Source organism: Brevundimonas vesicularis (assembly GCF_027886425.1).
Taxonomy (GTDB): domain Bacteria; phylum Pseudomonadota; class Alphaproteobacteria; order Caulobacterales; family Caulobacteraceae; genus Brevundimonas; species Brevundimonas vesicularis_C.
In genome coordinates, this window is record NZ_CP115671.1 from 1776093 (window position 1) to 1829158 (window position 53066).

Annotated in this window: 68 protein-coding genes, 1 tRNA gene and 2 pseudogenes (2 of these 71 cut by a window edge); 37 read left to right on the plus strand and 34 right to left on the minus strand. The window is 65.6% G+C overall.

Annotated features, from left to right (window positions below; all coding sequences use genetic code 11):
• Window positions 1–19, plus strand: the 3' portion of a protein-coding gene (locus tag PFY01_RS09105; protein WP_271041003.1) for a hypothetical protein. 236 nt of this gene lie to the left of the window's left edge; the window shows 19 of its 255 coding nt (coding positions 237–255); its start codon lies beyond the left edge, outside the window; its stop codon occupies window positions 17–19.
• Window positions 20–164: 145 nt separating this feature from the next.
• A complete protein-coding gene (locus PFY01_RS09110; RefSeq protein WP_271041004.1) occupies window positions 165–386 on the plus strand; it encodes a hypothetical protein in 222 nt (73 codons plus the stop codon).
• Here the strand turns inward: PFY01_RS09110 and PFY01_RS09115 are convergent.
• From PFY01_RS09115 to PFY01_RS09165, 11 genes are all read right to left on the minus strand, one after another.
• Window positions 383–757, minus strand: a complete 375-nt coding sequence (locus PFY01_RS09115; protein ID WP_271041005.1) for a hypothetical protein — start codon at window positions 755–757, stop codon at window positions 383–385. The two genes, PFY01_RS09110 and PFY01_RS09115, sit on opposite strands and share 4 nt — an antisense overlap.
• Complete coding sequence (locus PFY01_RS09120; RefSeq protein ID WP_271041006.1) at window positions 754–1701, minus strand: hypothetical protein; 948 nt, start codon at window positions 1699–1701, stop codon at window positions 754–756. Before PFY01_RS09120 ends, PFY01_RS09115 begins: the two co-directional genes overlap by 4 nt.
• An 83-nt stretch (window positions 1702–1784) precedes the next feature.
• Window positions 1785–1964 carry a hypothetical protein gene (locus tag PFY01_RS09125; protein ID WP_271041007.1) on the minus strand — a complete coding sequence of 60 codons (180 nt, stop codon included), beginning with the start codon at window positions 1962–1964 and terminating at the stop codon, window positions 1785–1787.
• Between the two features lie 82 nt (window positions 1965–2046).
• Window positions 2047–2538: a DnaT-like ssDNA-binding protein gene (locus tag PFY01_RS09130; protein WP_271041008.1), complete on the minus strand. Its 492-nt coding sequence runs from the start codon at window positions 2536–2538 to the stop codon at window positions 2047–2049.
• 3 nt (window positions 2539–2541) lie between these two features.
• Window positions 2542–2889: a hypothetical protein gene (locus PFY01_RS09135; RefSeq protein WP_271041009.1), complete on the minus strand. Its 348-nt coding sequence runs from the start codon at window positions 2887–2889 to the stop codon at window positions 2542–2544.
• Window positions 2890–2947: 58 nt separating this feature from the next.
• Window positions 2948–4006 carry a major capsid protein gene (locus PFY01_RS09140; protein ID WP_271041010.1) on the minus strand — a complete coding sequence of 353 codons (1059 nt, stop codon included), beginning with the start codon at window positions 4004–4006 and terminating at the stop codon, window positions 2948–2950.
• A gap of 11 nt (window positions 4007–4017) precedes the next feature.
• The gene (locus PFY01_RS09145) at window positions 4018–4467 is read right to left on the minus strand and encodes a hypothetical protein (protein WP_271041011.1); all 450 of its coding nucleotides are present in this window, start codon (window positions 4465–4467) and stop codon (window positions 4018–4020) included.
• 4 nt (window positions 4468–4471) lie between these two features.
• On the minus strand, window positions 4472–5662 hold the full coding sequence (locus tag PFY01_RS09150; protein WP_271041012.1) for a hypothetical protein: 1191 nt from the start codon (window positions 5660–5662) through the stop codon (window positions 4472–4474).
• 26 nt (window positions 5663–5688) lie between these two features.
• A complete protein-coding gene (locus PFY01_RS09155) occupies window positions 5689–7077 on the minus strand; it encodes an anti-CBASS protein Acb1 family protein (protein ID WP_271041013.1) in 1389 nt (462 codons plus the stop codon).
• The gene (locus tag PFY01_RS09160; protein WP_271041014.1) at window positions 7074–8315 is read right to left on the minus strand and encodes a phage terminase large subunit; all 1242 of its coding nucleotides are present in this window, start codon (window positions 8313–8315) and stop codon (window positions 7074–7076) included. Before PFY01_RS09160 ends, PFY01_RS09155 begins: the two co-directional genes overlap by 4 nt.
• The gene (locus PFY01_RS09165) at window positions 8312–8635 is read right to left on the minus strand and encodes a hypothetical protein (protein ID WP_271041015.1); all 324 of its coding nucleotides are present in this window, start codon (window positions 8633–8635) and stop codon (window positions 8312–8314) included. The genes PFY01_RS09160 and PFY01_RS09165 overlap by 4 nt, the downstream gene beginning before the upstream one ends.
• A gap of 617 nt (window positions 8636–9252) precedes the next feature.
• Here PFY01_RS09165 and PFY01_RS09170 point away from each other — a divergent pair.
• Window positions 9253–9531, plus strand: a complete 279-nt coding sequence (locus PFY01_RS09170; RefSeq protein WP_420197012.1) for a DUF4145 domain-containing protein — start codon at window positions 9253–9255, stop codon at window positions 9529–9531.
• Between the two features lie 162 nt (window positions 9532–9693).
• On the opposite strand, the gene PFY01_RS09175 is transcribed toward PFY01_RS09170, so the two are convergent.
• The 16 genes from PFY01_RS09175 to PFY01_RS09250 form a co-directional block, all read right to left on the minus strand.
• Window positions 9694–10074: a hypothetical protein gene (locus PFY01_RS09175; RefSeq protein ID WP_271041059.1), complete on the minus strand. Its 381-nt coding sequence runs from the start codon at window positions 10072–10074 to the stop codon at window positions 9694–9696.
• 2 nt (window positions 10075–10076) lie between these two features.
• On the minus strand, window positions 10077–11150 hold the full coding sequence (locus tag PFY01_RS09180; RefSeq protein WP_271041060.1) for a TIR domain-containing protein: 1074 nt from the start codon (window positions 11148–11150) through the stop codon (window positions 10077–10079).
• Between the two features lie 31 nt (window positions 11151–11181).
• Window positions 11182–11697, minus strand: coding sequence for a hypothetical protein (locus PFY01_RS09185; RefSeq protein ID WP_271041018.1), 516 nt, complete (start codon window positions 11695–11697; stop codon window positions 11182–11184).
• 17 nt (window positions 11698–11714) lie between these two features.
• Window positions 11715–11999 (minus strand): hypothetical protein, encoded by a 285-nt coding sequence (locus PFY01_RS09190; protein WP_271041019.1) that lies wholly within the window; start codon window positions 11997–11999, stop codon window positions 11715–11717.
• On the minus strand, window positions 11996–12475 hold the full coding sequence (locus PFY01_RS09195) for an XF1762 family protein (RefSeq protein WP_271041020.1): 480 nt from the start codon (window positions 12473–12475) through the stop codon (window positions 11996–11998). Before PFY01_RS09195 ends, PFY01_RS09190 begins: the two co-directional genes overlap by 4 nt.
• The gene (locus PFY01_RS09200) at window positions 12472–12828 is read right to left on the minus strand and encodes a hypothetical protein (RefSeq protein ID WP_271041061.1); all 357 of its coding nucleotides are present in this window, start codon (window positions 12826–12828) and stop codon (window positions 12472–12474) included. Before PFY01_RS09200 ends, PFY01_RS09195 begins: the two co-directional genes overlap by 4 nt.
• Before the next feature lie 401 nt (window positions 12829–13229).
• Window positions 13230–14153 (minus strand): DnaB-like helicase C-terminal domain-containing protein, encoded by a 924-nt coding sequence (locus PFY01_RS09205; RefSeq protein WP_271041062.1) that lies wholly within the window; start codon window positions 14151–14153, stop codon window positions 13230–13232.
• A complete protein-coding gene (locus PFY01_RS09210) occupies window positions 14150–14644 on the minus strand; it encodes a DnaB-like helicase N-terminal domain-containing protein (RefSeq protein WP_271041063.1) in 495 nt (164 codons plus the stop codon). The genes PFY01_RS09205 and PFY01_RS09210 overlap by 4 nt, the downstream gene beginning before the upstream one ends.
• Window positions 14641–14823 carry a hypothetical protein gene (locus PFY01_RS09215; RefSeq protein ID WP_271041023.1) on the minus strand — a complete coding sequence of 61 codons (183 nt, stop codon included), beginning with the start codon at window positions 14821–14823 and terminating at the stop codon, window positions 14641–14643. Before PFY01_RS09215 ends, PFY01_RS09210 begins: the two co-directional genes overlap by 4 nt.
• Window positions 14816–15169, minus strand: coding sequence for a hypothetical protein (locus PFY01_RS09220; protein ID WP_271041024.1), 354 nt, complete (start codon window positions 15167–15169; stop codon window positions 14816–14818). Before PFY01_RS09220 ends, PFY01_RS09215 begins: the two co-directional genes overlap by 8 nt.
• Window positions 15169–15489 carry a hypothetical protein gene (locus PFY01_RS09225; protein ID WP_420197067.1) on the minus strand — a complete coding sequence of 107 codons (321 nt, stop codon included), beginning with the start codon at window positions 15487–15489 and terminating at the stop codon, window positions 15169–15171. The genes PFY01_RS09220 and PFY01_RS09225 overlap by 1 nt, the downstream gene beginning before the upstream one ends.
• Complete coding sequence (locus PFY01_RS09230) at window positions 15423–15911, minus strand: GcrA family cell cycle regulator (RefSeq protein ID WP_271041064.1); 489 nt, start codon at window positions 15909–15911, stop codon at window positions 15423–15425. The genes PFY01_RS09225 and PFY01_RS09230 overlap by 67 nt, the downstream gene beginning before the upstream one ends.
• Complete coding sequence (locus PFY01_RS09235; protein WP_271041065.1) at window positions 15908–16420, minus strand: hypothetical protein; 513 nt, start codon at window positions 16418–16420, stop codon at window positions 15908–15910. The genes PFY01_RS09230 and PFY01_RS09235 overlap by 4 nt, the downstream gene beginning before the upstream one ends.
• Window positions 16420–16971: a hypothetical protein gene (locus PFY01_RS09240; RefSeq protein ID WP_153925038.1), complete on the minus strand. Its 552-nt coding sequence runs from the start codon at window positions 16969–16971 to the stop codon at window positions 16420–16422. Before PFY01_RS09240 ends, PFY01_RS09235 begins: the two co-directional genes overlap by 1 nt.
• A gap of 144 nt (window positions 16972–17115) precedes the next feature.
• Window positions 17116–17445, minus strand: a complete 330-nt coding sequence (locus PFY01_RS09245) for a hypothetical protein (protein ID WP_271041025.1) — start codon at window positions 17443–17445, stop codon at window positions 17116–17118.
• Complete coding sequence (locus tag PFY01_RS09250; RefSeq protein WP_271041026.1) at window positions 17445–17900, minus strand: hypothetical protein; 456 nt, start codon at window positions 17898–17900, stop codon at window positions 17445–17447. The genes PFY01_RS09245 and PFY01_RS09250 overlap by 1 nt, the downstream gene beginning before the upstream one ends.
• Window positions 17901–18007: 107 nt before the next feature.
• Between PFY01_RS09250 and PFY01_RS09255 the strand changes: the two genes are divergently transcribed.
• Window positions 18008–18280, plus strand: coding sequence for a hypothetical protein (locus PFY01_RS09255; RefSeq protein ID WP_271041027.1), 273 nt, complete (start codon window positions 18008–18010; stop codon window positions 18278–18280).
• Window positions 18281–18290: 10 nt separating this feature from the next.
• Here PFY01_RS09255 and PFY01_RS09260 read toward each other — a convergent pair whose 3' ends face one another.
• Complete coding sequence (locus PFY01_RS09260; RefSeq protein ID WP_271041028.1) at window positions 18291–18509, minus strand: helix-turn-helix domain-containing protein; 219 nt, start codon at window positions 18507–18509, stop codon at window positions 18291–18293.
• 120 nt (window positions 18510–18629) lie between these two features.
• Between PFY01_RS09260 and PFY01_RS09265 the strand changes: the two genes are divergently transcribed.
• The 20 genes and pseudogenes from PFY01_RS09265 to PFY01_RS09360 all read left to right on the plus strand — a co-directional run bounded on the left by PFY01_RS09265 (window position 18630) and on the right by PFY01_RS09360 (window position 30376).
• Entirely contained in the window at window positions 18630–19004 is a 375-nt protein-coding gene (locus PFY01_RS09265; protein ID WP_271041029.1) for a helix-turn-helix domain-containing protein, read from the plus strand.
• Window positions 19001–19723 carry a hypothetical protein gene (locus PFY01_RS09270; protein WP_271041030.1) on the plus strand — a complete coding sequence of 241 codons (723 nt, stop codon included), beginning with the start codon at window positions 19001–19003 and terminating at the stop codon, window positions 19721–19723. The genes PFY01_RS09265 and PFY01_RS09270 overlap by 4 nt, the downstream gene beginning before the upstream one ends.
• A gap of 389 nt (window positions 19724–20112) precedes the next feature.
• A complete protein-coding gene (locus PFY01_RS09275; RefSeq protein ID WP_271041031.1) occupies window positions 20113–20586 on the plus strand; it encodes a hypothetical protein in 474 nt (157 codons plus the stop codon).
• Window positions 20586–20900 (plus strand): hypothetical protein, encoded by a 315-nt coding sequence (locus tag PFY01_RS09280; RefSeq protein ID WP_271041032.1) that lies wholly within the window; start codon window positions 20586–20588, stop codon window positions 20898–20900. Before PFY01_RS09275 ends, PFY01_RS09280 begins: the two co-directional genes overlap by 1 nt.
• Before the next feature lie 2 nt (window positions 20901–20902).
• Window positions 20903–21082 (plus strand): hypothetical protein, encoded by a 180-nt coding sequence (locus tag PFY01_RS09285; protein ID WP_271041033.1) that lies wholly within the window; start codon window positions 20903–20905, stop codon window positions 21080–21082.
• Window positions 21079–21282, plus strand: coding sequence for a hypothetical protein (locus tag PFY01_RS09290; RefSeq protein WP_271041034.1), 204 nt, complete (start codon window positions 21079–21081; stop codon window positions 21280–21282). The genes PFY01_RS09285 and PFY01_RS09290 overlap by 4 nt, the downstream gene beginning before the upstream one ends.
• Window positions 21283–21352: 70 nt before the next feature.
• Window positions 21353–22357: a PD-(D/E)XK nuclease-like domain-containing protein gene (locus PFY01_RS09295; RefSeq protein WP_271041035.1), complete on the plus strand. Its 1005-nt coding sequence runs from the start codon at window positions 21353–21355 to the stop codon at window positions 22355–22357.
• Window positions 22357–23460, plus strand: a complete 1104-nt coding sequence (bet, locus tag PFY01_RS09300) for a phage recombination protein Bet (protein WP_271041066.1) — start codon at window positions 22357–22359, stop codon at window positions 23458–23460. The genes PFY01_RS09295 and bet overlap by 1 nt, the downstream gene beginning before the upstream one ends.
• 2 nt (window positions 23461–23462) lie before the next feature.
• On the plus strand, window positions 23463–24176 hold the full coding sequence (locus tag PFY01_RS09305) for an exonuclease domain-containing protein (protein WP_271041038.1): 714 nt from the start codon (window positions 23463–23465) through the stop codon (window positions 24174–24176).
• Window positions 24173–24577 carry an HNH endonuclease gene (locus PFY01_RS09310; protein WP_271041039.1) on the plus strand — a complete coding sequence of 135 codons (405 nt, stop codon included), beginning with the start codon at window positions 24173–24175 and terminating at the stop codon, window positions 24575–24577. The genes PFY01_RS09305 and PFY01_RS09310 overlap by 4 nt, the downstream gene beginning before the upstream one ends.
• A 51-nt stretch (window positions 24578–24628) precedes the next feature.
• Window positions 24629–25075: pseudogene (locus tag PFY01_RS09315) on the plus strand (DNA methyltransferase); the annotation flags it as partial.
• A 359-nt stretch (window positions 25076–25434) separates the two neighbouring features.
• Window positions 25435–25578: pseudogene (locus PFY01_RS09320) on the plus strand (DNA methyltransferase); the annotation flags it as partial.
• Between the two features lie 223 nt (window positions 25579–25801).
• Window positions 25802–25969, plus strand: coding sequence for a hypothetical protein (locus tag PFY01_RS09325; RefSeq protein ID WP_271041067.1), 168 nt, complete (start codon window positions 25802–25804; stop codon window positions 25967–25969).
• Window positions 25970–26761, plus strand: coding sequence for a methyltransferase (locus PFY01_RS09330; RefSeq protein WP_271041041.1), 792 nt, complete (start codon window positions 25970–25972; stop codon window positions 26759–26761). It begins immediately after the preceding gene.
• Between the two features lie 264 nt (window positions 26762–27025).
• Window positions 27026–27841 (plus strand): hypothetical protein, encoded by an 816-nt coding sequence (locus PFY01_RS09335; RefSeq protein WP_271041042.1) that lies wholly within the window; start codon window positions 27026–27028, stop codon window positions 27839–27841.
• Between the two features lie 107 nt (window positions 27842–27948).
• Window positions 27949–28179, plus strand: a complete 231-nt coding sequence (locus PFY01_RS09340) for a hypothetical protein (protein WP_271041043.1) — start codon at window positions 27949–27951, stop codon at window positions 28177–28179.
• Complete coding sequence (locus PFY01_RS09345; RefSeq protein WP_271041044.1) at window positions 28172–28399, plus strand: hypothetical protein; 228 nt, start codon at window positions 28172–28174, stop codon at window positions 28397–28399. The genes PFY01_RS09340 and PFY01_RS09345 overlap by 8 nt, the downstream gene beginning before the upstream one ends.
• Entirely contained in the window at window positions 28396–29289 is an 894-nt protein-coding gene (locus PFY01_RS09350; RefSeq protein WP_271041068.1) for a hypothetical protein, read from the plus strand. Before PFY01_RS09345 ends, PFY01_RS09350 begins: the two co-directional genes overlap by 4 nt.
• Window positions 29286–29960, plus strand: coding sequence for a hypothetical protein (locus PFY01_RS09355; protein WP_271041069.1), 675 nt, complete (start codon window positions 29286–29288; stop codon window positions 29958–29960). Before PFY01_RS09350 ends, PFY01_RS09355 begins: the two co-directional genes overlap by 4 nt.
• Window positions 29957–30376 carry a thermonuclease family protein gene (locus tag PFY01_RS09360; RefSeq protein WP_271041070.1) on the plus strand — a complete coding sequence of 140 codons (420 nt, stop codon included), beginning with the start codon at window positions 29957–29959 and terminating at the stop codon, window positions 30374–30376. Before PFY01_RS09355 ends, PFY01_RS09360 begins: the two co-directional genes overlap by 4 nt.
• Window positions 30377–30628: 252 nt before the next feature.
• Here PFY01_RS09360 and PFY01_RS09365 read toward each other — a convergent pair.
• Window positions 30629–30718, minus strand: a tRNA-Ser gene (locus PFY01_RS09365).
• Between the two features lie 105 nt (window positions 30719–30823).
• On the opposite strand from PFY01_RS09365, the gene PFY01_RS09370 reads away from it, so the two are divergent.
• The 5 genes from PFY01_RS09370 to PFY01_RS09390 are packed head-to-tail and all read left to right on the plus strand — an operon-like array spanning window position 30824 to window position 34904.
• Entirely contained in the window at window positions 30824–31663 is an 840-nt protein-coding gene (locus PFY01_RS09370; RefSeq protein ID WP_271041071.1) for a septal ring lytic transglycosylase RlpA family protein, read from the plus strand.
• Window positions 31664–31712: 49 nt separating this feature from the next.
• Window positions 31713–32345, plus strand: coding sequence for a dTMP kinase (gene tmk, locus PFY01_RS09375; protein WP_269218950.1), 633 nt, complete (start codon window positions 31713–31715; stop codon window positions 32343–32345).
• Window positions 32342–33331 (plus strand): DNA polymerase III subunit delta', encoded by a 990-nt coding sequence (locus PFY01_RS09380; RefSeq protein WP_271041072.1) that lies wholly within the window; start codon window positions 32342–32344, stop codon window positions 33329–33331. Before tmk ends, PFY01_RS09380 begins: the two co-directional genes overlap by 4 nt.
• On the plus strand, window positions 33331–34113 hold the full coding sequence (locus tag PFY01_RS09385) for a TatD family hydrolase (RefSeq protein ID WP_271041073.1): 783 nt from the start codon (window positions 33331–33333) through the stop codon (window positions 34111–34113). The genes PFY01_RS09380 and PFY01_RS09385 overlap by 1 nt, the downstream gene beginning before the upstream one ends.
• Complete coding sequence (locus PFY01_RS09390) at window positions 34110–34904, plus strand: MBL fold metallo-hydrolase (protein ID WP_271041074.1); 795 nt, start codon at window positions 34110–34112, stop codon at window positions 34902–34904. The genes PFY01_RS09385 and PFY01_RS09390 overlap by 4 nt, the downstream gene beginning before the upstream one ends.
• Here PFY01_RS09390 and recG read toward each other — a convergent pair.
• Window positions 34901–36988 carry an ATP-dependent DNA helicase RecG gene (gene recG, locus PFY01_RS09395; RefSeq protein ID WP_271041075.1) on the minus strand — a complete coding sequence of 696 codons (2088 nt, stop codon included), beginning with the start codon at window positions 36986–36988 and terminating at the stop codon, window positions 34901–34903. The two genes, PFY01_RS09390 and recG, sit on opposite strands and share 4 nt — an antisense overlap.
• A gap of 177 nt (window positions 36989–37165) precedes the next feature.
• Here recG and PFY01_RS09400 point away from each other — a divergent pair, with 177 nt between their 5' ends.
• The gene (locus PFY01_RS09400; protein ID WP_200932859.1) at window positions 37166–37474 is read left to right on the plus strand and encodes a succinate dehydrogenase assembly factor 2; all 309 of its coding nucleotides are present in this window, start codon (window positions 37166–37168) and stop codon (window positions 37472–37474) included.
• Window positions 37474–40923, plus strand: a complete 3450-nt coding sequence (gene mfd / locus PFY01_RS09405; protein ID WP_271041076.1) for a transcription-repair coupling factor — start codon at window positions 37474–37476, stop codon at window positions 40921–40923. Before PFY01_RS09400 ends, mfd begins: the two co-directional genes overlap by 1 nt.
• Window positions 40924–40929: 6 nt before the next feature.
• Here mfd and PFY01_RS09410 read toward each other — a convergent pair whose 3' ends face one another.
• Window positions 40930–42237, minus strand: a complete 1308-nt coding sequence (locus PFY01_RS09410; protein WP_271041077.1) for a diguanylate cyclase domain-containing protein — start codon at window positions 42235–42237, stop codon at window positions 40930–40932.
• Window positions 42238–42534: 297 nt separating this feature from the next.
• On the opposite strand from PFY01_RS09410, the gene PFY01_RS09415 reads away from it, so the two are divergent.
• The gene (locus PFY01_RS09415) at window positions 42535–43383 is read left to right on the plus strand and encodes a YihY/virulence factor BrkB family protein (protein ID WP_420197068.1); all 849 of its coding nucleotides are present in this window, start codon (window positions 42535–42537) and stop codon (window positions 43381–43383) included.
• Here the strand turns inward: PFY01_RS09415 and PFY01_RS09420 are convergent.
• Together PFY01_RS09420 and PFY01_RS09425 are read right to left on the minus strand one after the other, a co-directional pair.
• Window positions 43340–43519 carry a sulfurtransferase TusA family protein gene (locus PFY01_RS09420; protein WP_333780212.1) on the minus strand — a complete coding sequence of 60 codons (180 nt, stop codon included), beginning with the start codon at window positions 43517–43519 and terminating at the stop codon, window positions 43340–43342. The genes PFY01_RS09415 and PFY01_RS09420 overlap by 44 nt on opposite strands.
• Window positions 43520–43587: 68 nt before the next feature.
• Window positions 43588–44076, minus strand: a complete 489-nt coding sequence (locus tag PFY01_RS09425; protein WP_271041080.1) for a CinA family protein — start codon at window positions 44074–44076, stop codon at window positions 43588–43590.
• Window positions 44077–44116: 40 nt separating this feature from the next.
• On the opposite strand from PFY01_RS09425, the gene PFY01_RS09430 reads away from it, so the two are divergent.
• A complete protein-coding gene (locus PFY01_RS09430) occupies window positions 44117–46405 on the plus strand; it encodes a spermidine synthase (protein ID WP_271041081.1) in 2289 nt (762 codons plus the stop codon).
• Here the strand turns inward: PFY01_RS09430 and PFY01_RS09435 are convergent.
• The gene (locus PFY01_RS09435) at window positions 46402–47553 is read right to left on the minus strand and encodes a bifunctional 2-C-methyl-D-erythritol 4-phosphate cytidylyltransferase/2-C-methyl-D-erythritol 2,4-cyclodiphosphate synthase (RefSeq protein WP_174085035.1); all 1152 of its coding nucleotides are present in this window, start codon (window positions 47551–47553) and stop codon (window positions 46402–46404) included. The genes PFY01_RS09430 and PFY01_RS09435 overlap by 4 nt on opposite strands.
• Window positions 47554–47648: 95 nt before the next feature.
• Here PFY01_RS09435 and dusB point away from each other — a divergent pair, with 95 nt between their 5' ends.
• The 4 genes in view from dusB to PFY01_RS09455 are tightly spaced (at most 9 nt apart) and all read left to right on the plus strand, a layout consistent with a single transcriptional unit that may run on beyond the window.
• Entirely contained in the window at window positions 47649–48704 is a 1056-nt protein-coding gene (gene dusB / locus PFY01_RS09440) for a tRNA dihydrouridine synthase DusB (protein ID WP_271041082.1), read from the plus strand.
• A complete protein-coding gene (locus PFY01_RS09445; protein ID WP_271041083.1) occupies window positions 48701–50971 on the plus strand; it encodes a sensor histidine kinase NtrY-like in 2271 nt (756 codons plus the stop codon). The genes dusB and PFY01_RS09445 overlap by 4 nt, the downstream gene beginning before the upstream one ends.
• Before the next feature lie 9 nt (window positions 50972–50980).
• Window positions 50981–52387, plus strand: coding sequence for a sigma-54-dependent transcriptional regulator (locus tag PFY01_RS09450; protein WP_066624736.1), 1407 nt, complete (start codon window positions 50981–50983; stop codon window positions 52385–52387).
• Window positions 52387–53066, plus strand: partial view of a D-amino-acid transaminase gene (locus PFY01_RS09455; protein WP_271041084.1) — the 5' portion only. Its footprint extends 181 nt past the window's final position; the window shows 680 of its 861 coding nt (coding positions 1–680); its start codon is at window positions 52387–52389; the stop codon falls past the right edge of the window. The genes PFY01_RS09450 and PFY01_RS09455 overlap by 1 nt, the downstream gene beginning before the upstream one ends.

Consider the following 53066-nt stretch of genomic DNA (forward strand, 5'->3'; position numbering starts at 1 on the left):
GTGGCTCGCCGGGGGCTGAGGCCTGATGCTTCCCGTATTGCTTCCCGGTCCCGGCGCGGTTCAGCACGTCGGTCTTGAGGATGCGCTCGTATTCCCCGAGTGCCGGTCGAAGGCCAGCTTCAGCCGCGCGATCCGAAACGGCATCGATGGCGCCGAGGTCGAGCGTGACTTTCGCCATCGGGGTCTCCTATGACGACCGGATGTCCGAACCTTTGAAGCTCGTCATCGTCTCGCTCACCGAGCCGCGCCAATATCTGACAGCAGGCAAGGAATGGTCGCCGGATCGGAGCGAAGCCGTCGAACTGGACTGGCGCGAGGCCGCTGAGATGAGGGCGTCGCTGCCGAAGGGCGTTCAAGCCGCTCCGGTGCCGGCGAAGGACGCCTAGCGCGCCTGCAACTCGGCTAGGGCGCCGGCCAGGTCGCCTGTCCGCTCGATGACTTCGAACGTGGTCATCAGCAGGCCCTTGGCGGGGTCTGGCGCTGCGATCTTGTGGCCCTTCGCTGGATGGATGCCGGACGGCAGGCTGGCGGCGAGGACCAAGACGCGTCGATCGGTTGCAGGTATGCCCAGCGCGACGCGGCGGGTGTCCTTGTAGCTGCCGACCAGGGCCTTGCAGGGGTAGATGGTCGCCGGGCCCGTGGTGTAACCGCCCTGGCCATCTGGAGTGCGGGCGCCCGGAACAGTGAGGGAGCCGTCTTCGAAGTCGTCTCCGAAGTCTTCCAGCGCCTCATCAGCAACACCGTCGAGGATGCTCATAGGGGCCACTTCCTGATCGCGATGAACTCGTCGCAGCGGCAGGCCACGATCTCGGACGCCGGCGCGCCGCGTGAGGTGTCGCCGGGGAACATCATCTGGGCGCCGCTCGGGCTGGTAAACGGCATGTCGAGCCCGCGCACCTCTTGCCCGTTCATGGCGTCGTGAGTGTCGCGCTGGCGTCCGTCTTCCGTGGTGGACCAGCCGCGCACGATGTCCATGACCCCGACCCGGCCATCGTCGACGAGTTGCTGGAACGCCTCATGCTTGGCGGCGCGGATGGCGGGCAGGCCTTCGGTACGCGCGATGACCTCGCCCCGAAGACGGACCAGGCGGGCGGAATAGTGGGTGACGGCCGTGCGGGCGGTCTCGGGCGGGACGGGCTTGCCTGTCTCGATGGCGCGGACCACGGCCCGGTCATAGCGGCGATCGCGCTGGTTCCGGGTCAGATAGTTGCGGAGCAGGGCAGGGTCCGTCGACGCCAACTCGGCGCGGGCGGTGGCGACGTAGTCACGATACGGACCAGACAGACCGATCAGGCCGCCTTCGCGGTTTCCGGTGGCTCGGCTGATCCTTCCGACCAGATCCAGCGCGATAGACCGCGGGCCGGCGCCGCGCGCCATGCCGTCGGCAAGGAAAGCGCGGGCCTGATCGATTTCGCCCTGGGTCAGGCGGGTGATGAGCGTGGCGGCCGTCTCGCGGATGATCGCGGCGGCGCGCTGGTTGCCGGGGTCGAAGCGGAAGCCGATCGACACAGCGGCCGGCATGGTGGCGACAGCGCCTTGACCCCCGGCGGTGAAGGCCTCGACCAACTTGGCTTCCAGCGGCTGGAACGCGGCTCGGTCGATGTGCAGCGCCTGCATGGCGGCATCGAGGTCGCGGCGCTCCAGGGCCAGAAGCAGCTTCTGGAACTCAACCTCGCGGGTCAGGTCTTTCACTGCTGCCATGAAGGCCTGGGCGACCTCCGGGCCATACTTCGCCGCCAGCTCCCGGAAGAGCCGTTTCTGAGACGGGCGTCTGGCCATGTTTGTTATGGCCGAAGCGCTCGGACGTGGGTGGCGGACTCGGCCATGGCGTCGAGATAGGCTTCGAACTGCGCTCGGGCGACCTCGCGGAGGCGCTCGATCTCAGCTTGCGGCTGATCGTTGTAGATAGCCTTCTGCATCAGGTCGGCCGTCGTCACGACGTCGAGGATGATCTCCGTCGACATCTTTGACGGCATCCGGTGCGCGGTTTCGCGCTGATGTTCGGGATCGTTCGCCACAGCCTGGACAGTCGCACAGGTCAGCATGTCAGCCAACCGCCCATAGGCCGAGTGCCGCCGGAGCGTCTTCTGGAATGAGGAAGGGGGCGAGCAGGCCTTCGACGGCGCTCAGCCGCAGCGTGTTGTCGGTGACGGCGTTGCCGCTGCCCTCGAAATATTCCTTCTCGATCACGTCCACCTTCTTGCGCTTCAGAGCGCCTGAGTTGGCTGCGGAGATCGAGAGCGAGCCGGGCTTCAGCGCTTCCTGGATGGCCGCATGATAGCTGGCGATGATGACGTTGCGCGGGATCACATCGGCGGCGACCGGCGTCTTCCATGCCGTCGCGTTGATCCGGGGCCAGGCGCGCTCCTGGTCGATCCCGCCGGCTGGCTCGCCGCGGAACCGGGCCCCGTAGAGGCCGTCGAGGTAGTCGCTGGCCCTCTGGCGCAGCTGGGCCACGGTCAGGTCTCCGGTCGAAGTGGAATAGCCGTTCTCGGCCGCCCACTCGGTGAACCCTTGGTCTGATCCGTAGCCCGCCACGTCTTAGGCCTTGGCCTGCGAGGCGACGAACGCCTGCTTGTCCTCGTCGGACAGGGCATTGAAGGCATCGGCGTCGGCCTTCGAGATGCCTTCCAGCAGCACCTGTTCGCCTTGGGTGATGTTGAACTTGCCGCCGCCGTGATGCTCGGCCTTCAGGGCGCCGTCGTTGTTGACGCCCTTCTTGCCCTTCCTGCCGCCGCCGATCGCGACGAATCGACCGCCCCAGGGGTGGGGCTCGACCGGCTGGCCTTCGTCGTTGACGTCGAAGTCGGCGACATCGAGTTCGGTGCCGACCGGGATTTCCTTGCCTTCGCCATCGTAGATGCCGCCGGCGGTGACGCGAATGCGCATGGAGCGCTCCTTTCCTCGCGATGAGGGAAGGGCCCAGCCGGAGCCAGGCCCCGCCGGGTTAGACCGTGGTCGAGGCGAAGACGCCCGACTTGCCGTTGTAGTCGCCGCGGATCTCCAGCCCCATCGCGCCCATGTTCAGGAACTGGTAGTTGTCCGTCGGGTTCAGGCGCGTCATCGCCGTGGTGTTCACGGCCATGCCGATGATCGGGCGGATGTACCGAGCGTTCGGCACGAAGCCGAAGAACTGGTTGCCCGTCAGGCGCCACGTCACCTCGATCTTGTTGATGCGACGGTTGCGAGCGACGAACTCGCGGATGGTGCCTTGCTTGAAGCCTTGGGCGTTCGAATAGGAACGGTCCCAGGCGCGGGCGATGTCGGGGCTGATGTAGAGGTTGACGGCCTCGGTGATCAGGTTGGCGTCCAGCATCGCGCCGAAGGGCCCGACGAAGAACGCTTCCAGCTGATCCGGGGTCGCCGTGGTCAGGTCAATATTCGCCCCGCCCGCGCCGATGTTGATCAGCTTGGTCAGCGGCGACGTGCGGATGCCGTAGCCGGTGTAGCCCTGGAACTTGATGGTGGTGTCGCCGTCGAGGGCATAGCTGGCCATGTCGCGGTTCAGCTTGTCGATCGAGCCTTCCTGGTCGTCAGTCAGAGCGTCGAAGTTCTCGGACTGCAGGGTGTTCCATTCCCGCCATTCGCGGCCGTAGCCGTCGGCGAAGATCGGAACGACGGTGCCGGCGTAGTTGTAGACCGTCTTGTCCATTGCGACCGGCACCTGGCCCGACAGCGAGCGGAACACCGGGTTGGCGGTGTCCGAGGCGGTGCGGGTCATGTGGACCAGCTTGCCGATGTTCACCGGCTTGGCCAGCGGCATCAGGTCGGCCATGAAGACGCTGCCGCCATCGTCGCGCAGGACGCGGGTGGTGATGGTGTCCAGCTCCAGCCAGGCGTCGCGCGGCAGGACGGCCGAGGCGTTGGTGACGCCCGACATCTCGCCGTAGAGGGCGGCGTGCTGGTCTTCGACCCGGTGGAAGTGTTCGCGCGCCACGCTCAGCTCGCCCCACCATTGCTGGTGCGGGCGGGAGTTGGCGACGAGCTGTTCGTCGAAATAGCGCATGTTCGCCCTCCTTAGGCGGCGACCACGTTCCGGCCGGCTTTGCGCGCACGCACAAGCTGGTCGGAACCGGTGTTGTTGTTGAAGGCCTCTTCGGCGACGAAGGCGACGTTCTGGCCCGTGGTGGCGAGGACGAACTTGCCGGCCGCGCTGGTGGTCAGTTCGGCGCCGCGAGCGACGTTGGTGCCGGTCGGGACGCGGATGTTGAAGAACTGCTCATCCAGCGCTTCCATGCCAATGACAGTGTCGCCGGCGGGCCAGGCGTCGTCGGTGCCCTTCAGCGCCAGGTAGTTGTCCTGAGCGATGTAGAGCTTGTCGCCGCTGTTGGCGCCCGCGATGGCGAAGGCCGAACCGGACTCCACCAGGGCGATGCCCGGCAGGACCGCAGCAGCGCAGATACGCTCCTGGACCTGGGGCGTGACCTCGGTGACGGGGCCGGCGTAGATCTTGTTGAAGCGGGGCATGTGCTTAGGCCTCCATCTTCGTCGCGGCCGGTGCCTTGAAGGCGGGCTTGGCGGCGTTGGCGCCCGGCAGTTTGAATCCGGGGGCGATCGGGGCGGCCTTACCGGGCTCAGCCTTGGGAGCCAGAGCGCGGGCGGCGTTCAGGGTGAGTTCGCCGGCGGCGGCCTCGTCCATGATGTTGCCTGCGACGATCTTCTCGCGGAGCGTCTTCAGCTCCGCTTCTTCCGTCGCCTTGGCGCTGTTGGCCTGGGCTTCCAGCTGGTCGTTGATCGGCTTCATCGCCGTCGCGACCGCGTTTCCGATAGCCGTCGCCAGCGTCTCGGGCTTCAGGGCCTCCGTGAGGGCGTCAACCTTCGCGGAAAGCCCGTCGAATTGGACCTTGTCCATCTCGTCGTCCTTCATGTTGGTGGTGGAGGTTTCCCGCCCGGAGCCGAAGGCCTCGGTAAGTGCGGTCATGATGCGATCCATGAGAGAAGCGCGCTGCTTCTTCTCCAGAGCGCGGACGGCGCTTTCGACCGCCCATCCAAGTTCGCGCTCGGCCTCATCGCTGAAGACCGAGTTGACGACCTGGATCTCTTTGCCCGCCGAGTTGACCATCATGCCGACGCCCTGATCGGGAGTGGCGGCGCCGTCTTCGTCCAGAAGGATGGCGTCGTGGTCGAACTCGATGTCGCGAGCGGTGAACTTGTAGGGAACGTCGCCATTCGCGGCGTCCATGATGGCCAGCAGGCCCGTCGAGGTATGGACCGGATCGCCGGCGTCGATAGCCGCCAGCACGCGCTGGCCGCCTTCGGATTGATTGGCGCGCTCGACGTCGATCACCTTGTCCAGCAGGACCCGGCCGCCCTCTTGGCGCACGTTCTCGTTCCAGGCGCCGATCCAGCCTTGGTTCAGGCCTTCAGGGTCGCGGGCCGAGAGGAACTTGCCGTTGACCGACGGGTGACCCAGCGGAGCAGGTGTGCGCTCCAAGGTCTTGAACGACTTGGCGATCTCGGCGGCGGGATAGAGGATGTCGTTCATGACGACGTCGTCCGGCAGGGTCGCGGAGGGCACGATGATCACGTCGCGACCGTTGCGCTTCTCGCGCTTGATCGCCGCCGAGTTGGCCAGGGTGCGGATGTTGACGCGGACCTGATCACCGGCCGTCAGGCCTTTGTTGACCAGGAAGGCGCGCGTCGGCGCTGCGGGCTGATGCACGCGGGCCTCCTTCGATTGTGGGTGGGTCAGGCGGCCGGAGCCGGCTCGTCTTCGGTCTCGGGCAGGTCCAGGGCGTCCTGCTCTTCGTCGGGGTCGGGCTGCTCGTCCCGATACTTCTCGGCTTCCTTCAGAGGCTCGCGCCCGGTCACGCCGCGCATTTCCTCGGTCGTGAAGACGAACTCGCCGGTGTCCTTCATCTTCTGGTTCACGTCGGCCATCTTGTCGGCGAGCGCGACCTTGGCCTCCTGCGAGGTCTCGGTCAGGTCGGACCAGTCGAGGTTCCAGTCCTTGTCAGCGAGGATGCCGAAGCGGACCAGGCGGCGAACGATGTCCATGATGTTGGGGATGACGATGCCGGTGCGGCGCGCCATCACGGTCTTGTTCCACTCTGTGGCGTCTTCGGTGCTGGCTCGCTCGCCCGACTGCGACCCGACAAGAATCTTCAGTGGCATCGAGATCGAGGCGGCGTAGGACTGAAGCGGCGCGGCCCAGAAATGCTCCGGCGAGGGCAGGGAGACCTGCATGGGCGTGGCGGTGATGCCCTGCATCAACAGCGAGGCGTCGAAGCCCGCGTTGAAGTCCTTCACCTGCTCTTCCATCTTGTCGACGACTTCGGACACCTCGACGTTCATGGCCTGGGCCATGCTCGTGATGTTGGCGTCCTTGTCGATCTGCAGGCTGAGGCCTGACTTCGCGTTCTTCCAGAAGCCCTCGCCGCCGGCGCCGCTGATCTTCTCCAGCGTCAGCAGGTCGTTGTAGCCCGGAGCCAGGAACGACCGGCCGTTGACCGATCCGTCCTTGGACCAGATCACGACCCGGTCGGGGTGGACGTTGAACTGCCGAGGCTGAGAGGTGGAGCGATCGACGGCCGCCTCTTGGAAGGCGAACATCTTGGGCTTGCCGTAGGTCTTGGCATCGTTCTGGTTGGTGTGCCACTCGCTGATGGTCAGCTGGCCTTCCCAGGCTGGGATGATCTCGACCAAGCCCTCAAGGCCGCCGTTGACCCGCGTGACAGGCTGATCGAACGCCCGGTCGTCCGCCAGCTGTAGGATGACGCCGGCATAGGCTCCAACGAGGCCGCGCCGATCCGCCTCGGCGAGTTGCTGCCAGACCCGCAGTTCGGCGAAGCGCTTGCGGATTTCGCCTTCAAGCCTGGTCTCTGGCGTGTCGTCGCCGTTGTCGCGGGCGAACTCCTGCAGCCAGGGCGCGTCCTGCCAGGTCTTGGCGACCGTCTTGTCTACCCCTGCGCTGCCGAGGCCGGTGCGGGTGTAGGCGTGATAGGCCAGTTCGAACGTGACCTCAGCCGGATAGCCGAAGTCCTTGTAATGATCATGCTTCGCCGTTCCGAAGAAGCCGGGGAACATGCCCTGCAAGGTGCGGGTCGCCCGGTTCACGAGCATCTGACGCGCGCTCATCCGCGGTGCCGGCTCTTCAGGAACATGGCGACGGTCGATTGCGGTTCGACCTTCAGGTTGGTCACGGCCCAGACCAGCGCATCCATGCGGTTCGGCGAGAGGTCGCCCTGATAGCCGGCCGGGGTGGTCATCAGCATCTCGGCCTCCATCAGCGGGAACTGCTCGCGGTGCCTGACCCGCTTCTGGTCGTAGAGTGCGGCGACGGGTTCAGCGCGGACCTGCTTGCCTCGGCTCGCGGACACCATGACGACGCGAGCTTTAACGCCGCCGGCGCGGAGCGTGCTCTCAACCATGTCGCCGCCGAAGTTCTTCTCAGCGACCACGCAGTCCGCTTTCCAGCGATCGACACACTTGGCGGCGACCGTGGCCCAAGCCATTGGGGATGTAGCGGGGCAGGTGGCGTCTTCGAGGATGATGGCGCCGTCGCCGTATTCGGCTGCGACCACGATGCCGACGTCATCGCCGCCGCCTGAGGGGTCAACGCCAACGACGACGCGGCCCCAGTCACCCTCAGATGCGTTGCGGCCCTCGCGCCACGCCTCGTCCAGCGCCTCTCGGTTCCAGATCGCGCCTTGGACCGACGGCATATACGCGCCGAGCCAGATCCAGGCGGCACGCAGCTTGTCCTTGAGGAAGTCCAGCTCCATCAGCTCGCGCAGAGCATCGGGGAAGAACGGGTTTTGGTCGAAGTTGATCTTGCGGACGATGGCCCGCTTGGGCTTCACCGGGCCGCGGAAGAAAACGTCGATGGGGTCGGTTGCCAAGCGCGGGTTCCAGATCGCCCAGAGCTCGGAAATGATCGTGCGGAGCACCGTGGGGATCAGCACGTCCAGCGAGGCCTGCTTCACCTCTTGGGCTTCCTCCAGGATCGTCAGGCCAGCGCCTTCCAGCGACTTGATGCCCTCAGGCTTGCCGCCCTTCCAGAGGCCGATGAACATAATCTTCTGACCGCCGAGGCCGACAAATGTCCCGTCCACTTCCCGGAAGTAGGTACCAAGCAGGCCGAAATGCTCGAGCCGGGTGCGGACCAGCTCCAGCGACGACTCTTTCAGGTTCGCCATGACCTCCCGGAGGAAGACGACGCGGAGCCGAACGGTCGTGACCGTGTGAAAGATCGCGGCATCCACGACTGACCAGGACTTCGCTGATCCACGACCGCCATGCGCGGCCCGGAATGTGTACGACCCAAGCGGCCGATCGGTCAGATACCGAAAGGCTGGGATGGGGTCATAGATCACTGGCCGGTCTCGTAGTCCTCGTCGCTCTGCGTAGGCGCGGGACCGGATGGGCTGGTGACGTATGTGACCGTCAGCGAGCCGGCGAATGCGGCGTCCATGTCCACGGCCTGCCTAGGCTTGCCGTACCCTCTATCGAGGATGGCCGACGCTGCAGAAACGCGTGCTGCCGGCGCAGCCTTGGAGTTGTTCGCCACAGAGATCAGGACTTCCAGCGCCTTCTCAGCGTGTCCCTTCGCCATCTCGGCGATGTCGCGCTTGGCCTGTGACACCTGACCGGGTTTTCGGCCCGCGCCGGGTCGAGCGCCGCCGCGTTGGGCCATGATTTGATTCCGTTGAATGTTTTTCAGTGCTTTCCGTCGGCTTGGCGGCGGGTGTTGACCAGATTGCCTATGAGGACGGCAGCAAAAGCATTTTGATCTTTCGCCAGGCTATACGCACGCATCATGGCTTCCATCTGTGTGCCTGGAGTGCCAGCCTCAAGAATTGAGCGAACGGCGGATTCGGCCAGTCGCATTGCTTCGGATGATGAGCTCGACATGGCTACTTTAATCCACGATTGCCCTCATTGTGGCAGTCAGAAAATGGCGTTCCAGATTATCGGGGTGAGAAGCTTGCCCGATCCTCCTGGGCACCTAGGGGGAAGCTCTATCCCGTCCAGGGAAGCAACCGTCGGGCTTCAATGTCAGCAGTGCTTCTCAGGTGCCGCCGCGACAATCCGATATTTTAAAAGCACGGTCTCCCACGAGTGGTCCATGCAGCTCACGGCGTTGTCGAAGGAAGGATATTCTGTACCGAACGGGAAGTGGACGCTTGCAGAATTTGGCCGGCAGCCAGTGCTCCGCGCGTCCCGGAATTTCTACCGCAAACTGTAGAGCGATCATTTGTTCAGGGAGAGACCAATCTTGGTCTCCATGATCACGATGAGGCGGCCGCTACCATGTTTCGGCGAGCGCTGGACCTCGCGTTGAAAGATAGGTTTCCCGATCTGAAGGGCGATCTAAACAAAAAGATCATCAAACTAGCTCAGGACCACGTTATCCCCCAATCGCTTGCCGACTGGGCGCATGAAGTCCGCGTCATCGGCAATGACGGGGCTCATGATCTCGAAGGATGTACTCACGAGGACGCCGTCGCAGCTCGTGACTTTGTCGACGCCGTTCTCAGATACCTGTTCTCTCTGCCCGGCATGATCGAGGCGAGGCGGTTGGCCGACTGAGAATAGGCTCTTCCAAACCCAGCCAGCCATTGCCGAAGCGCCGCACTTGGAGGGGTTTCGGCCACGAAAAAGCCCCGGCCGTTGCGGGTCGGGGCTGATCGGGCGCGTCTTGCGCTCTTGGCGTGTGTCCGCGATTAGCGTTCCGGTGTCAACCGCCTACGATCAGGGGAGGGATCCCAGGTTTGGCAGATTAGCCAACCGACCGATGCCCAAGCCTTGATAGTCGAAGAGCCGGTTGCTGCGCTCGCCTTGCATCATTTCCGCAGTCTTTTGCTTGAACTGATCTAGGCTCTCCACTGCAAGGATCGGGCGCATCTCGTTGAAGAACGTCAGGGACTCAGCGCGTGCAAACAGAGGGAACGGGCTGAAGCGACGGGCCGCATAGACGAGAGAATGAGGGTACCAGTTACTGGACGGGCTACGGATAGTATGAAAGCGGAGATAGAGTATGAAGTCCGCCTGCATCAGCGACTCGAAGCTTGGCACAGAACCCTCAGGGTGAGCTTCCTTCAGGATATCTGCCTCAAGGCTGATCCGGTTCAAACCTAACCTCTGGTTTCGATGGTCGAGGAGGCGACATACTGACGGAATACAGTGTAGTCAGACGTCGCCCGACCGGCGCCTCCATTATCTTCATTGACCAGGTAAGGCCGTCGAAGCGCGGAGTCCACGAGATCAAACCTGCGCTCATCCAAAGCCAGGGCGATGGCAGCCAGAAATGCGTCATGTGCCGCAACCTTGAAGGGGTCGAACTGATGGGTGTTCCAGTGGGTGACGTCAGGTCCTCGCCACATCAGCTGCCCGAGCTGCTCATGTATGGTCAGCACTCGCTCCCATAGGTCTCCGTCTGCCCCGAAACGCAGCACAGTCGAGACGACTTCCGCGAGCTGCCTCAGGTAAGGACGGATAGCGTTGATGGACTGCAAGATGGCTTCGTCGAATGGTTGATCTGTCTCCTCCACCGGCGTCAGCCGCTTGAGTTCGGCTATGAGAGCATCGCCATACTCGCGAAGGAGTCCCGATGCATTTCGCGACCCTTGCCTAAGGGCTTCCTCGACGCGACGCGCACGCGACTGAGTTCCCGACGCAACAGGTGGGGCATCCAACACGGCTTCGGGGATCGACCCGAGCTTGGGCTTGATGTGCTGAGGCCTATTGATCAGCCACCTCAGCAGCTGCTCGTAGCTGGCTTCGAACTTGTCCACAGAACGGAAGTCAAAGAATATGCGACCTTTGTAAAAGACGGGTACATGCGCGTTTCCTTCGCCGTCTTCGTCCGTCATCAGCGCCGCGAACTTGTCCTGCGCCCCTTGCTTATATATTTCCGGTGAGATGATCTGGCTCTCAGTGCCTACGCCGCCTGATCGGTTATCTGCTTTCTCAACGTACGTCTTGTCGCAGATCATAATCACCTTGGTAACAGTCTTGTCCGTCACCATCGATTCCATGAACTGATAGGCGTCGTGCCCTGGCTTGAGATCCCACTTGTCGAGAATCACGTCGACGCCGTCTTCCCGTAGACGGGTCGCAAGGTTGATCACCCACGCTTCATGCGTAGGTGACGACCAAGAGTATGAGATGAAGGCACGGATAGGTGCCGCAGCATCGGTTTCAGGCATGGTTCCAACGTAAGGTTGATGGGAGGTGCGCTTACGCCAACTCATAGGCGATAGCGGCACAGTCGAGCGCCGCGCACAAGGCGTTCGTTGTCCGCGCGATCACTGATCCACTGTTGGTGAGGGCGCGCAGATTTGACCCCTTGCCCCCGACCTCCCGCAGCGCCCAAACAGCTCGGCCGATGCGCTCCACGTCCGAGCGACCGAGGGCGCCTCGAAATGTCGGGTCCTCCGCCTGGATCATGGCTTCAAGGTCGCGGACGAACTCTTCCCGCTCCCGGCGTTTCTGTGCGAAGCCGTCCCCACCCCTCACGATGTTCCGGGTCTGGTCGAGCGCGGGCGGGGTCAGGCCGTTCTCTGGGTCCAGCAGCTCATAGTCCGCTCGGTATCGAAGGCCGGCCGAATGCTGGGTCCGCGAGATCGAGTTGGTGGTGAGCAGGGTTTCAAGCCCGTCGCGATGGACGCGTTTGGTCTTGGAACTAGTCCCATCCGACGCCTTAACCGTGACATCCTCCAAGAAGACCTCTCGCACCTGCTCCAGATCGGCCATTTCCTTGAACCGAGCGGTCACCTCCTGGACCCGACGACGCTGTCGATCTCCCGGTCCAAGGCTTCAAGCGCGAGGTGACCCGCTCGGCGCGTCGCCAGATCGGGTTGGCCAATCTTCCCTTGGGCCTCGGCGAACCGATAGGCTTGGCTTTCGGTCAGGACGTGGCCTCTGATACTCACCGGCGCCGCGTTGTCGTTTACCGCCGACGGGTGGTTGTCGTTGGCCCCGATCATCCTGGGAGCGGAGGGCTTGGCGTAGCGGCCCTTGCGGAGCTTCGCCTTGGCTTTGGATTGCTTGCTCATGCGGCGGCGTCCTCTGGCTGGCTGATATTCTGGTTGGCGGGCTCCCACAGAAGCTTATTCTCGGTAGGGTGTTTGTCGGAGCGGCGCCGCGATGGTGTGTTCCAGCTTCGACCTTCAACTTGGGCGACAACGACCCATCCGGCGGCGCGGAGTGACGTTCCGGCCTCACGGGCCAAAGTGTATGTGCCGATCCGGCGGAACCCCAAGGCGAGCGCTGCGCGTGCGCATTTCCCAAGTAGGAACGACGGTGCGTTTCTTGCGCCATCCACGACACAGAGACGGGTCACCTCGGCTGTAAGCCCGTCGTCGCGATGGCGGGCGACCGGACGACCGACAATGGCCACCCCGACAAGATCGTCGCCGACAAAGGCCCCGATGCTGAACAGGTGACCGACCGGCGGCGTGTGGTGGCGGTGATGCTCCGCAACGAACGATGCCGCGTCGGCGAACTCAATGCGCTGATGACGCAGGGTCATGCCGCCGCTCCTCCTTCAAACAGGTCAGGCTTGGGGGTGTCGTTGGCCGCAGCCGGGCTGAACCCAAACTCGGCGAGGATAGCTTGCGGGACGCGGCAGCCGGGGGCGCCAGGGGCCGGGCCAGCGTCGTCCTTGGGCCAGTAGCGGTTCTGGCGATACTCGCGGATCCAACGCCGCCAGCGCTCGTCGGCGGGCTGGGCCTGGGCCTGGCGCTGGGCCAGCGAGGCGACGGCGGTCTTCGGCGCACGCTCGATGGCCGCCGCGATCCAGTTCCGCCACGCCGCACGCCAGTCGGCACAGCGCCGGTCGTTCTGGGCGGCGTGATTGCGGAACCGCTCGGCCTGAGCCGTCACGTCGAGGTTCGCTCCGGCTGCTCGGGCCTTCGCTTGCTGCTCGGCGATGGCGTCCGCTGTCGGAAATCCATCGGGGATCGGCTTGGACGGCTTCCGCCGAGAACGGCCCTCGGGGGTAGGGGGTATTATATTCGCGGGAGGGTGTGGGTGGTTGGGGGGTCTGGGGGAAGGAGGGAGAGGGAGGGAGGCTCCTTCGTCCTGACCGTCAGAAATGACGTCAGTTCTGACGCTTTCTGACGCTTTCTGACGCTTGCGCTCTTCGTAGCGCGCCTGGCGTTCTGCACCCTTCGTGCGCTGGCGAGCAGCATCGCCACCCTCGGCTTGGGCTTCGGCGACACGAAGGATCTGCTCGGCGGTTAGGCCGAGGTCGACGAGTTCACGCAGGGCTGAAAGGCTCAGGCTCATGACCGCTCCGTGTTGGTGATGAGGTCGATTTCGGCCCGATAGTCCTGGGGCTCGCTGCCCTCGGACCCGTGGCGGTTCTTGGCGATGATCACGTCCATGCGCGTGCGCAGGCCGGCGACCTCCATTTCCCATTCAAGATGGGCGTCGGTGTGCGCCTTCGGCTCGGCCTTCTGCAGGTAGTAGACCTCGCGGAAGGGAAAGAGGACGGCGTCGGCGTCCTGCTCGATGGAGCCGGATTCCCGAAGGTCGGACAGCATCGGCCGCTTGTCGTCCCGGCTCTCGACGGAGCGGTTCAACTGGCTGAGCAGGATGATCGCGATCTTGGCTTCACGAGCCAGGGTCTTCAGGGCGCCGGTCATCTCAGCGATGGCGCTGGCCTCGTTGCGGCCGGCGAGGGCGGGGCGGCGCATCAGCTGCAGGTAGTCGATGCCAATGGCCGCCAGATCGCCACGGCGTTTCATGGCCCAGACGGCGCGGCTGACGTCTTCGACGGACACGCCGGCGCGGTCGCGGAGCCAGAGGTTCTTGGGAATGGATTGTTTCGCGCGGTGAAGGGCTTGCAGATCGAAGCTCGTCAACGGCTGGACCTTTGCGATGTCGGAGAAGCTGACGGGCTGGTCTTCCTCGACCGTCAGACGCGACAGGGCGCGGTCGTTCAGCTGGTCGGTGTCCATTTCCAGCGAGAAGCCGGCGAAGAGCTTGCCAGGGTTCCGCAGGGCGGCGCCGTAGAGGACGTTGCCCAGCAGCGCCGTCTTGCCCATGCCGGGGCGCCCGGCCATAACGATGACAGAACCGGGCAGCAGGCCGCCGAGGCGCTTGTCGATCGATGACAGGCCGGTCTGGACACCCTTGGGCTTGCCGGTGGCCACTTCCAGCTCCAGCCGGTCCATGCGGGCTTGGGCTGCGTCCCACGCGTTCACAAACAGGGCGTCTTCGGGGCGGCGCCGCGTTCAGCCTCTTCAAGCTCAGCACGCGCCTTGGCGACGGCCATATAGCCGCTGTGCTCGGGGTCACGGGCCGAGGTCAGCGTCTCCGTCGCCATTTTGATCAGGCGGCGCCGGACGGCTGTGTCCGCGATCTGCTCGGCATAGGCGCGGATCGTGTTGGCGGGTGGGGCGGCATCCCAGAGACGACGCAGATACGGCAGGCCGCCGAAGTGTTCGAACGCAGGATCCGGCGCCAGGTCGTTCTGGATGGTGGCGGGCTCAGCCAGCTTGCCGGCGGTGATCAACCGACCGACCAGGGCGTAGATGCGCTGATGGTACGGCTCAGAGAAATCCTCTGGCGTGACAAGGTCGTGGACCTGCCTGTGCGCCTCGTTGCTGAAGAGGAGGATGCCTAGCAAGGCTTGTTCAGCCTCTAGGTTCAGAGGAAGGTTCGAACCCTCGTCTTGGTCGCGCGGGTCCATCATGCCGCCTTCTCCGTGAAGAGAGGGCCGCAGCGGATGGTCTCAGCGCGGGCTACAGCAGCCTCGGCATGGCGGGTGAGCAGTGCAGCCGCCTGAGGGTAGCGCTTGGCCCGAGCCTTGGCTTCCCGACGCAGGGTGTCGGCGTAGAACAGTTCGAACGCTACAAGATCGCGTCTATTCATGGCGGCCCCCATCGTTGGCGGCCTTGGTCAGGTTGGCGAACGCCTGCTCCGCGGCGGCGCGCCGGATCGGGCCGGTGTAGATCGAGACATGGGCGAAGCGCCCGAAGGTAGAGGCGGCGCCCTCGGCGTCGAGACGGGCGCATAGGGCATCCTTCACGGCCGAGAGCACGCCCTCGCAATGCAGGACCAGATCGGCGTCGCTGATGCCTGCGATGGCGACGGCTGTGGCCATGCGCGCATCGGCCCTCACCTTGGCGTCACGCGCCTTCTGAGCGGCGGTGCGGCGGTCCTTGTCGATCTGGGTCAGGACGCGATCGGAGAAGTCGCGGCGTTGGGGACGGGACATCAGGCGGCCCACCGACGGTTGGCACGCTCAAGGTTCTCCTTGGGCTTCGGCTGGGTGATGTCGCGGGCGAAGGCGCGCTGGGCGTGGTCGAGGCAGTAGGAACACTTCTCGATGCCCTGATAGATCGGGGCGCCACAGGCCAGCTGGTCGGCCGCGCGGGCGGGCGTCCCGACGGGCCAAGCGCATTGACCGAAGCTGCGACCGACCATGGGGACCGAGTTGTCGTTCGCCGCGTCGATCGTCCGCTTGATGATCAGGCGGCCGGCGGCGGCCTTCTCGGCGCGCTGCTCAGCGGTGCTGTCGGACTTGGACTTGGACAGGTCGAAAGGCTGCGAGACGGTGGCCTTCGGGGGCTTGGGATGCTTCGGGGGCGAGGCTCGCGAACGGGCTTCACCTTCGCGGTCTTGGCAACGGTCCCGGGCTTTGCGTTCGTCTTCCGGCCTTCGCTCAAGCCGTGCCGGTGAACCATGCCGATCACCATGTTTCGGGTCCAGGTCGGGCCCATCAGCCGGGCGATGTTGCTTGCCGACTTATTTTCCAGCCACAGGCGTTCGACGTGCTCGACAGTCTCGGGCGTGTGGAGCGCATTGCCGCGCCGACGGTCCCCCAGCCCGAAACTCTTTCGGATGCTACGGACGCTGGTCTCGGATATGCCGAGGCGGTCGCCGATCTGGGTTCCGCTCAGGCCGGCTTCCCATAGGCGGGTAAACTCGGCGCGGCTTACTTTGGCGAAGATGTTCATGCGGCCCTCCCGGCCGTGAAGTTAAGGGGATCCCAGCGGCCGGCGTCGCGGGGGAAGCGGGTTTTCACGGCGTGGAGCCAGAGACCGAAAGCGTCGGCTTCGTCGGGGACGGCAGGGTTGAAACCGTAGGTCCGGGCGGCGCGGACCATGTCGTCCTTGTCGGCGCGGCCGGAGCCGGTCAGGGCCTTCTTGACGGTGACCGGGTAGACCTCGCAGCACTCGATGGCGGCGCGGACGGCGACCATTTCAGTGATGCCGGCGAGGGCGTGGAGCTTGCGCGTCACATGCGGCGTCGCGCTGGACGCCAGGATGGGCGCTTCGAACAGGAGAAGGCTCGGCCCGACCTCGCGGACCTTCAACGTCAGCCAGTCCTCAAAGGCGATGAGGAAGGAGCCGACGTCCTCGCCGGTCTTCGGCAGGCGGATATGACCGATCGCCGGCAGTTCGCCGGTGTCAGGCTGTCCGAAGCAGAAGCCGGTGCAGGTTGCGAGGTCGAGCGCGAGGTACATCAGGCTGCGCCCTGAACCGCAGCCGCAGCCAGATCATCGTTGGCGGCCGACTTTTCGAACTTCTCAGCCAGTCTGGTCTGGGCCCGGCGCCAGCCTTGCGAGAAGTCCGGGACGTGGGCTGGCAGCACCCATTCAGGCGGGATCTCGTCTTCGCCGCGCAGGCCCATGGCATAGCCCTGGGCTTCGGCGTCGACGGAATCACGGGCGGCGTCGCCCAGATTGAACAGGTCCGGCTGGGTGCCGGCCGGAAGGCCCGCCCAGGTCCGCAGCTTGGCGCGACGCTCTTCCTCGGCCGTCAGGTCGCGTCGGCTGGCCTTGCCGTCGTCCAAGATGGCCTGCAGTTCCTTGCGCGAGAAGCCGTCGGCCTTCGCGGTGCGGAACAGATCAGTCAGGGCCTGGGCCTCGACGTCCAGCGCAGCCTTGGCGACCGCCTTCTTGGCCTCCTGCACACGCAGCTTGTTGATGTGCGACAGGAAGACAGCTTCCTCATCGCGGTTGGGGATCGACTTGGGTTCGCCGCCGTCAGGGCTGGCGCTCAGCTTCTTGGCCATCTGGCCCTCCATCAAGACCGCTCAACGGGGCGGTCTGTCCCGTTGGTCAGCGCTCTCGCGGGTGCGAGGCGAAGGTGATCAGGTCGGTGACGCCATGGGCGAAGGCCTGGAATGCGATGTGGAGGCGGTAGAGCAGGGCGCCCATCAGGCAGGCTCCACGACAGGCGCGCGGGTCGGCTCTTCAAAGTCTGTCGCCGTTTTCAGCCATGCGCTCAGGTCGCGACGTTGAAGCTTGCGAAAGAGTCTCGGGCTGAAATGACCGTCTGTGTGAACGGAGTTGGGCTTCCAAGCTTTGATGCCGACCAGCTTCACCCCAACGGTTTCACCGTGCATGTTGGCGTAGTTCTGCCCCTCGCCATCCACCAGCAGCGACACTTCGCGGATGGTGTGAATCTGACCAACTGCGATGAAGCGGCCGGACTTTGGTCCAACGGCAATCACCTGCACTTCGTCGCCCGGTTTGAAGTCGCACATTAGGCTGCCCTCCGATCATCAGTGGCGTTCTCGGCGGCACGGCGCACGGCGCGGACCCGCTCAAGCGCTTCTTCGGCGTCGCGCTCGGCGCGGCAGATGGCGTCCAGATCGTTGGGGGACAGCCGGTCGTCAGCCAGGGCCTCACGAACGGCGGTGACGACGTCCATGCTCTCCTGGGCGAGGTCGAAGGCCAGTTCCTTGAGGCAGCCCGTGACCTTCGTCGGGAACATCCGGCGTTCAGCGATGGCGCCGGAATAGACCGGGCCCTGACCCGCGTATTCCTCCAGCGCGTCCATGACATCGGCCGGCATGGTCGAGGGGTCTTCGGGGTTTTGATAGCCGGACAGGGCCGACTTGCGGACCCGGCAGGCCCCGGCCGCCTCTTCCAGGCCGCCGCATTGGTCGATCAGCTCGCGGGCGAGCCGGGCGTGTTCACGATGGCTGAGCTTGTTCATGTGCTGCGGATGTTCCGGGCGGGTTTCCAGATGACCGAAGGGGCCGGTCAGGCGACGGAGGGGCCTGGCTGTTCGGGAGAAGGCGATTGGGCTTCAGAGTTCGCGGCGTGAGGATGTGGCTGGGCGACACCGATGCTCGCGAGGACGCGGACTGTTGGCCTCTGCGTGAGATCGTAAGCCTGTGCGGCCTGACGCTCGGCGGCGAGGACGCCCCGGATGATCGGGCGGTGCGCGGCCATTCCTTCGGCAAGAAGCGCCAGCAGAGCCAGCGCGTCAGACTGGCGACCGTCGGTGGCCAGCTTCTGGATCTCGATCACTGTCCCATAGGCGGCGTCGGCAACCACCAGCGTTTCGACGACCAGAGGGAGGCGGGCCGGTGAGGTGGACACGTCAGGCCGCCTTCTCGGTGGCGGTGTCGTCGTTGGCGGCGGTCGGGCAGGGCGCCGGGGCCAGCAGATCGGCCGGACGCACCTTGCCCTTGGTCGCCCGCTCAATCGCAACGGCGGTCTCCAGAGAGGGAACGGACTTACCGCGCCGGATGCGCGACGCCTGCGATCGACTGCAGCCGACGGCGTTTGCCAGCCACTGGTCGTCCCGCTCGGAACCCATCCATCGATCAAGCCTGGTCTGCGTCATGCGCAGAATGTGCACCACATGCACATAACAGGTCAAGGCGATTGTGCACGGTGGCCGCTGGCTGGCTTTTTCACGGTGCGCGAGAATGTGCACATGCCGCACAGCGAACGCCCCAAGCACTATTTGCGCCAATGGCGGAAAGCCTCTGGGCTTTCCCTCCAGGGCGTGCGCGACAAGGCGGAGGCGCTGTTCGAGGATCGCGTCGTCGCTGAAGGCGAGGAGGTTGACCTGAACAAGATCGGCCTCAGCCACTCGACCCTGAGCCGGATTGAGAGCTTCAAGAACCCCTACAATCAGCGGCTCCTTGAGGTGCTGGCCGAAGTTTACGGCACCGATGTGCCATCGCTCATCATGCGAAACCCGGAAGACCCGGAAGGCATCTGGACGATCATGGATCAGATCCCGGCCGCCCAGCGTCCTGTCGCGCTCAAGATGCTGAGCGGGCTAAAGACCGGGACGGACGGATGATCGGGCTGCTAGCGGCTTTCGCGGTGCAAACCGACGTCGACCCAAGCCAGGTCGGAGTATACGCTCGGGTCGATACCGTCAGCCAATATGTCGCTGTGGGCGCCACTTGCCCCCAGCTCGGTTATGTCGTCGCCGACGATTTTACCGATGTGCTCGTTACCCGCATTGTGGATGAGGCCAGCGCGGGCGGGGTGGATGAGGCAACGATAAATCGCTGGTCGGGCGACATTGTTGGCCGGCAAACCACGCTGTTTCGACAGGGCCTGTCCCGCGACCTTGATGCGCTGGAATCTGGCGGTGAGCCCCAACGGATCGTCGACGCTATGTTTGATCGGCACGAAGCGCTCTGCGCAAAGGCCGCCGCCGATCCGATCACAGTTGGCATCTTCACGGCTGAGCCACCTGATGTCCGGGCCGCAGCGCGCCAGGCCGCGTCCGATGAACTGCTGAAGGGCTATGGCAAGGCCAGCTGGCAAACGAGCAAAGTTTTCGCCACGGGGGAACTGTTGCTCGCACTCGGCATGTGCAAGAGCCAGATTTCGCCGGCACGACATGACGACCTCTTGGCCCGCCATCTTCCAACGCCAGCGGCTTCAGACCCGGCTAGCAAGTGGCTTTCCACTCAATATGTCGATGGACTGCAGGGCGCGCCGGAGATGGCGCTGGATGAAACACAGTGCGCGCGCCTTTTGAGGTCGCGCACAGCAGCGGCCTCCTAGCCTAGGCTGCCTCGGCCGGAACTGCCCCAGACCGCGCAATCAGTATGGGGTCTGTCCAGAAGTCGGCTTCCGGTGACCCCACCACCCGAAACACCACCACGCCCGCAGCCGCGCCCTTGTAGGCACGCGCCGCCCGTATCGCCGCGTCTTGGCTTAGCAGGCGGCGCATGTGTCCGGGGACCAGCCTTCCGGCCGACCTTTGATAGGGCTGAACGCAGTAGATCGTTCGCATCATGCACACACTGATTCCGGCTGACGATGCAGGAGTCCAGCCCTAGTGCTGCTCCCTACGTCCGTTTCTGTCGGGCTGGCTGTGCATCCCATGCAAATAATTATTGACACAGATTGTGCATGTGGTGCACAATTACTCCATCGAAACGGAGTGACCCATGTCTATCCATCCCGCCAACATCGACCGATCCGCCGCGCTTGAATCCGCGCGCTCGCTGATCGGTCACGCCTACGTCTCGTCGCCGGTCCAGGCTGACTGCTTCAACGGCTGGACCTTCATCGCTCAATGCTTCGGCGGCCGGGCTCCTTCGTTCTTGCCGGGCTGGGGTCCGCGCGATCGTTGGATGGCCATGGGCCAGTTCTTCAACCGCGGCATGAAGCTGACGACCCTGGCTGCGGCTCAGCCCGGCGACGTGCTGGTCTTCGACATGGGCCGCGACGGTCATCATGCCGGCGTCGTGTCCGAGACGGGCGGCGCCGAACCCAAGATGATCTCCTGCCAGTTCGGCAAGGCGGCGTCGCAGTGCTGGCTAGGCCGGTCCTGGACCGATCGTCTGGTCGGCGTCTTCACCTATGCCGACGCTGCAGTTCCGGCTGTGAACGACAACGCCCAGGTCGAGGAAGCGGCCTGATGCGCCACGTCTCCGAAACCATCCGCCCCATCATCGCCAACGCCGCCGCGCTGGTTGATCCCGGTCTGGTCCCGCCAACGCGGCTCAAGACCTTCATCGTCGAGGGCAACCGCATCCTCCAACGCTCGACCCGCCGCTGGCTGACGGTCGAGCAGGCGAGGGCGATGATCCCGGTCGCCGCTGATCTGGCGATCACGTCTGAGGCTCCGTTCGACGGCGTCCACGAGGTTCAGCTTCTCGATCTGGTCCGCGCCATTCGCGAGGCCGAGGGCAACGACGCGCCGCCGCCGGCTGTCATGCAGAAGGCGGCCTGACCATGGAAGCCATCGTCTGCCCTGGCGCCCAGCGTCTCTATGCTGTGGCCCTCGTCGGTCCCGACGGCGAGTTCACCCGGATCTCCGAGCATGACTGCCCGGCATCGGCCATCGCTGCCCGCAACGCCGCCAATCGTGCAGCAGAGGACGCGGTGAAGGCCCTGCGTCTGGTGCTGGCATGATCCGCCACCCCATCACCGGCGCCCTGGCCAATCCCGAATGGGATGGCGTCAGGGAGCGCTGGAACGAGCGGCATTGCAACGCCGTCCTCGCCGCCAGCCGGGCCGCGCCGAAGTCCCGCCGCTACCCCGTCAACCTGATCCGCGCCGTGTTCGTCCTCGGCATCGGCCTTCTCGTCCTAGGGGCGCTCTGGTCGCTGTGATCGCCTTCCAAATCCTCGTCGCGGCCGTGGGCCTGCTGGCGATCTTCTCAATCCCGGTTCGGAGGAAGCCTTGAGCCTTTCCAACCCCCTACCGCTGCCACCTCCCGGCAAGGTTTCGGTCCCAGGCGTCTATGCGCTGTCGATGGCCGAGTATCACGGCGACCTGTGCGTCGGCCCGTCGATCTCGTCGTCAGGCCTCCGCACGATCTGGAGCCAGTCGCCGGCGCACTATTTCCACGCCAGCCCCTACAATCCGGCGGGCTTCGTCCTGCAGGTCGTGGACGGGGTCGAGGTCATGGTCCCCAGGGATCAGCCCGAGCGCCCGCACTTCTCCATCGGGAAGGCTGCGCACCATCTGCTGTATCTCGGCCGGAAAGGCTTCGACGCTGAGTTCGTCATCCGCCCTTCGAAGTGGAAGGACTGGCGCACAGACGCGGCGAAGGAGTGGAAGGCCGAGCAGATCAAGGCTGGCCTGACGATCATCACCGACGCCGAGCTCGAAGCGATCACCGGCATGGCCCGTTCGCTGGGCGCCCACCCGCTGGTTAAGTCGGGCATCCTCGACGGCGCCGTGGAGCGATCCCTGATCTTCAAGGACGAGAAGACGGGCGCATGGCTCAAGAGCCGCCCCGACAACATCCCGTCGTCGTCTGGCCTGTTCGCTGATCTGAAAACCGCCGACAGCGTGTCGGACGACAGCCTGGAGCGCTCGCTGGCCAACTACGGATATCACATGCAGGCCGCGCTGGTCGGCATGGCCTCTGAGGCTGTTCTCGGCCGCCCCATGGAAGAGTTCGCCCTGGTCTGGGTCGAGAAGGCCCCGCCGCATTGCGTCCGCGTGACCGTGCTGACCGGCGCCGATCTGGAGCGCGGGCGGATGCAGTTGCGCCGTTCCATCGATCAGTTCGCCGAGTGCGTTGCGACAGGCGAATGGCCGGGCCCAGGCGGAACGCGCCGCGACGCCGAATATCTGACCCTGCCGCCGTGGGCCGCCAAGCGGATCGACGAGCGCCTTGAGATCGCCGCCGCCGAGGCCAGCGACAACGACAACACCCCGAACAAGGAAGCTGCCTGATGAATGCCGTCGCCATCCAAGGGCCGCGTCTGCCCTATCACCCCGCCATCGCCGAGCGCTTTCCGGGTGTCGATCAGTCGTCGTGGCGCGTCCTCACCGATGCCGTGTTCCCGGCCGCCGAGCGCCCCGAGAGCATCATCATGGCTCTGGCCTACTGCCGGGCCCGCAATCTCGACATCTTTAAGAAGCCTGTCCAGATCGTCCCGATCTACGACCGCAAACGCGGCGGGATGGTCGACACCGTCTGGCCTGGCATTGCCGAGCTGCGCACGACGGCCATGCGCACCGGATCGTTCGCCGGCTTCGAAGACACCGAATACGGACCGATGGTCGAGGAGAAGCTCGGGGGCGTCGACGTCCGCTATCCCGAGTGGGCGCAATGCACGGTCTATCGCCTGATCGCCGGGCAGCGCGTCGCCTTCGTCGGTCCGAAGACCTACTGGATCGAGACCTACGCCACCGCCAAGCGCGACACGAAAGCCCCGAACAGCATGTGGGCCAAGCGTCCGCGTGGTCAGCTGGAAAAGTGCGCCGAGGCTGCCGCGCTCCGTCGGGCATTCCCCGAAGAGATCGGCAATGAATACGCGGCGGAAGAGGTCGAGGGCCAGGCCTTCGGCTCTGTCCGCGATGTGACCAACCGCCCGGCGCCCAACTTGGCAGCCCGTCTCGCCGCGCCGACCGATGGCCCGCGCGAAGGCTTCACGACCGTGCATGGCGAGCAGGGCTTCGACCCGCGCGACCCCGACAATCAGATTCCAGATTTCGAGGCGGCCCCCTCCGACGCCTCGGAACAGCCCGCGTCCGACGGTGCCTCCGACCAGACCGACGCGGGCGAAACCTTCCCCGGTGATCTCCCCATCACTGGAGGAGGCCAGACAGCCGGGCCCGCTGAGGCCAACGCCGTTGAAGGAACGGGCTCGGCTGTCGATGTCATCGCTTGGGCCGACAAGCTGATCGAAGACCTGCCGTTCATGCGGCCGGAGCAGATTGCGCATCTGGAGCAGGACCGGAAAGAGCTGGCGAAGTTTGCCATCCTGAAGGCGACCGACCTCAGCAAGGCGAAGGCGCTGGAAGCCGCCATCATCGCTGCGAAGGAGGGCTGAGCATGGTCGTTCTTCGCGTCATCGACTTCGAGACGACGGGCATGGAGCCGCCGGCCGAAGTGGTGGAGGTCGGATACTGCGACCTGATCGGCTCAGGCGACGACCCCAGCGAATGGACTGTCGGCAGCCCGGTTTCGTGGCTTTGCGGCGTGCAGTCCATTCCGCCCGAAACGCGAGCTGTCCACCACATCAGCGCGGCCGAGGTCGCCGGTCTCGCATCCTTCGCGGACACCCGAGCGCGACTGTTCGAAGGTGATCCGGTCTTGTCGGCTATCGTCGCTCACAACCTGGACTTTGAGAACCGCTTCCTCGGCGACCACGGCGCCCACTCGATCTGTACGTTGAAAGCGGCCCTTCGGGTCTGGCCAGACGCCCCGGCCCATTCGAACGGCGTGCTACGCTACTGGCTGGAAGATCGCGGCCTGCTGACCCTGGACCACGACACGGCCATGCCGCCGCACCGGGCCGGGCCTGACGCCTATGTCACCGCCCATATCCTCAAGGCGCTCTTCGCAGCCGGCGCGACCGATCAGGATCTGGTCGCCTGGACGAAGGAGCCGCGCGTGCTTCCGACGTGCCCGATCGGCAAGTTCCGGGGCAAGCCGTGGCCCGAGGTCGACGCCGGCTTCCTGTCGTGGATGCTGGCCCAGCCGAGCATGGAGGCGGACCTGAAGTGGAACGCCCAGCGCGAGCTTGATCGGAGGGCGGGACGATGACTGCCGTCGAGATTCAGAAGCGCGCCGTCAGCAAGTCCCGACGCGACGCCGTGATCGAAGGGCAGGGCGGCATCTGCAAGCGCTCCTACTGTGACGCGCCAGCCGTGGACGTCGATCACATCCTGCCGCTCTGGTCTGGCGGGTCAAACGCCAACGACAACCTCGAAGCCCTCTGCGTCGACTGCCACAAGCAGAAGACGGCGGCCGAGGCAAAGGCGCGCGGCAAGGTGAAGCGCTTGGCTGGCGAAACCGGCACTAATCGCGTTCGCAGGCCCATCCAATCGCGGGGCTTCGGCTCCGTCTCCCGCGGCTTCGACGGCAAGATAAAGCTGACGAAGAAGGCCGCTCGGACCCAGGCCGCGAACGATGGCGCCGCCTCTTCCTCCAACAGGGAGGGCTAGAGGATGGGCGTGACGATCTTGATCGGTGACGTCCGTGACCGGCTGCGCGAAATGCCAGCGGACTCTGTGGACTGCGTCGTGACCTCGCCGCCCTATTGGGGCCTTCGCGACTATGGCGTCGACGGGCAGATCGGCCTTGAGCCGACGCTCGGCGAGCACCTGTCCGTCATGGTCGGAGTGTTCGAAGAGGTTCGCCGCGTCCTGAAGCCGACGGGCACCCTCTGGCTGAACTACGGCGACTGCTACGCCACTTCGCCGAACGGACGAAGCGCGGCCGACACGAAGGCGGCGGGTACGGATGACCGGACGTTCCGCGACAAGCCGTTCTCGACCATCCAGGGCGTGCTGAAGGCGAAAGACCTCTGCATGGTCCCGAACCGGCTGGCCATCGCCCTGCAGGAGGCGGGCTGGTGGGTCCGCTCGGAGATCATCTGGGCCAAGCCGAACCCGATGCCCGAGAGCATCAATGACCGGCCGGCGACATCGCACGAAAAGATCTTCCTGCTGAGCCGGGCGCCTCGATACCACTACGACGGGGACGCGGTGCGGCAGGGTCTCGCCACGGCGTCTGTTTCGCGGCTGGCCCAAGACATTGAAGCGCAGGGCGGGTCCGATAGGGCGAACGGAGGCACGCGACCCGAACGACCAATGAAGGCTGTCCGGGGTCGTTCCACGCATGGTCGTCACACCCTTGGTTCCGCTGTTCCGGAGGCAGAACGTCGAGAAAAATCCGCGCGGCGGACGTTGCTGGGCCGCGCCATGCTGGTCACATCAACCATACCGGCATCGAGCAGACGCCACGCGGCGAGGGCCGGAACCTCCGCAACTATGAACCGGCGCCCGTTCAGGTCTGGCCCATCGCCACGCGTCCGTTCAGTGAGGCCCACTTCGCCACGTTTCCGCCCGAGCTTGCCGAACGTTGCCTGCAGGCGGGCTGCCCCGCCGGCGGAACCGTCCTCGACCCCTTCGGCGGCGCCGGGACCACGGCCCTTGTCGCTGACCGCATGGGCCTCGACTGCACCATCATCGAACTGAACCCCGAATACGCCGAGATCGCGCGCCGTCGCATCTCGACCGAGCAGGGCATGTTCCAAGCCATAGAGGTCGCCGCCTGATGTCTGACCAGACCATCACATCGCTGATCGAGAAGCTGGAAGGGGCGAGCATCATCGACACCGTCGAGGGCCGGTTGATCCTCCGCGCCCAATCGGAGGCCCGCGTCTGATGGGGGAGAAGCAGGGACAACCAAACAACGCGCGGCTGATCGCTGAACTGCAAGCCGTGACACTCGGCATCCACCTCGTCGGCCTGGATCGACTGCCCGAGGTGATGAATGCGAACCGTCCGAGCCCCACCGGAGAAGACAGCCCCGCAAATGAGGGGGAGGCGTAGATGGCGAAGCTCACGAAGCCGCAGATCAAGGCCCACGTGCGGGCGCTTGGGTATTTGAAACAAGACAGGCTGACGGAAGAAGAGCGGGAGTTTGTGTTCGATAACTGGCAGGAATCCGCAAATCACGTGAACAGCGCGGCGGGCGCCTTCTTCACACCACTCGACATGGCCTGGACGTTTGAGCTTGAGGTGGGCGGCCCGCGCGTGCTCGACCTATGTGCTGGTATCGGCGTGCTGTCCTACGCCGTCTATCAGCGGCGGTGCTGGGTGAACTCAGGTCCAACGCCGCAGATCACGTGCGTCGAGATCAATCCTGACTATGCGGCTATCGGCCAGAAGCTCCTCCCGGAGGCGACTTGGATCATCGCCGATGCGATGTCAGATCTGGACATCGGCCGGTTTGATTGGGTCATCAGCAACCCGCCGTTCGGCCGCCTGAATGGCATAGGCGATTTTGACCTCGCCATCGTCGAGCGCGCCGAGCGCTACGCAGACAACGCCACCTTCATTCTTCCTGCTGGATCGGTGCCTTGGGCCTACAGCGGTAGGCCCAGTTTCGAGCCAGACAGCCGAAGCGAGAAGGCCAAACGCTTCCGCGATCGAACGAAGATCGACCTGACCCCAAACTGCGGCATCGACTGCTCCGTCTGGGCCGGCGACTGGCGCGGCGCGGCTCCCAAAGTCGAGATCGCCCTCGCTGATTACGCGGAGGCACGTTCGCTCCGCACACCGACTATCATCGCCGACCATCACAATGATGGTCAGCTTAGCCTCTTCGGAGCCGCAGCATGACCGCGACCCAAGCCCCCACACCCGGCCCGCTGGACTGGACCACATGGAGCGGAGGACCGCGCCCGCACCCGCCCGCAACGCGCGTTCGCGTCCGTTACCGCGACGGCACGGAAGACGAAGGTGCGAGCGCATTCTGCGACTGGTTGCACAGCCCACGTCGCACCGATCCGAAAGATGTGGTGGCCTACAAGATCGTCAGGAAGCCCCCACCGCTCCGGTCAAAGCGAGCGGGTCGGAGGGGAGGCCGTCGGGCCGGGCGGATGGTTGATCCGTGAAAGCGACGGCGGCTGGCTTTGGACCGGAACGCGGATCGCCGCTGTCGCCGCCCTGACCGAAGGCCATGAGGTTGTAGCCCTCCACCCCCAACCGAGCGGCTTCCTGGCGACCTTAACTGACGACCAGCGGGCGGTGGCTCTGGCGCACACTGGCAACGACACGCACCCCCAACCGAGCGGAGAGACGCGGAAGGCGGCGGCGCGGCTAGAAGACCGGCTTAATGCACGTCGGATGAAGGCCAGAGATGAGGCCCGCAACCTTGTTCCTCAAAGCAAACGCGCGACATGGGTTGAAGACAGCCTGTCGAGCGCGGCTGTCGAGGTTCCTTATGCTGACCTTCTCGCCCTCCTATCCGCCCGCTCCGCCTTGGGAGGCCAGCAGGGGGAGTTCCTTGGTCATCTGGTCGCGCCGAAATCTGGTGTCGGCATGGTCTTCGTTCCGAAGGGCGAACCTGTCCCGCTGATGGCCGGTCGAGGCTCTGTGACGCCAGTTTATTCCGGTCCTCAGAACGTCACCACCCCCGCCCGAGCCGAGGCCCAGGACGAACAGCCAGACATCACGCCCTACACCGAAGACCTGAAAGGCCTGAAGGCGGCTATGCAAGCCGAGGCCGAGGACGAAGGGGCGGCGGGGGAGCCTGTGGCGTGGCGCTACAGGGTCAATGGCGAAACACCGTGGAGGCTGTCAGATCAGGAGCCACGAAAAGACCTGGAATGGCCGGAAGTCCAGCCCCTCTACGCCCACCCATCCCCGCCCCCGCCGCCGATGCCGACAGGGTGCTGCAAGACTTGGCTGATCGCGTGACGGCAGAAGTGAAGCGCGGTGCTGACGGTTCGTTTGTTCAGGCCTTGGGTGCGCTTTCCAACATCGAGGCGATGGTTCTCGCCACCCTGAAATCGGAGGGGAGGTAGATGGCCCGCTATACCGCCGACGCGGAGACGCGGGAAATGGGCCGCAAGATCGTTCACTACGACGCGCCTGGCATAATGGGCTGGCAGACATTGTGCGGTCATGTGGATCGCACCGATTACCGCTGGAAAAAGACCAGAGAGAAGGTCGATTGCCGTGCCTGTCTTTCCATCGTCGCGCACGCCGCCGCCCTGAAATCGACCGCCGCGAAGGAAGGGGAGAGTGATGGCTGAGAAGTGGCAATCAATCGGCGGCGCAGACCGAGACATGTTCTTGGTCGGCAAGGACTGGACTGGCCCCGAAAATGTCGAGGCGATTTTGAGCGACAACGACGACATCTTGTCTATGCGCGCAATCTTCACCAAGCCCGATGGAACCCGCATTCTAGCAATCCGCAAGCATTTGGCGCGCTCAGTAAAGCACGTCTTTCAGAAAATGGAGCCCTTCCCTTGACCGCCCCCTCTAACGCGAACACGTCGGGGCTGGAGTTGGTCGATCTGAACGGGCTGCTGCATCAGGCTTGGGAGCGCCTTCACCGATCCGATGCAGACGTACCGGGCGCGCTCGTCGTACTGAACGCCCTGCACGTTGCCCTAGAAGCGCCCCTCGTCACCGCCGCATCCGCTCAAGCCGAGATCACTTCGCTTGCTGAGGCTGTTCGGCGCGCAGAGGCGAACGAAACGATCTGGAGCGACTTGGCAGATGAGTGGAAAGCCAAGGCCGAGGCCGCTGATCGGATCATAGTCCAGCAATCAGCCTGTGCTTCTGAATGGCAGGTCCGAGCCACCGCAGCCGAAGCCCGAGCGGATAGGCTGGCGAAAGCGTTGGAGGCGGCTCGCGGGACATTGGATGCGATTGATTGTCCGCTGACCACAGATCGAACCGTCGCGGGCGCTGCAAAACACGCGGTGAAGCGCATCGACGCCGCCCTACACCCAGGACACGCCCCAATGACCCAGACCCCCACCGATGCGCTGCGCCTGGTGCCTGTAAGGGCCACACCGCAGCAACTAGAAACCGCCGCGTTCAACCTGTCCGCTGAGATCGGCGCGGCAGAGGCCATGAAACTCGGGCCACATATCGAACGGGCATATGAGCTTCTTGTCGCAGCCGCCCCCGCATCGCCGCTGCCAGGGGGCGGGTGGCAGGACATCAGCACCGCGCCTCGACAGGAGCGCGTCATGCTCGGACACAAGGATTTCAAAGGCTGGTTCTGCCTCGCGATCTGCAATGCCCTTGGTGAGTGGTCCTACGATGACCGGCCTTGGGGGCAACAGGATGCGCCCGACAAAGAGGCCACCCACTGGATGCCGCTTCCCGCCGCCCCGACAGGTGACGCATGACCGACCATATCGGTGAAGCCACCAAAAAGGTCATCGACCTAGACGCGCTGGAGAAGCTGGCGGATGAGGCGGGTGGGAAGTCATGGACACTTGGAGGTGGCGGATTCGTGGTCGAAGGTGATCGGCCTATTGCCGATTTTCTGGCTCAGACTGATCCCGAAGACTGGAAATCTGCTCCAAGCCTTGGCGATGCATTTGAACGCGCAAAGTTTGTAGCAGCCGCCAACCCCGCCACCATCAAAGCCCTGATCGCTGAACTGAAGGAGGCGAGGGCTATTATCGCCGAAACAGTCGAAGAGTTCGGCTGCACTATAGACCTCTACAATAGGCATGGTCCTCACTGGACCAGCGCAGACGGCGAGATGTTCTACGTTGGCGTCGTTCTTGACCGCGAACCGCTTATCGAAAGAGGACGCGCCTTCCTCGCCCGCAATGGGAAGGGGAGAGGAAATGAACGACGTGACCGTATTGGACCCAACCCGTTCGGCCTGGGATGTGGCGCACGACCAGCAGCGGTTCGACCGGCTAGGCCTGACGCGCGACAACATCCTTTCGAAGATGGCGGAGGCCGGAACCGAGATCGCAGGCTGGGGCGCCGGCAACGAGGCCGCCGTCATGCGATTTGCCATGGCCGAGATCGTCAGGCTTCGGGCCGGGAAGGGGAGGGATGAGCGCCGTCGTCCTAATCTGCGCGACCCTGCTCATGAGCGACGGGGACAGCGGCCGGTGCGTGAGCGCCGACGGCGAGCGCCACCGGGTGCGCTTGGCAGGGATCGATGCTGGGGAGGTCGCGCCTCATACCCGCTGCCGCCAGCGGCCGGATGTCTGGGCCTGCTCGCCTGTCGCCCGGTCCACGGCTTCGGCCGCGGCTGCCCGCGCGCGTCAGCTGGCCAGCGCCGGCGCTCGCTGCACCATCGCCGACACCGATCGGTATCGCCGCAATGTCGCGGTGTGCACGGTCAGGGGCCGCGACCTCGGCGCCCAGCTGGTCCGCGAGGGCCTGGCCATCAGCGAGACGAACTTCGGAGACCCATACCGGCGCGAAGAGAACGCAGCCCGGAGAGAACGCAGGGGAGTGTGGAGATGAGCGCGGCGAACGATAACGGCTTCAAGCTGGCCTACTCGATTGCAGAGGCGAGCGCGGCGATGAGCCTGAGCGAGGCGACCATCTACGCGTTGCTCGCGGAGGGCGCCTGGAGCGTCGCAAGGTTGGGCGACGGACACTTATCCCCAGAAGTTCGCTCGAGGCGCTTTTGGCCAACTCGCCAGAAGCGGCTTAGGGCGCGGCTTAGGGCGCAAACCCGAAACGCCCCGCAAATCCAGTGGTGGTGTGAGAGGCTGGCGGAAGCGGTGGGATTCGAACCCACGGACGGCTCTCACCGTCGCTGGTTTTCAAGACCAGTGCCTTAAACCACTCGGCCACACTTCCTTGCCGCCGCAGCGGAGGCGGACGCCATAGCAGGCGAACGGGTCATTAACCAAAGCGGAAATGTCTTCGGTCATCCTGTTTTCGTATTTTTTGCGAGGCGGGTCGATGACGTTTGGACAGGGAGTGCGCGGCGCGCTGATCCTGGGGCTGTTTTCGCTGCTTGCCGCCTGTTCCAGCGTGGGCGGCGCAGGCGTGGGCGGGACGCGGGGCGAGGCGCGCCTGCCCGTCGTCAAGGACCCGGCGCCGATCGTGTCGGGGACGATGCGGCCGTATCAGGTGCGCGGGCGCTGGTACACGCCCAAGGAACAGCCGGATTACGAAGAGGTGGGGATGGCGTCCTGGTACGGCGACGCCTTCAACGGGCGGCCGACCTCGACCGGCGAGCGGTTCGACATGCATGCCCTGACGGCCGCGCACAAGACCCTGCCTCTGCCCGGTCTGGTCGAGGTGACGAACCTGGAGAACGGGCGGCGGCTGGTGGTGCGGATCAATGACCGCGGGCCGTTCGTGGACAGCCGGATCATCGACCTGTCGCGCGAGGCGGCGAGCGAACTGGGAATGCTCTCGCAGGGCGTGGGGCGGGTGCGGGTGCGCTACCTCGGCCGGGCGCCGCAGCAGGGCGGGGGCACGCTGCTGCGGGCTTCGGCGCCCGCCCCGAGAGGCGCGGTCCCGGCCAGCCCGCCCGTCAGCGCGCCCGTTATCGCCCCCGCGCCGGTCGCGGTTGCGGAGGTGACGACCTTCTGGGTTCAGGCGGGCAGTTTCTCGGATCAGGTCGAGGCCGGGCGAATCGCCGACAGCCTGAGCGGCTGGGTGCGCGCCGATCGGGGCGCGGGCCGGTTCAATGTGGTGGTGGGGCCGTGGGACAGCGCCAATGCCGCCGAGGCGGCGCGTCAGTCGGTCGTGGCGCGGGGTTATGCGGGCGCCCTGTTGATATCCGGCAGCTGATCGCGCGGGCGGGCTTGCGCCGGGCGGCGTCGGCGCGCCATGAAGGCGCGTGACCCGTGGACAATTCATAAGCTTCGAAGGCGGCGAGGGCGCCGGCAAATCGACCCAGGTCGGGCGGCTGGTCGCGCGGTTGCAGGCGGTGCTGGGCGAGCGCAAGGTCGTGCGCACGCGTGAACCGGGCGGCTCCAAAGGCGCTGAGGTGATCCGCAATCTGGTGGTGGCCACGGACGCCGAGCCTTGGTCGGCCATGACCGAAACCCTGCTGATGTACGCCTCGCGCTCGGACCATCTGGAGCGGACCATCCGCCCGGCGCTGGCGGCCGGCGACTGGGTGGTGTGCGACCGGTTCGCCGATTCCAGCCGCGCCTATCAGGGCGCTGGCGGCGGCGTGGCGCAAAGCTTCATCGAACAGATCGACGCAGGCGTGGTCGGGGACGACCAGCCGGACCTGACCCTGGTGTTCGACCTACCGGTCGAGGTCGGGCTGGAGCGGGCGTTCGGGCGCGGCCTGTTCGAGACGCGGTTCGAATCCAAGGGTCTGGAATTCCATCAGCGCCTGCGCGAGGGCTTTCTGCGCATCGTCGAGGCCAATCCGCAGCGTTGCGTGCTGATCGACGCCGTCGGATCGCTGGACGAGGTCGAGGCGCGGGTCTGGCAGGCGGTTCAGGACCGGCTGCTGTGAGCGATCACCCGCGTGACCGGTTCGACCTGATCCCTGATGCCGCGGCGGAGACGGCGTTTCTGGACGCCTGGGAACGGGGGCGGTTGCACCACGCCTGGCTGTTGTGCGGGGTCGAGGGGACGGGCAAGGCGACCTTCGCCTATCGCGCGGCGCGACGGCTGCTGGGCGCGGCGGCCAATCCGGCGTCCGGGCCGCTGGGCGCGCGGCGCGATGATCCGGTCAGCCGGCTGATCTCGGCCCAGTCGCATCCGGACCTGCTGGTGCTGGAACGCCTGGTCGAAGGGGGCAAGACCAAGAAGTCGATCTCGGTCGATCAGTCGCGTGAACTGCCGGAGTTCTTTTCGAAGAGCCCGTCGCAAGCCCAGTTTCGGGTGGCGATCATCGATGCGGCGGATGACCTGAATCTCAATGCCGCCAACGCCTTGCTGAAGGTTCTTGAGGAGCCGCCCGAGCGCGGCGTGCTGTTTCTGGTGACCCATGCGCCGGGGCGGTTGCTGGCGACGATCCGGTCGCGGTGCCGGCGGTTGAGCTTTCCGATCTGGACGCCGGATCGGCTGGAGACCCTGGTGCGCAATCGGACGGGCGCGGAGCGTGAGGACGCCGAACATGCGGCGATCATGGCGGGCGGATCGCCGGGGGCGGCCCTGGCCCTGGCGTCCGGCGCGACGTTCGAGATGGACCAGCTGGCGCGGCGATGGGTCGAGGGCGACGTGGACCGGGCCGAAGCCCTGGCCATCGCCGACCGGTTCCGCGGCGCCGAGGGGCAGGAACGGTTCGAGACCCTGATGGACCGGCTGATCGCGGCGGTGCGAATGCGCGCCTTGCAGAGCGCGCCGGGGGCCGGAAATCGATGGGCTGAATTATGGGAGCGGCTGCAGCCGTTGCCGGAACGGGCGGCGGGACTGAACCTGGACAAGGCCGACGTCTTGGCCGGCGCGCTGGCGGATTTGAAGCGGGTCCAGGCCCAGCAGGAGCGGATGGGCTGATGCTGATCGACAGTCATGTGAACCTGCATGCGCCGCAGTTCGACGAGGACCGGGACGCCGTGATCGCGCGCGCGCGCGAGGCGGGCGTCGGACTGATGGTCGAGATCTCCGACAGGCTGACGACCTTTGAGGCGACGCACGGCATCGCCATGGCCAATGCGGACATCTGGTGCACGGTCGGAGTCCATCCGCACGAGGCCAAGGATGCGGCGGACCTGACCGCGGCGACCCTGATCGAACTGGCCCAGCGGCCCAAGGTGGTCGGGATCGGCGAATGCGGTCTGGATTTCCATTACGACTTCAGCCCGCGCGAGATGCAGGCGGCGGTGTTCCGGCAACATGTGGCGGCGGCGCGCGAGACGGGATTGCCGCTGGTGATCCACACGCGTGAGGCGGACGACGTGATGGCGTCGATCCTGCGCGAGGAATACGCCGCAGGGCCGTTCAAGATGTTGATGCACTGCTATACGAGTGGCGCGGAATTGGCGAAAATCGCTGCTGAAATGGGCGCCTGGTTTTCGGTTTCCGGCATCGCGACCTTCAAGGCGGCCGAGGACGTGCGGGCGGTGATCCGCGATATGCCCGGCGACCGGATCATCGTCGAGACCGACTGCCCCTATCTGGCGCCCATTCCGCATCGGGGGCGGCGCAACGAGCCGGCCTACATCGGTCATGTGCTGGACAAGCTGGCCGAAATCCGAGGCTGGAGCGCCGAGGAGGCGGACCGCATCACGACCGAGGCCTTCTTCGGCCTCTTTGACCGGATACCCAGGCCCGCATGAGTTTCGAAGTCGTCATTCTGGGCAGCGGATCGTCGGGTGGGGTGCCGCGCGGGGACGGCGACTGGGGCGCCTGCGACCCGACCGAGCCCAAGAACCGGCGAACGCGCTGTTCGATGTTGGCGAGAAAGACCGGGCCGGAGGGGGTGACCACTGTCCTTATCGACACTTCGCCGGACCTGCGCGAACAGATGCTGGCCAGCGGCACGAAACATGTGGATGCGGTTCTTTATACCCACGACCACGCTGACCAGACCCATGGGATCGACGACCTGCGCACCTTCGCCGCGCGGGCCAGGAAGCGGATACCGGCGTGGATGGATGCGGTGACGCACGGTTCGCTGACGCATCGGTTCGACTACATTTTCGAGAGCAAGTTCGGTTATCCGCCGCTGCTGGACGGACGGATCATTCCGCCGCATGGCACGGCCTGGTCGGTCGAGGGCGCGGGCGGCTCGATCCCGGTCACGACCTTTGATCAGGCGCATGGGCCGATCAGTTCGGTGGGATATCGGCTCGGCGATGTCGCCTATTCCAGCGATGTGTCCGATCTGGACGAGGCGGCCCTGGCAGCCGTGGCCGGCTGCAAGCTCTGGATCGTCGATGCGCTGCGTTACGCGCCCCATCCGACACATGCTCATCTGGACCAGGCCCTGGCGTGGATCGCCGCCGCAGACGTGGAGCGTGCGGTGCTGACAAACCTGCACATCGATATGGATTACAAGACGTTGTCGGCGCTTGTTCCCGAAAACGTCGAGGTCGGATTCGATGGCTGGAGCCGAGTGATCGGCTAGCTTGCGCCGACCTTGTGGTTTTTCCAGTCAAATAACTCTTCCAGCACCTGCACCGCCTGGCCGCGTTCCGACGTCAGATCCGCGTCGCGGTTCATGATCAGCCGCGCATCATCGGCGGCGGCCAGCATCAGGCTGCGGTGGCGGATCGGATCGGCGAAGCGGTAGGCGGGAAAACCGCTCTGTTTCAGGCCCAGGGGATCGCCGCCGCCACGCAGGCGAAAGTCTTCCTCGGCGATGACGAAGCCGTCCTCGGTGCGACGCAGGGTTTCGAGCCGCTCTTTCGCCGTCTCGCCGAGGGAGCCGTCCTGACCGCCATACAGCAGGATGCAGGAACTGGCCTTGGCTCCGCGACCGACGCGGCCGCGCAACTGGTGCAACTGGGCCAGACCGAAGCGGTCGGCGTGTTCGATCACCATGATCGAGGCGTTGGGCACGTCCACGCCGACTTCGACCACCGTGGTGGCGACGAGAACCGGCAGGCGGCCGTCGGCGAAGTCGGCCATGACGGCCTCGCGCTCTGCGCCCGGCATCTGGCCATGAGCCAGGCCGACCTCGACGCCCAGCAGGCGTCGCAGATCGTCGGCGCGATCGACGGCGGCCGCCAGGTCGATGGCCTCGGATTCCTCAACCAAGGGACAGATCCAATAGGCCTGGGCGCCGCTCTCGACGGCGCTCTTCAGGCGGGCGGCGACCTCGCCGATGCGGGCCAAGGGCAGGACGGCGGTCGTGACCGGGGTGCGGCCGGGCGGCTTTTCCATCAGACGACTGACCTCCAACTCGCCGTACTGCGTCAGCTCCAGCGTGCGGGGGATGGGGGTGGCCGACATGGTCAGCAGATGCACGGCGCCGACACGCGGATCGCCCTTGGCTTGCAGCCGCTGACGTTCGTTGACGCCGAACCGGTGCTGTTCGTCGATGACGGCCAGGGCCAGGCGGTCGAAGCGAACGGCGTTCTGGAACAGGGCATGGGTGCCAATGGCGACCTGGGCGTGACCCGAGGCCAGGGCAGCCAGTTTCTCGCGTCGTTGCGCCGGGGTGTCGCGGCCGGTGAGCAGGACCGCAGACACGCCAGCCGCGCCCAGCATGGGGCCGAGCTTCTCGTAATGCTGGCGCGCCAGGATTTCGGTCGGGGCCATGAGTGCGGATTGGAAACCACTGGCAGCGGCGTCGGCCAGAGCGAGGGCGGCGACGGCGGTCTTGCCCGAGCCGACATCGCCTTGCAGCAATCGGCCCATCTGCTGGCCCGACGCCAGATCACGGCGGATTTCGGCGACGGCCTGGGCCTGGGCGTTGGTCAGCTGAAAGGGCAGGGCCTGGAGCAGGTGTTCGGACGCTGCGCCGGGGGCGATGGCGGGGGCGGGCCTGATCTCGCGGGCGCGACGACGACGGGCCAAGGCGAGCTGGTGGGCGAGGAATTCGTCATAGGCCAGGCGCTGGCGGGCGGGGGCGTCGGGCGTCAGGTCGATCTCGCTTGTGGGGGCATGCAGGGCGTCGATAGCGGCGCGCCAACCCAGCCAGTTCTGCTTCCTGAGCCAGGCGGTGTCCTGCCATTCCGGCAGGTCGGGCGCGTCAGCAAGGGCGGCGTGGACCAGTTTGCGCAACTGGCGAGAACTGAGCCCCTGCGTCGCCGGATAGATGGGTTCGGACGCCGGAATGTCGGCGGCCTTTTCGAGCGTCACGATGTCCGGATGGATGATCTGGACCTCGCCATTGAACCTTTCGACCTTGCCCGCGACCAACCGCGTCTCGCCGCGCGGCAACAGCCGGTCGATGTGCTGGGGCGAACCGCCGAACCAGACGAGATGCACGAAGCCCGTCGGATCGCTGGCCCGGACCTTCAGCGGCGCGCCAGGACGGCTGGGCGTGTAGAGGCGGTCGATGGTCACGGTGAAGACGCCCACCTCGCCATCGATGGCGGTGGCGGCCTCAGCGGCGCGGCGCACGATGACGCCAGACGGGCTGAGGAACAGCAGATCGCGAACCAGCGGGCCCGCCACCTTTTGCACCAGAGGCAGGACGCGAGGGCCCACGCCCTTGAGGGTCGAGACCTCGGCGAACAGGGGAAAGAGAATCTGCGGACGCATCGCCGTGAACATAGCGTGACCATGACGGGTGGCGAAGTGCGTTCAGGAACGCTATCTGCGCTTCTTCCATTTGAAGACGCTAACGCTCGCCACGCGGTGGCTCGCTGCTTGAGCGTCTTCCCACTTTGCCGGGCAAGGATTCTTGTGGCCGAAATCGACGCGCGTCCCGAAAGCGAAATGACCCCTGAGCAGATGACGCCTGAGCGCAGGCAGCGGCTGGGACGCATTCAGTTCCGCGCTTGGCGGCGGGGCTTTCGCGAGGCCGACATGGTGCTGGGTCCGTTTTCCGATCAGGTCGCGCCGACCCTGACCGATGCGGAACTGGACCAATTCGAACGGCTGATCGACGAGGAAGATCAGTGGCTTTACGGCTGGATCATCGAGCGTGATCCGACGCCGCCCGAGTTCGAGACGCCGGTGATGGCCAAGGTGCGCGCCTTCATGCGCGCCCACGTCGCGGCCGAAGTCGGCAAGGGAATCGGCTGATGGACGCCAAGGTCGAATACCGAACCGACGCCGACTTGGGCGGCGCGCCCGAGGGGTTGGACGCGCTGATCGTCGCAGAACGGATCAAGGCCGGCGGCGGTATCGGCCTGTTCGTCGCACGCGATTTTCAGAGGTCGGGCAGCTTCGTTCAGGCGTTTCAGTTCTTCTCGAAAGATATTGAAGTCCTGGATTATCCGGCGTGGGATTGTCTGCCCTATGACCGACTGAGCCCCACGGCGGGAATCGCCGCGCAGCGCATGGCGACGCTGACGCGACTGGCGATGCGCAAGCCCGGCGATGCGCCGGTTCTGGTCGTGACGACGGTGTCGGCGGCCATGCAACGCACCCCGCCCAAGTCGGTCACGACACAGGCCGGGTTCGAAACTAAGGTCGGACGCGATCTCGATATCCAGGCGCTGGAGCGCTATTTCGCCGCCAACGGCTATGTCCGCGCCTCGACCGTGTCGGAGCGCGGCGAGTTCGCGGTGCGCGGCGGGGTCGTCGACGTCTATCCGCCTGGCTTCGAGGAGCCGGTCCGGCTGGACATGTTCGGATCCGAGCTGGAATCGATCCGCACCTTCGATCCCGAAACGCAGCGGTCGACCGGCCAGATGACGTCCGTGTCCCTCGCGCCGGTGTCGGAGGCGCTGCTGGATGCGGCGGCCATCTCGCGGTTCCGCACCGGCTATCTGAAACTGTTCGGCGCGCCGGGCGACGACCCGCTGTATGCGACGATCAGCGAGGGCGCGCGGCGTCAGGGCATGGAGCAGTGGCTGCCGCTGTTTTATGAGACCCTGGACAGTCTGTTCGACTATCTGCCGGACGACGCGGCGATCTTCCTAGACAATCAGGTCGAGACGGCCCGCGCCGAGCGATGGGATCTGATCGCGGACGCCTATGACGCGCGCGCCGAGGCGGCCAAGGCCAAAGGACAGGCCAGCGCCAATCGCGCCTTGCCGCCCAAGCGGCTCTATCTGGACGCCGGCGACTGGAACCAGGCGCTGGCGGGTCGCACCGTGCGTCGCTTCACGCCCTTCTCCACGGGTGGCGAGGACGCCGGCGGACGTTTGGGCCGGACCTTCGCCGCCGAGCGGGCGCAGGACAGCGTCAATCTGTTCGAGGCGGTGGCGGCCCATGCGGCGGCGCTGAAGGCCGAGGGCAAGCGGGTGCTGTTCGCCTCCTGGACCGAAGGATCGTCGGAGCGGTTGGCGACCATGCTGGCCGACCACGGGCTGGATCACATCGTCGCCGTGCGCGACTGGGCCGATGTTCAGGCGGCCCCGAAAGACCTCTATCTGCGCGGCGTCCTGCCGGTCGAGCACGGCTTTGTCACCGACGAGGTGGCGGTCATTTCCGAGACCGACATCTTGGGCGACCGTCTGGCGCGGCCCCGCAAGAAACGCCGCGCCTCGAACTTCCTGGCGGAGGCGTCGGCCCTGACGACGGGTGATCTGGTGGTTCACCTGGATCACGGGATCGGTCGCTACGAAGGGCTGAAGACGCTGGAAATCCAGCAGGCCCCGCACGACTGTCTAGAGCTGTTCTACGCCGGTGAGAGCAAACTTTATCTGCCGGTTGAAAACATTGACCTTCTGACCCGATACGGCTCGGACTCCGAGGGCGTCCAACTGGACAAGTTGGGCGGCGCAGGCTGGCAGGCGAGAAAGGCCAAGGCCAAGGAACGTCTGCGCGCGATGGCCGAGGGGCTGATTGCTCTGGCCGCCAAGCGGGCGCTGCGCGAGACCGATGCGGTCACGCCGCCGCCGGGTCTGTTCGCCGAGTTCTGCGCGCGCTTCCCCTACGAGGAAACCGACGATCAGCTGAACGCCATCGGCGATGTGCTGGAAGATCTGGGCAAGGGCACGCCGATGGATCGCCTGATCTGCGGCGATGTCGGCTTCGGCAAGACCGAGGTGGCGCTGAGGGCCGCCTTCGTCGTCGCCATGACGGGGCAGCAGGTGGCGATCGTCGCGCCGACGACCCTGCTGGCGCGCCAGCACTACAAGACCTTCACCGAACGCTTCGCCGGCTGGCCGATCAAGGTGCGTCAGTTGTCGCGGATGGTGGGGTCCAAGGAGGCGGCGGAGACGCGCGCGGGGCTGAAGGACGGCTCGGTCGAGATCGTCGTCGGCACCCATGCGGTGCTGAGCGAACAGGTCGGCTTCCGCGACCTGGGCCTGGTCATCGTCGATGAGGAGCAGCACTTCGGCGTCAAGCACAAGGAGAAGCTGAAGACGCTGCGCGCCGACGTGCATCTCTTGACCCTGACCGCCACGCCGATCCCGCGCACGCTTCAGATGGCGCTGTCGGGCATCCGCGAGATGTCGATCATCGCCACCCCGCCGGTCGATCGTCTGGCAGTGCGGACCTATGTCACGCCGTGGGATCCGGTGCTGGTGCGCGAGGCCTTGCTGCGCGAGAAATATCGCGGGGGTCAGGCCTACTACGTCGCGCCGCGCCTGAAGGACCTGCCCGCCATCGAGAAATTCCTGCGCGAACAGGTCCCCGAGGTGAAGTTCGTCGTCGGTCACGGCCAGATGAGTGCGACCCAGCTGGAAGAGGTGATGAGCGCCTTCTACGACGGGGAATATGACGTCCTGGTCTCCACCACGATCGTCGAGAGCGGGTTGGACATTCCGACGGCGAATACGCTGATCGTGCACCGCGCCGACATGTTCGGCCTGGCGCAACTGTATCAAATCCGGGGGCGAGTCGGACGGTCCAAGGCGCGAGCCTTCGCCTATCTGACCACCGATGCGGTCAAGCCGATGACCTTGTCAGCCGAGCGGCGGTTGCAGGTTCTGCAGTCGCTGGACAATCTGGGCGCCGGCTTCCAGCTGGCCAGCCACGATCTGGATCAGCGCGGCGGCGGCAATCTGCTGGGCGACGAACAGTCGGGCCACATCCGCGAGGTCGGCGTCGAACTGTACCAGCAGATGCTGGAAGACGCCGTGGCGGAGTTGCGCGAGAAGGGCGAGGGACAGGCCGTGGATCGTGGTTGGTCGCCGTCGATCAATGTCGGTGCTTCTGTCCTCATTCCAGAAGATTACGTGCCAGACCTGAACGTGCGTCTCAGCCTCTATCGCCGTCTTTCCGACGCCGAACAGGCCGAGGATCGTGAAGCCTTGGCCGCCGAACTGATCGACCGTTTCGGCCCCTTGCCGGATGAGGCGCAGCAGTTGCTGAAGATCGTCGGCATCAAGTCGAACTGCCGTAAGGCCTGCATCGAGAAGATCGACATCGGGCCGCGCGGCGCGGTGCTGACGTTGCGCGACAACAGCTTCCCCAATCCGGCGGGACTGGTCGGGCTGATCCAGAAGAACCACGCCTTCTGGAAGATTCGGCCGGATCAGAAGATCGTCGTTTCAGGCGATTGGCCGACGGCGGAAGAGCGATTGAAGGTGGCCGAACGGATCACCGCCGATCTGGCGCGGGTGGCGGGGGCGTAAAGCCCCTCAGCGCGTCTTTTCGAACAGGTCGGCCGAAGCGCGTTCCAAAAGGGCGGCGGCGCTTTCGTCGGGACGCATCTCGGCGGCGCCGACGTCGAACTCGGCGACGAACGGCGACCGGTCCGGGCCGGCGTCGAAGGCGGTGCAGCCGATCACGGCGGCGATTCGTTCTGCGGCCAGACGCGCCGGTTCAGCGTGGGTCGCCGGCAGGGCCAGGGCGAAGACCTCCTTGGCCAAGCGGGCAGGGGTGTCCTCGACACGGACAAGGCGCGAAACCATGGCCCCGATCTGCGGCATGGCGCGATCCAGCCAACCGCCCTGACGCGCCCAGGTGACGGATTCGGTTTCGCGCACCCGCAGGACGCAGACGGAAAGCGGGCGCTTTCGCGCGCGCGAAGCCTCGGCGACACGACCCAGGTGGCTGGCGAAAAGTTCGGGCGTGAACAGGCCTGTTTCTGGGTCCATCACGTCCAGGCTGCGCACCGAGTCCAACGTCTTGCGAATGCCCAGATGAATGCGGTGCGCGCCGGCCAGGGCTAGGATCCGCTCGGCCGTTTCGCCCTCGGGCGTGTCGGCGGAGGCGACGTCTGCGAAGCCGCGGTTGAACAGTTCAGCCAGGCTAATCTCGTTCCTGCCGCGCAGATAAAGCATCAGCGGAATATGATACAGGCGTGTGTTGCGCTTCATGCCCGCCGCGATCGACAGGGCCGGCGCATGGTCTTCGGCGCCCCACAGAACGGCGGCGTCAAACGGGCTTTCGTGCAGATAGTCGAAGGCGGTGTAGGGCGTCGGCGCCGCGACCACCTCGACACCGGCCGCAGTCAGGGCGTTCGACAGGGCGAGAAAGCGGCGGTCCGCGACGCCGGCGGCCAGCACGCGCAAGGGACCATCGTCGTCGGCCCTTTTGTCCAAGCCGACCCCGCGCGTGGCGAAGGTGGTGACGCGCAGCCGATATTCCTCCTCGGCGATGGCGGCCCGGCCCAGTTGCTCCAGACGCAAGGCGGCCTGGGCCGGATGCGGCGGCGTGGACATGGTCAGATCCGCGCCCTTCACCGAATCAGGGCGGGCGCCGATGACCACGATGGGCAGGCGACGCGGCTCGGCGGCGGCGCGAAGGCGAGACGCCACATCGGCGTCGAAGGTGTTGATGTCGATGACGGCGGCTTCGAGCGGAAAGTCCTGAAGCGTCATCTCGGCGGAGACGACGTCGCGGGCGGTCACCGTCGTCCAGCCCAGCGCATCCAGACCCGCAGCGAGCGGCCCGATCCGGCCATCGTCAGCCGCCAGGATCAATACGCGCGCGTCGAAAGCCAAGCCGATCGTCTCCAAAGGTCGCCGCGCCAATAGCCGGCGGGAAACGCGCGGACCATAGCGACGAGGGTGTTAAGGATGCAATGTCGTCGGGCCAAAGGGATGCGGCCGGATCGCGAATGATCGTCCTCACGCGGATGAGACTTTCGCCACAGACGAATTCCGCTAGGTTCCGCCGCTTGTGCAACGGTTGTGGGGACCGATTTGAGTGAGCAACTGACACGGTCGGTCCTGAAAGCGCCCGGGTTCTGGGGCGGGCTGGCCGTGCGAGCGTTTACCCGCAGCTGGGGGCGCGACGTCATGCTCTATACGGGCGGCGTGTCCTTCTTCGCCCTGTTGGCCGTGTTTCCGGCGATCGCCATCCTGATCGGCTTTTACAAGCTGGGTCTGTCGATCAGCGAAGTCAGCGCCCAGGCGACCGCCTTGTCGGACCTTCTGCCCAAGGCGGCGCAGACCATTTTCCAGGGCGAGATCACGCGTTTGAGCAATGCGTCGGCGCGGACGGTTTCCGCTCAGAGCGCCTTCGCCCTGTTCGTCGGCGCCTATGCCGCGCATCGAGGTTTCAAGGCCTTGTTGGCGGGTTTGAACCTGATCCATGACGAGACCGAGCCGCACGGCTTCTTCAAGTTCAATCTGCTGGCCTTCTTCGTGGCGATCTTCGCCTTTGCGCTGTTCACGGTCGTGTCGGGCGCGGTCGTGACGGTACGCATCATGGCGCATGCGTCGTCGTCGGCCGCGGGCCTGACCGGGCGCAGCGGCATGGCGCCGCTGGACGCCTTCCTGCCCGCCATCGGTTTGGTGATCGGACTGACGCTGCTTTACCGCTACGCCATGAGCCACAGGGCGCCGGTCGCCTGGCTGCCGGCGACGGCGGGCGGTCTGGTGGCGACGCTGATGTCGGTGGTCTCGTCATGGTTGTGCGCCATCTATGTCGAGCAGATCGCGCCGCTGGGGGCCACCTATGGATCGGTCGGCGCCGTGGTGGTGCTGCTGATCTGGCTGTCGTGGAACGTCAACGCCATCTTCTACGGCGGAGCGTTCGCCACCGAGATGGAACTGGCGGCCAAGGCGCGCGCGATCGCCGACACGCCGCCGGCCGATGTCGTCAATCTGTCGGAGCGTCGGGCCGGGCGCCGGTCTCGATCGTAATGTGAAGAAGGCCGTCGGCGTCCTCGATCTCGAGCACGCGCCCGCCTTTTTGAGACATCAGAAACGGCACGTCGATCCGGGCCATCGGGTCGGTGGCCAGCAGCACGATCCGCGCGCCGGGCGAGGCGTTTTCCATCGCCTTCATCAGCTTCAGGCTTGGAACGGGGCAGCGGTGACCCCTGGCGTCGATAACGACAGGGCCGCTCACGCGAGCCGATCCGCCAGCATTTCCAACGCCACGCGAACGCTGGCTTGGCGGATTCCATCGCGGCCGAGGTCGCCAAATCGCTCGACGCGGTGAATGACGCCTTGTGGACCTGACGCCGCGAAGTGGACCAGACCCACGGGCTTATCGACCGATCCGCCGCCCGGTCCAGCCACCCCTGTCACGGACACCGAGACGGAGGCCCGCGAGTGTTTGACCGCGCCCTCAGCCATCGCCACTGCGACCGCTTGCGACACGGCGCCGTGGTCGGACAGGATTTTTACCGACACGCCCAACAACTCGGCCTTGGCCTCGTTGCTGTAGGTGACGAAGCCGCGATCCAGGACCGCTGACGAACCGGGGATGGCTGTGATCGCAGCGGACACCAAACCGCCGGTGCAGCTTTCGGCCGTCGCCAGCATCAGACCGCGTTCGCTGGCCGTTGCGACAATCTGTTGCGCCAGCTGCGCGATATCTTGGGAAAACATGGTCTTTTCATAGGCCGCGAACCCCGCTCTAACCAGAGGCATGACCGAGGCTGTCGATCCATTACGCCCCGCCGCCCCGACATCGGATCGCATCGCGCCGATCCTGTTCGCCGTCGCCATCTTCACATCGGCCTGTCTGGTCTTCGTCGTTCAACCGATGGCGGCCAAGCTGCTGTTGCCGACGCTGGGCGGATCGCCTTCGGTGTGGAACGCGTCGATGGTGTTCTTCCAGACCGCGCTGCTCGCTGGATATGGCTATGCGCACCTGCTGCAACGTTTGGCGACGATGCGGGCGCAGGTCGGGGTTCACCTGGGCCTGCTGATCGTGGCGGCGTTTTTCCTGCCCCTGCAGATCAGCGGCCTGTTGGGGGATCCCGATCCGTCCCAACCGGCGATGTGGCTGCTGGCGACGCTGGCGGTGTCCATCGGCGCGCCGTTCGCTGTGCTGTCGGCGACTGCGCCGCTGCTTCAGGCCTGGTATGCGCGCGTGCGGGCCGGACATGCAGACGGCCAGAACCCCTACGTTCTCTATGCCGCCTCGAACCTGGGCAGCTTCTTGGCCCTGCTGGCCTATCCGGTCGTGATCGAGCCGCTGGCCAGCCTGTCGGATCAGCGCCTGGGCTGGAGCGTCGGCTATGGGCTGTTCGTGGTGATGGTCGTGGGGCTGGGCGTTCAGGTCTGGCGACGACGCGAGATTGGAACGGCGGAGCCCGCGCCACTTGAGGCCAGCCCGCCGATTGCTTGGCGCGAAAAGGGGATGCTGGTTCTGCTGGCCGCCGCACCGTCCAGTCTGATGCTGGGGGTGACGGCGCATCTGACGACGGATGTGGCTTCGGCGCCCTTTCTGTGGGTCATACCGCTCGCGCTCTATCTGCTGACGTTTGTCATCGCTTTCCAGACCCGGCCGGCTGTTTCGCCAGCCATCGGCCTTGGTTTGCAGGCGGCGGCGGCAGCGGCCTGCGCCGCCCTGATTGCGTTCCGGACAGGCGAATGGCTGCTGGTGTTCACCGTCAATTTGGCGGCCTTCTTCTTCACCGCGCTGATGTGTCACCAAAGGCTGGCGGCGCGGCGGCCGGCGCCGGATCGTCTGACCGAATTCTATCTGTTGCTGTCGCTGGGCGGCGTAGTCGGCGGACTGTTCAACGGCCTGATTGCGCCGGCCGTTTTCGACATGGTGTGGGAATATCCGCTGGTGCTGGTGGCGGCCGGATTGCTGCGGCCGTGGAGCCGTCGCGAGATCAGGCCGTGGGAGATCATCTGCTGCGTCGCCGGCGTGGTCATCGCCCTGATGGGGCCGCTGTCGATGGAGGCCGTCCGGTACGCACCGAACATTCGCGCGGCCATCCCTGACGCTGAACTGGTGCGGATCGCGCAAGCCATCCTGGGGATCGCGACCCTGTTCGCCTTTTTGGTGCGCGATCGGGCGGTGATGTTCACGATCGTTTTGGCCGCCATCGTATGGTCCGGCTATCATCTGGCGCGCGGATATGACTGGGCCCTGTCGGAACGCAGCTTCTTTGGCGTGATGCGGGTGGCCAAGATCGACGATCCGCTGATGGGCGGGCCGGTCCATGTGCTAATGCACGGCACGACTTTGCATGGTGCCCAGGCCCAGGCGCCGTCGAACCGCTGTCAGCCCACGCTCTACTATGCGACCTCGACGCCGCTGGGGCAGGCGATGCTGCAGATGCAGGCGCGTCGGCTGGACGGCGCGCGCGTCGGCGTTGTGGGGCAGGGCTCGGGCGCCATGGCCGCCTACAAGCGCGCTCAGGACCAGCTGACCTTCTTCGAGATCGATCCGATGGTGGATCGGCTGTCGCGCGACCCGCAATGGTTCAGCTTCATCAACGGCTGCGCCGACGGGCCGGTGCGGACGGTTCTGGGGGATGCGCGCCTAACGATGGATCGCGAGCCGGCAAGATCTTACGACCTGCTGGTCATCGACGCCTTCTCGTCCGACGCCGTGCCGACGCATCTGCTGACGGTCGAGGCGATCCGCGGCTATCTGCGGCTGCTGGCGCCCGACGGCGTCGTGGTGCTGCATCTGTCGAACCGGAACCTGGAGATCACCCTGCCGGCCGAGGCGGCGGCGCAGGTGCTGAAGGTCCCGCACCTGCACCAGGTGTATATCGGGCAGTCGGGCCAGGGCGACATGGCCGAGGCCTCGACCGAAGCGCTGCTGATCGGCAAGAGTCCGGCGGCGCTGGAGGGCTTCAGGGACGATGCGCGCTGGCGCAAGCTGTCGCCGACGACGGTGCGTCCTTGGACGGACGACTACGTCAATCTGTTCGGATCGCTGGTGCGTCAGATGAAGATGGCGGCGCGCTAGGCGGCTGGCGTTTCCACAGTCGCCACGGCCTGGGCGGCCAAACCCTCGCCGCGTCCGGTGAAACCAAGCCCTTCGGTCGTGGTCGCCTTGACGCTGACGGCGTCGAGCGGAAGGTTCAGAAGCCCGGCGATCCGATCGCGCATGGCCTGGCGGTGCGGCTTCACCTTGGGTCGTTCGCAGATCAGGGTGACGTCGACGTTGACGATGCGGCCGCCGCGCGCCGCGACCAGTTCGGCGGCATGGATCAGGAACTGGTCCGAGGAAGCGCCTTTCCATTTCGGATCCGTCGGCGGGAAATGGTCGCCGATGTCGCCCGCCGCGATGGCGCCCAGGATGGCGTCGGTCAGGGCGTGGAGACCGGCGTCGGCGTCGGAGTGGCCGATCAGCGTCTGATCGTGCGGCACCTCGATCCCGCAAAGCCAGACGGACCCGCCCGGTCCCCAGCGATGCACGTCATAGCCGGACCCGATCCGGGTCTGATAACGCTGCGCTTGGGGCAGCAGAGCTTCGGCCATGGCGAAATCCTCGGGATAGGTCAGTTTCATCAGACGCGCATCGCCCTGAACCAGGGCCACCGCGCCGCCGTTGCGCTGCACGACGACGGCTTCGTCGGTCGGGACCTCGGCGTCCGACCAGGCGGCATAGGCGGTCTCGATCACGCCCCGGCGAAAGGCTTGAGGCGTCTGGGCGCGCCACAGACCGTCGCGATCAACCACGTCGGTCATGATTTCCGCCTCGCCACGCCGAAGGCTGTCGGCGACAGGCAGGGCGGGCAGGGCGCCGTCCGAAGTTTCAAGGGCCGACAGTAGACGGTCGATGACGGCGGCGTTCAGCAGCGGGCGGGCGGCGTCATGGATCAGCACCGGCTGATCCGCTGGACAGGTCAGTGCCGCGAGACCAGCGCGGACCGAATCGGCGCGGGCGGCTCCACCGATGACGGCTTTCCAACGCGGCAAACCGGACAGCACCTCGGCCACACGCTCGACGGCGTCAGGGGCGATCACGACGATCAGTTCGTCGGCGCCGGCGTTCAGCAAGGCCTCGGCAGACCAGCGCAGCACGGGCTTTCCGCCCAGGTTCCGCCACTGTTTGTCGCCGCCGGCGCGCGAGCCGGAACCGGCCGCGACGATGATGCCCGAAAATGTCATGGCGGCCTTGATAGTGCGCGCGGCGACGGGGCGAAACCATCAAAGCGCCGCGGTCATGCTTGACGAGGGCGGCTGCGATGCGGCGAAAGACGGAAATGCCCAAGACCTTGCAAATCGGCGATGTGACCGTGCCCGGCCAGGTGCTGATGGCGCCGATGACCGGCGTGACCGACCTGCCGTTCCGCATGCTGGCCTCCAGACTGGGCGCCGCTTATGTCGCAACGGAGATGGTGGCGGCCAAGGAACTGGCGCGGGCGCGGCCGGACGTCGTGCGGCGCGCCGCCGTGGGAGCAGGTCTGCCGCTGACCGTCATCCAGCTTGTCGGACGTGATCCCGAACAGATGGGCGAGGGGGCGCGGATGGCGGAAAGGGCTGGGGCGGACATCGTCGATCTGAACTTCGGCTGTCCAGCCAAGGAGGTCACGGGCTCGGCCGCCGGTTCGGCCCTGATGCGGACGCCCGATCTGGCCTGTCGGATCATGGAGGCGGCGGTCAAGGCGACCGATCGGCCGGTGACGGTCAAGATGCGGCTGGGCTGGGACGAGGAGAGCCGGAACGCCGCGGAACTGGCTCGCCGCGCGGAAGCGATCGGCGTCAAGGCCGTCACGGTGCATGGCCGCACGCGAAAACAGTTCTACACTGGGCAAGCGGATTGGGACGCGGTCGGGACGGTAAAGGCGGCGGTCGGCATTCCCGTCATCGTCAATGGCGACATCATCACCGCCTATGAAGCGCGCCAGGCCTTGGCGCAGTCCAGCGCGGACGGGCTGATGCTGGGACGTGGCGTCTATGGCCGGCCATGGCTGGCGGCGCATCTGGAGCGGGCGCTGGTCGATGGTGTGGCGCTGGAGGAACCCGGACCTGAAGAGCGTCTGGCGATCGTGATCGAGCATCTGCGGGCGTCGGCCGACTTCTACGGCCTGCCTCTAGGTTTGAAGATGTTCCGCAAACATCTGGGCTGGTACATCGAACAGGCGCCGTGGCCGGCCGATCCGCAACACCGTCGCGAGGCGAAGGCAAGAATTTGCCGCCTGGACGATCCGATGGCCGTCGAAGACGCCATGCACGAACTGTGGCGGCCGGATTTGCCTCGGTTGGGTAAGTCTGCTGTTGAAAATGGGCCACAGGTGTTGGAGACTGCTGTGGCATGACGGATACGCCTTCAGCACGCACCGCTTCGCCCGACCTCGCGTCGGACGACGGGTCGTTCTGGGGGTGGGTCGATAGCGAACGGGCGCGGACCGGCTTCGGATTGGCGTTCTTTCTGGCTGTCGCGATCACGGCGGCGGCCATCTGGCTGGTGGCGGTCGCGCCGGGAGCCACATCAGGGTCGGCGCGCGGATCGAGCAGCCAGATCGCCCTGATCGTGCTGGCGGCCAATCTGCTTCTGATTTCCGGCCTGGCCATCATTGTCGGCCGGCGCGTGCTGACTTTGGTGCGCAGCACCGACGAAGCCGGATCGCGCCTTCACCTGAGGTTCGTCGCCCTGTTCTCGATGGTGGCCCTGGTCCCGTCGGTGCTGATCGCCCTGGTGTTCGGCGTCCTGGTCAATCGAGGCGTAGACCAATGGTTCAGCGAGAACGTGAAATCGTCGGTCGACAACGGCGCGATCATCGGTCGCGCCTATGTCCGCGACGTGGCCAGTTCGATGGATGCGGATTTGGTCACGATCTCGGATCAGTTGGACAGCGCGAGAGGACTGTTTGACGACCGCATCCAGTTCAACGCCGCCTTGGCGCAGGTTGGCGACATTTTCCGATACCCGGCCATCTATATTGTCAACGGCAACGGCGAAGTTCTGGCGCGAGCCGAGCAACCCGGCGCGCCGCCTTATCTGGCGCCGCCGCGCAGCTATATCGAGGCCGCCGGGCAGGACGGCAAACCGCCTACTGACGTTACCCAGAATCCCGATACCGTACGCTCCATCATCGCTCTGCCGGCGTATGGAGACGCCTACCTCTATCTCGTCCGTCCCCTCCAAGAGGGACTGATCGCGCGGATGAACGCGTCGGATCAGTCGATCCAGGCCTATCGCGAGGCGGAGGAGAGCCGCGCTCGGATCCAGTCCGCCTTCATCCTCAGCTATCTCGAGACGGCGCTGCTGGTGCTGGTGGGCGCGGTGTGGCTGGGAATGTCGGCGGCCAGCAGCATCTCCGCGCCGATCGGTCGGTTGGTGAAGGCGGCGGGACAAGTCGCGGGCGGCGACTTCACCGCTCGGGTCGACAGCGAAGGCGCCCCGGCCGAAATCGCCACTCTGTCGGACGCCTTCAACCGCATGACCGGCGATCTGCAGGCGCAGCAGGCGGCGCTGAAGGCCGCGAGCGACGAGGCGCACGACCGCAGCCGTTTCATCGAGACCGTGCTGTCGGGCGTCAGCGCCGGGGTTATCGGCCTGGACAAGCGTGGGCGGGTGTCGGCCATCAATGACAGCGCCCTGCAACTGCTTCACATCGACGACGTCGAGGTTCTAGGTCACGAACTCGCGGCGCTGTCTCCAGAACTTAGCGATCTGGTGCGGCGCGCTGAGGCCCATATCGAGGAAGACATCGACGTCAGCCGAGGCGGCGATACGCGGCGGCTGCGCGTTCGGATCGAGGGTGGTCTGGGCGGCGAGATGGTCCTGACCTTCGACGACATCACCCGCTTGGTGACGGCCCAGCGAAACGCGGCTTGGCGCGACGTGGCCCGTCGCATCGCCCATGAGATCAAGAACCCGCTGACGCCGATCCAGCTGTCGGCAGAGCGACTGAAACGGAAATATCGCGCGCGGATCGGCGAGGATGTCGAAATCTTCGACCGGTGCACCGACACCATCATCCGCCAGGTCGGAGACATCGGCCGCATGGTCGATGAGTTCTCTTCCTTTGCTCGCATGCCAGCGCCGCGTTTCGCGCCCGAGAACCCGGCCGAAATGTTGCGCGAGGCGGTGTTCGCCCAACGGGTCGCCGCGCCGGACATCGTGGTCGACATCACCGAGCCCCTGCCGATGGCGAACATGCAGGCCGACGGCCGTATGGTGGGACAGGCGCTGATCAACATCCTCAAGAACGCGGGCGAATCGGTTGCGGCGCAACGGCTTGCGGCGGGTGAGGCAGCGGCGTCGGACCGTGCGGGCGTCATCGCGTCGCTGACGATCGAGGACGGCTTCGCCACCTTCGTCATCGAGGACGACGGCGTGGGTCTGCCGGCTCGCGACCGCGATCGCCTGACCGAACCCTATGTGACCACGCGCGAGAAGGGCACGGGCCTGGGCCTGGCCATCGTCAAACGCATTTGCGAGGACCACGGTGGCGAGCTGAAGCTGGCCGACGCCAAGACCCTGCGCGGCGCACGCGTGTGCATGATCTTCCCCCTGAAACCCCACGGTAAAGGCGGCGAGGGCGCGGAGCGCAAGCTCCAGACCCTGGCCGCCGAATAGCGAGGCAAGATGCGACCAACCGGTTCCGACATTCTCGTTGTCGACGACGAGGCCGACATCCGCGACCTGGTGTCCGGCCTGCTTGAGGACGAGGGCCATGCCGTGCGCGTCGCCGCAAACTCCGACGAGGCCCTGGCGGCGATCCGGGCAAGGAAGCCGTCGCTGGCGATCCTGGACATCTGGATGCAGGGCGGCGGGCTGGACGGGCTGGAACTGCTGGAGGTCGTCAAGGAACTGGATCCTGATCTGCCGGTCGTGATGATTTCCGGTCACGGTAACATCGAGACGGCGGTGACGGCGCTGAAGCGCGGCGCCTATGACTTCATCGAAAAGCCGTTCAAGTCGGATCGGCTGGTTGTCGTGGTCGAACGCGCCATTGAGGCTGCGACGCTGAGGCGCGAGAACCGCCGCCTTCGCGCGGCGACCATGACACCGTCCGGTCTGATCGGCCGATCACAGGCTGCGCAGGCCTTGCGCAGCACCATCACCAAGGTGGCCCAGGCCAACAGTCGGGTTCTGATCGCCGGACCGGCCGGCTCGGGCAAGGAGCTGGTGGCGCGTCAGATCCACGAAGCCAGTCCGCGCGCCCGCGCCGAGTTCGTCGCGATTTCGGCCGCCGGCATGACGCCGGAACGTCTGGATGTCGAACTGTTCGGCGAGGAGGGCCAGGACGGCCGTCCGCGCAAGATCGGCGTGTTCGAACGCGCCCACAACGGCACGCTGTATCTGGACGAAATCAGCGACATGCCGCGCGAGAGCCAGAGCCGTATCCTGCGCGTTCTGGTCGATCAGCGGTTCCGCCGGGTCGGCGGAGAGCAGGACGTGCAGGTCGATGTCCGCGTCGTGACGTCGACCTCGCGCGATCTGAAGGCCGAGATCGCAGAGGGACGTTTCCGCGAAGACCTGTTCCACCGTCTGAATGTGGTGCCGATCCGTGTCCCGCCGCTGTCGGAACGGCGCGAGGACATCGCCGAACTGGTCGAATATTTCGTCGACACGATCAGCGCCTCGCAAGGGCTGCCCAAACGCATCGTCGGGGACGATGCGGTGGCGGTGCTGCAAGTCCACCCGTGGCCCGGCAACATCCGTCAGCTGCGCAACAATATCGAGCGTCTGCTGATCCTGGCGACCGGCGATCCGGCGGAAACGATCACCGCCGACATGCTGCCGCAGGAGGTGGCGACCTCTAACGGCGGGACGGCGAACCTGGGCGGCGAGCGCACCATCGCCCTGCCGCTGCGGGAGGCGCGCGAGGTCTTCGAGCGGGAGTATCTGGCGGCGCAGATCATGCGGTTCGGCGGCAATATCTCGCGCACCGCCGCCTTCATCGGCATGGAGCGATCGGCCCTGCATAGAAAGCTGAAGTCGCTGGGCGTCTCGCCAGCGCGCGGCGGCGATGAAGAAGAGCCGGCCTGATGTCACGCGTCGCCTATGTGAATGGCGCGTATAGCGCGCATGGCGAGGCCGTGGTCCATATCGAGGATCGCGGTTTCCAGTTTGCAGACGGCGTCTATGAGGTCTGGTCGGTCTTCGACGGGAGGCTGGGCGATTTCGAAGGTCATATGAGCCGCCTTCACCGCAGTCTGAACGAACTGAAGATCGACATTCCGATGAGCGCCGGCGCCTTGGGCGTCGTTCTGCGCGAGACCGTGCGGCGCAATCGTGTGCGCAACGGCATGGTCTATCTGCAGATCACACGCGGCACGGCGCCACGCGATCATGGCTTTCCGGTCGATGTCGCGCCCAGTGTTGTCGTGACCGCCAAGTCGATCGATCCGGCGCGGAGTCAGCGTCTGGCGCAAAACGGCGCGGCCGGCGTCACCCAGCCCGATATTCGCTGGGGGCGTTGCGATATAAAGACCGTCGGTCTCTTGCCGAATGTGCTGGCCAAACAGGCGGCGCGCGAGCGCGGAGCCTACGAGTGCCTGATGTATGACGACATGGGTCTGATCACCGAAGGCGCATCGACCAATGCGTGGATCGTGGATGAGGACGGCAGGCTGAGAACGCGGGACATCCAAGCCAATATCCTGCGGGGCGTCACGCGAGCAGCCGTCATCGAGCTCGCCGCCGCCGAGGGTGTCGAACTGGAAGA

Bases quoted from the DNA above. Each gene is read 5' to 3' on its own strand.
- PFY01_RS09265 (WP_271041029.1), top strand. From the start codon at position 18,630: ATGCCGCACAGCGAACGCCCCAAGCACTATTTGCGCCAATGGCGGAAA.
- PFY01_RS09445 (WP_271041083.1), top strand. From the start codon at position 48,701: ATGACGGATACGCCTTCAGCACGCACCGCTTCGCCCGACCTCGCGTCG.
- PFY01_RS09330 (WP_271041041.1), top strand. From the start codon at position 25,970: ATGGCGAAGCTCACGAAGCCGCAGATCAAGGCCCACGTGCGGGCGCTT.
- PFY01_RS09180 (WP_271041060.1), bottom strand. From the start codon at position 11,150: ATGCCTGAAACCGATGCTGCGGCACCTATCCGTGCCTTCATCTCATAC.
- PFY01_RS09230 (WP_271041064.1), bottom strand. From the start codon at position 15,911: ATGAACATCTTCGCCAAAGTAAGCCGCGCCGAGTTTACCCGCCTATGG.
- PFY01_RS09285 (WP_271041033.1), top strand. From the start codon at position 20,903: ATGGAAGCCATCGTCTGCCCTGGCGCCCAGCGTCTCTATGCTGTGGCC.
- mfd (WP_271041076.1), top strand. From the start codon at position 37,474: ATGGACGCCAAGGTCGAATACCGAACCGACGCCGACTTGGGCGGCGCG.
- PFY01_RS09125 (WP_271041007.1), bottom strand. From the start codon at position 1,964: ATGTCGACGGAGATCATCCTCGACGTCGTGACGACGGCCGACCTGATG.
- PFY01_RS09450 (WP_066624736.1), top strand. From the start codon at position 50,981: ATGCGACCAACCGGTTCCGACATTCTCGTTGTCGACGACGAGGCCGAC.
- PFY01_RS09390 (WP_271041074.1), top strand. From the start codon at position 34,110: ATGAGTTTCGAAGTCGTCATTCTGGGCAGCGGATCGTCGGGTGGGGTG.
- PFY01_RS09170 (WP_420197012.1), top strand. From the start codon at position 9,253: ATGTTTCGGCGAGCGCTGGACCTCGCGTTGAAAGATAGGTTTCCCGAT.
- PFY01_RS09280 (WP_271041032.1), top strand. From the start codon at position 20,586: ATGCGCCACGTCTCCGAAACCATCCGCCCCATCATCGCCAACGCCGCC.
- dusB (WP_271041082.1), top strand. From the start codon at position 47,649: ATGCCCAAGACCTTGCAAATCGGCGATGTGACCGTGCCCGGCCAGGTG.
- PFY01_RS09195 (WP_271041020.1), bottom strand. From the start codon at position 12,475: ATGACCCTGCGTCATCAGCGCATTGAGTTCGCCGACGCGGCATCGTTC.
- PFY01_RS09345 (WP_271041044.1), top strand. From the start codon at position 28,172: ATGGCTGAGAAGTGGCAATCAATCGGCGGCGCAGACCGAGACATGTTC.
- PFY01_RS09385 (WP_271041073.1), top strand. From the start codon at position 33,331: ATGCTGATCGACAGTCATGTGAACCTGCATGCGCCGCAGTTCGACGAG.
- PFY01_RS09435 (WP_174085035.1), bottom strand. From the start codon at position 47,553: ATGACATTTTCGGGCATCATCGTCGCGGCCGGTTCCGGCTCGCGCGCC.
- PFY01_RS09185 (WP_271041018.1), bottom strand. From the start codon at position 11,697: ATGGCCGATCTGGAGCAGGTGCGAGAGGTCTTCTTGGAGGATGTCACG.
- PFY01_RS09155 (WP_271041013.1), bottom strand. From the start codon at position 7,077: ATGAGCGCGCGTCAGATGCTCGTGAACCGGGCGACCCGCACCTTGCAG.
- PFY01_RS09430 (WP_271041081.1), top strand. From the start codon at position 44,117: ATGACCGAGGCTGTCGATCCATTACGCCCCGCCGCCCCGACATCGGAT.
- PFY01_RS09340 (WP_271041043.1), top strand. From the start codon at position 27,949: ATGGCCCGCTATACCGCCGACGCGGAGACGCGGGAAATGGGCCGCAAG.
- PFY01_RS09275 (WP_271041031.1), top strand. From the start codon at position 20,113: ATGTCTATCCATCCCGCCAACATCGACCGATCCGCCGCGCTTGAATCC.
- PFY01_RS09370 (WP_271041071.1), top strand. From the start codon at position 30,824: ATGACGTTTGGACAGGGAGTGCGCGGCGCGCTGATCCTGGGGCTGTTT.
- PFY01_RS09400 (WP_200932859.1), top strand. From the start codon at position 37,166: ATGACCCCTGAGCAGATGACGCCTGAGCGCAGGCAGCGGCTGGGACGC.
- PFY01_RS09190 (WP_271041019.1), bottom strand. From the start codon at position 11,999: ATGAGCAAGCAATCCAAAGCCAAGGCGAAGCTCCGCAAGGGCCGCTAC.
- PFY01_RS09135 (WP_271041009.1), bottom strand. From the start codon at position 2,889: ATGCGCATTCGCGTCACCGCCGGCGGCATCTACGATGGCGAAGGCAAG.
- PFY01_RS09215 (WP_271041023.1), bottom strand. From the start codon at position 14,823: ATGAATAGACGCGATCTTGTAGCGTTCGAACTGTTCTACGCCGACACC.
- PFY01_RS09355 (WP_271041069.1), top strand. From the start codon at position 29,286: ATGACCGACCATATCGGTGAAGCCACCAAAAAGGTCATCGACCTAGAC.
- PFY01_RS09325 (WP_271041067.1), top strand. From the start codon at position 25,802: ATGGGGGAGAAGCAGGGACAACCAAACAACGCGCGGCTGATCGCTGAA.
- PFY01_RS09240 (WP_153925038.1), bottom strand. From the start codon at position 16,971: ATGGCCAAGAAGCTGAGCGCCAGCCCTGACGGCGGCGAACCCAAGTCG.
- PFY01_RS09115 (WP_271041005.1), bottom strand. From the start codon at position 757: ATGAGCATCCTCGACGGTGTTGCTGATGAGGCGCTGGAAGACTTCGGA.
- PFY01_RS09250 (WP_271041026.1), bottom strand. From the start codon at position 17,900: ATGAACAAGCTCAGCCATCGTGAACACGCCCGGCTCGCCCGCGAGCTG.
- PFY01_RS09270 (WP_271041030.1), top strand. From the start codon at position 19,001: ATGATCGGGCTGCTAGCGGCTTTCGCGGTGCAAACCGACGTCGACCCA.
- PFY01_RS09360 (WP_271041070.1), top strand. From the start codon at position 29,957: ATGAGCGCCGTCGTCCTAATCTGCGCGACCCTGCTCATGAGCGACGGG.
- PFY01_RS09220 (WP_271041024.1), bottom strand. From the start codon at position 15,169: ATGTCCCGTCCCCAACGCCGCGACTTCTCCGATCGCGTCCTGACCCAG.
- PFY01_RS09165 (WP_271041015.1), bottom strand. From the start codon at position 8,635: ATGGCCCAACGCGGCGGCGCTCGACCCGGCGCGGGCCGAAAACCCGGT.
- PFY01_RS09260 (WP_271041028.1), bottom strand. From the start codon at position 18,509: ATGGGTTCCGAGCGGGACGACCAGTGGCTGGCAAACGCCGTCGGCTGC.
- PFY01_RS09425 (WP_271041080.1), bottom strand. From the start codon at position 44,076: ATGTTTTCCCAAGATATCGCGCAGCTGGCGCAACAGATTGTCGCAACG.
- PFY01_RS09245 (WP_271041025.1), bottom strand. From the start codon at position 17,445: ATGTGCGACTTCAAACCGGGCGACGAAGTGCAGGTGATTGCCGTTGGA.
- PFY01_RS09235 (WP_271041065.1), bottom strand. From the start codon at position 16,420: ATGTACCTCGCGCTCGACCTCGCAACCTGCACCGGCTTCTGCTTCGGA.
- recG (WP_271041075.1), bottom strand. From the start codon at position 36,988: ATGCGTCCGCAGATTCTCTTTCCCCTGTTCGCCGAGGTCTCGACCCTC.
- PFY01_RS09140 (WP_271041010.1), bottom strand. From the start codon at position 4,006: ATGCGCTATTTCGACGAACAGCTCGTCGCCAACTCCCGCCCGCACCAG.
- PFY01_RS09310 (WP_271041039.1), top strand. From the start codon at position 24,173: ATGACTGCCGTCGAGATTCAGAAGCGCGCCGTCAGCAAGTCCCGACGC.
- PFY01_RS09210 (WP_271041063.1), bottom strand. From the start codon at position 14,644: ATGATGGACCCGCGCGACCAAGACGAGGGTTCGAACCTTCCTCTGAAC.
- PFY01_RS09305 (WP_271041038.1), top strand. From the start codon at position 23,463: ATGGTCGTTCTTCGCGTCATCGACTTCGAGACGACGGGCATGGAGCCG.
- PFY01_RS09415 (WP_420197068.1), top strand. From the start codon at position 42,535: ATGCTCTATACGGGCGGCGTGTCCTTCTTCGCCCTGTTGGCCGTGTTT.
- bet (WP_271041066.1), top strand. From the start codon at position 22,357: ATGAATGCCGTCGCCATCCAAGGGCCGCGTCTGCCCTATCACCCCGCC.
- PFY01_RS09120 (WP_271041006.1), bottom strand. From the start codon at position 1,701: ATGGCAGCAGTGAAAGACCTGACCCGCGAGGTTGAGTTCCAGAAGCTG.
- PFY01_RS09145 (WP_271041011.1), bottom strand. From the start codon at position 4,467: ATGCCCCGCTTCAACAAGATCTACGCCGGCCCCGTCACCGAGGTCACG.
- PFY01_RS09290 (WP_271041034.1), top strand. From the start codon at position 21,079: ATGATCCGCCACCCCATCACCGGCGCCCTGGCCAATCCCGAATGGGAT.
- PFY01_RS09420 (WP_333780212.1), bottom strand. From the start codon at position 43,519: ATGGAAAACGCCTCGCCCGGCGCGCGGATCGTGCTGCTGGCCACCGAC.